Origin of the sequence: Achromobacter sp. NPDC058515, from assembly GCF_042721735.1 — a bacterium.
GTDB lineage: Bacteria > Pseudomonadota > Gammaproteobacteria > Burkholderiales > Burkholderiaceae_B > Achromobacter.
This window is the reverse complement of the sequence record NZ_JBHXNI010000001.1, coordinates 1-47,847: the sequence shown is the minus strand read 5'-3', so window position 1 is coordinate 47,847 and position 47,847 is coordinate 1. Positions and strand designations below refer to the sequence as shown.

The window sequence follows — 47,847 nt, the reverse complement described above, 5'->3', positions numbered from 1 at the left end:
CCGAAAATTCCGGGCCTGTCATTGCTCTGCCGGTGTCTGACACCCGTGTGAGGCAACCTTCAGCTTGAGCCGCTGTTTCATGGGTGTCAGACACCTGGTTCGCGGTGGGGCAGTGGAGTTGATATGGCGACTAGTGGCGAGCCGAAAATTCCGGGCCTGTCGTTGCTCTGCCGGTGTCTGACACCCGTGTGAGGCAACCTTCAGCTTGAGCCGCTGTTTCATGGGTGTCAGACACCCAGTTCAAGCCGAGGATGACAAAGGGGCAGCCCGGAGCGAAGGCTCCGGGCCTCAATCGCGGCCCCGCGCACCCCGGGCCCCGCCACGCCGGGCGTCTAAAGAACCCTACCCGGCGCAAAACCAAACCAACAACAACTACAAAAAAACTCACTGCCGATGATAAACCTCGGCTCCTTTCTTAACGAACTCCACGGACTTCTCCTGCATCCCCTTCTGCAGCGCATCCTTCTCGCTAACCCCCTTAGCCGCCGCGTAGTCCCGGACGTCCTGGGTGATCTTCATGCTGCAGAAATGCGGACCGCACATCGAGCAGAAGTGCGCCACCTTCATCGAATCCTTCGGCAGCGTCTCGTCGTGGAACTCCTTTGCGGTGTCAGGATCCAGGCCCAGGTTGAACTGGTCGTCCCAGCGGAACTCGAAGCGCGCCTTCGACAGCGCATTGTCCCGGATCGCCGCGCCCGGGTGGCCCTTGGCCAGGTCGGCCGCATGCGCCGCGATCTTGTATGTGATGATGCCGTCCTTCACATCCTTCTTGTTCGGCAGCCCCAGGTGCTCCTTCGGCGTCACATAACAGAGCATCGCGGTGCCGTACCAGCCGATCAGCGCGGCGCCGATGCCGGAGGTGATGTGGTCATAGCCCGGCGCAATGTCGGTCGTCAGCGGCCCCAGCGTATAGAACGGCGCCTCGTGGCAGTGCTCCAGCTGCAGCTCCATGTTTTCCTTGATCATCTGCATCGGCACATGGCCGGGGCCTTCGATCATCACCTGCACGTCGTGCTTCCAGGCCACCTGCGTCAGCTCGCCCAGCGTCTTCAGTTCAGCGAACTGCGCCTCGTCGTTGGCGTCGTAGCCCGAGCCCGGGCGCAGGCCGTCGCCCAGCGAGAAGCTGACGTCGTAGGCCTTCATGATTTCGCAGATCTCTTCGAAGCGCTCGTACAGGAAACTCTCCTTGTGGTGCGCCAGACACCACTTGGCCATGATCGAGCCGCCGCGCGAGACGATGCCGGTCATGCGGTCGGCCGTCATCGGGATGAACGGCAGGCGCACGCCCGCATGAATCGTGAAGTAGTCCACGCCTTGCTCGGCCTGCTCGATCAGCGTGTCGCGGAAGATCTCCCAGGTCAGGTCCTCGGCCTTGCCGTCCACCTTCTCCAGCGCCTGATAGATCGGCACCGTGCCGATCGGCACCGGCGAGTTGCGGATGATCCATTCGCGGGTCTCGTGGATGTGCTTGCCGGTGGACAGGTCCATCACCGTGTCGCCGCCCCAGCGGATGGCCCAGGTCATCTTTTCCACTTCCTCGCCGATGCCGGAGCTGACCGCGGAATTGCCGATGTTGGCGTTGATCTTCACCAGGAAATTGCGGCCGATGGCCATCGGCTCCACTTCAGGGTGGTTGATGTTGGCCGGGATGATGGCGCGGCCGCGCGCGATCTCGTCGCGCACGAACTCCGGCGTGATGGCGGCGGGAATGGCTGCGCCGAACGATTGGCCCGGGTGCTGGCGCAGCAGGCGCTTGACCATCTTCTCGCCGTCGGGGCCGCTGTCGCGCAGCGTCTGCAGATAGTGCTCGCGGCGCAGGCTTTCGCGGATCGCCACGTATTCCATTTCAGGCGTGATGATGCCGCGGCGCGCGTAATGCATCTGCGAGACGTTGGCGCCCGACCTGGCGCGGCGCGGCGGACGCTGCAGGTCAAAGCGCATGGCCGTCAGCTTGGGGTCGGTCAGCCGTTCCTTGCCGTAGTCGCTGGTCGGGCCCGACAGCACTTCCGTGTCGCCGCGTTCTTCGATCCAGCCGCGGCGCAGTTCGGGCAGGCCGCGGCGGATGTCGATCATGGCTTCGGGGTCGGTGTAGGGGCCGCTGCAGTCATACACGGTCAGCGGAGGATTCTTTTCCCCGCCGAACATCGTCGGCGTGTCGTCCTGCTCGATTTCCCGAAACGGCACGCGGATGTCGGGGCGCGAGCCCGTCTCATACACGCGGCGGGATTTGGGCAGCGGTGCGACGGCCGCCGCATCGACTTCGGCGGTAGCGGCCAGGAATTTGGGATTGGCGTTCATGGAAAGCTCCAAGCGAGTGGTTGGAGCCGATCGGGAATGGACTCCCGCCAGGCGTGCGTGGACGCGTGGCGGGAATACGGCTCCCAGCATCGGCATTATCCGTACTGGTACGAAGGGACTCTCTCAACACGTCGCCGCCTTGAAGGCGGGACGAGTACCCCTGCGCGAAAGCGAAGTATAGAGCCTAGGCGCGCGCGCGGATCAACGATCAGCGATGGTGCGTCGCGGCAGCCGGCGATGCCCGCCAGTCCGCGCCACGGCCGCGTTTGAAGGCAGGGCTGGTATTACTGCTTTACATTTGGATTCAGACTGCGGCCACGGTGTCATTCAGGTTCGGTACACTTTTCGCTAACGCCGCATGTACAGTCTTATGGCCTTACCGTCCGGCATCAGCCCACTTAAGAAGGAATCGAGCATGCAACTGACCATACGCAAATTGGCGCCCGCCCTGGTAGTCGTGATGTTGGCGCTAGCGGGTTGCAAGACCGCCCCGACTAAGACGTCCGACGCGGCGGCCACGCCCGAAGCCGGCCAGCAATCCGCGGCTCCCGCCACCGCATCGCGGGTGGATTTCTACCTGGCCAAGCGCGAACCCGCGCCGGGCCTGCGTGAAGTCAGCCTGCCCGACGGCAAGCTCTATCTTCAGGAAACGCCCGTCCTGACGCGCGCCGACCTGACCGACGCCGCCGCGCTGGTGGACCGCCAGGGCCAGAACTTCGTGGGCCTGCGCTTCTCCGAAGCCGGCACGCGCAAGCTCACCAGCGTCAGCACCAGCAATGTCGGCAGCGTGCTGGCCCTGGTCATCGACCAGGAACTCGTCGCCGCTCCGCTGATCGGCGAACCGCTGAACCGCGGCGTCCTGGCGTTTGGCGTGCCGTCGGCCCAAGCCGCCTCCGAAATCGCCGCCAAGATCCGCGGCGACGCCGCCCCGGCGCCTGCGGGCGGCACGGCTCCGGCTCCGGCGCCCGCTGCCAAGCCCTGATCGGCGCAGCAACGAAAAACCCGGCAAATTTGCCGGGTTTTTTTTGCCCTGATGGCAGCAAGCCCGCGACAGCGCGCGCGGCGTTGGGGCATTCTTCAGCCGATCTTGCGTCCGCGCGGCTTGATGCCGCGGCGTAGCAGCGCCGTTTCGATGAAGGTTTGCGTCAGCGCCTCCAGCATCATGCGATCGTCGGGCGTGAGCGATTCAAACTGCGAAGGCGAAATGTTGGGGTAGGGCCACGGCGCCATGGGGCGCGGCCGGCCGCCGGGACGCGGAGCGGATTCCGCGACGCCCGAGGCGGGCAGCGTATTGCTCAGGTCGTAGCCGTCCATGGGAAGCTCCATGGGGCCCTTGCCGGTTTCAAGCCATTCGATCTCGACCTTCAAGACCTGCGCCAGTTTGCGGGCAGAGCGGCTGGAGTGCCGCAAACCACTTTCGTAGCTGCCGATTGCACTTTGCGAGATGCGTACCAAACGGGCGAGCGCCTTCTGCGTGTGGCCACGTAAGAGACGCGCGTGCTTCAGTCGGTCTGAGAATGTTTTCACAAGGCGATTGAAGCTTGCTGACCGGGCACTTTGGTAGTTATAAACATTACTTAAGTGATAAATTGGGGGGCACTCGCATGCAGGAACGTGGCAGCGTCTTCGTCGTGCAACTCGATGAAATGACGAGTAATAACTTCGCCGCGGCGTTGCGTCAGTTCCGGTGGCAGGTCCGCGTTTTCGATTCCTTGGGCGGGTTGCAGGAACAGTTGCGGGCCCACGTGGCGGACGCCCTGGTGCTGCGCGGCGCCTGCGCCGGGGTTCCCAGGCTTATCGCCACGCTGCGCCGCGCGGCGCCTGGCGCGGCCGTGGTCTGGCAGGCCTGCGGGCTCACGGCGATCGAGCGCGTCGCGGCCCTGGATGCCGGCGCCGATGCCTGCGTGTCGGTCGGCATGGAGCCGCTGGAATGGGATGCCCTGTTGCGCAACCTGTACCGGCGGGCGCGCCGCGGCGCGGGCTCCTGGCGCGTCGATGCGCCCGCGCGCGTGCTGGCCGGGCCCGGCGGAGAACGCCTGCCGCTGACCGCCAGGGAACGCGCCTTTTTTGTCCGGCTGCTCAATGCGCCGGGCCACTGCCTGCACCGGGAGCGCTTCTTTCCCGGCGACGCGCGCGATCCCCTGGACGGGGCGCGGCGGGTGGATGTGGTGGTGTCGCGGCTGCGCAGCAAGGCGCGCCGCTACAACATTGAACTTCCGGTGCTCGCGGTGCGGGGATGGGGCTACATCCTGCTGCCCCACGGCGTTGCGAAAGAACAGGCCGAGGCGGCCCAGCCCTAAAGCACGACCAGGTTGTCCCGGTGCATGAGCTCGGGTTCCGTCATGCTGCCCAGGATGCGGGCGATCTGCGAAGAGGGCTGGCGCAAGATCCGGCGCGTGTCGACCGACGAATAATTGATCAAGCCGCGGGCGCATTCGCGCCCTTCGCTGTCGACGCAGGCCACGACGTCGCCGCGGCCGAACTCGCCTTCGACTTCCGTCACGCCGATGGGCAGCAGGCTCTTGCCTTCACGCAGCAGCGCTTGCACCGCGCCGTCATCGAGCACCACGCGGCCGCGCAGCCGGAGGTGGTCGGCCAGCCACTGCTTGCGCGCGGACCACACGGGCAGGACGGCGCGCAGTTCGCTGCCGATGCATTCGCCCTGGGCCAGGCGCGTCAGCACGTTGCGTTCACGGCCGGACGCAATGACCGTGTGCGCGCCGCTGTGCGCCGCGCGCTTGGCGGCCAGCACCTTGGTGAGCATGCCGCCGGTGCCGATGCCGCTGCCCGCGCCGCCCGCCATGGCCTCCAGGGCGGGGTCGCCGGCCTGGGCATGCGACATGAACCTGGCTTCGGGATTCTTGCGGGGATCGGAGTCGTACAGGCCGCGCTGATCCGTCAGGATGATCAGCGTATCGGCCTCGATCAGGTTGGTGACCAGCGCGCCCAGCGTGTCGTTGTCGCCCAGCCGGATCTCGTCGGTGACCACCGTGTCGTTTTCATTCACGATCGGCACCACGCCCAGGCGCAGCAGGGCAAACAGCGTGCTGCGCGCGTTCAGGTAGCGGTGGCGGTCGGCCAGGTCTTCGTGCGTCAGCAGGATCTGCGCGGTGCGCAGGCCGTATTCGGCGAACGCCGCCTCGTAGGCCTGGCACAGGCCCATCTGGCCCACTGCCGCCGCGGCCTGCAGCTCATGCATGACGGACGGGCGCTTGCGCCAGCCCAGCCGGGCCATGCCCTCCGCGATGGCGCCGCTGGAGACCAGCACGATCTGCTTGCCCTGCTTGTGCAGGGCGGCGATCTGCGCGGCCCAGTGCGCCACGGCGGCGCGGTCCAGGCCGCGGCCTTCGTTGGTGACCAGCGACGAGCCGACTTTGGCGACGAGGCGCTGGGCGTTGGTGACGACGGATACGGCGGATGATTCAGCAGACATGATGGGGGCCGGCTGCGGCGAGAAAAGACGTAATCGTAAGGACTGCGATTATGGCTTATTCGTCGGCGGCGCGCGGCGCGGCGGGCTTGTCGGCATCCGTACGCGTGTCGTCAAAGCGCGGGTCCGGCGCCACGTAGCTGCCGTCGGCCTGGTCGTTCGACAGGTGTTCCTTTTCGCGCTCGGCGTCCAGGTAGTCTTGCAGCGCGTAGATCAGGTCCTGCGTGCCGTCGCCCGACAGGCCGGAAATGCCGAACACCGGACCCTTCCAGTCGTAGAGTTCGACAAAGCGGCGCTTGGTGTCCTCGGGGTCCGGCACCATGTCCAGCTTGTTCAGGATCAGCCAGCGCGGCTTGGCGGCCAGTTCCGGGTCATAGCGGCGCAGTTCCTCGACGATGGCGCGCGCGTCGGCGACGGCCTGCTCGACGGGGTCCGCGTCCGGGTCCGGCGTGGACACGTCCACCAGGTGCAGCAGCACGCGGGTGCGCGCCAGGTGGCGCAGGAACAGGTGGCCCAGGCCGGCGCCTTCGGAGGCGCCTTCGATCAGGCCAGGAATGTCGGCCACGACAAAGCTGCGCGACGGCGATGTGCGCACGACGCCCAGGTTGGGGTGCAGGGTGGTGAAGGGGTAGTCGGCGATCTTCGGCTTCGCGTTGGAGATGCGCGTGATCAGCGTGGACTTGCCGGCGTTGGGCAGGCCCAGCAGGCCCACGTCGGCCAGCACCTTCAGTTCCATGCGCAGGTAGCGGTGTTCGCCTTCCTTGCCGGGCGTCCACTGGCGGGGCGCGCGGTTCAGGCTGGATTTGAAGTGGATGTTGCCCATGCCGCCCTGGCCGCCTGCCGCCAGCACGACTTTCTGCTCGTGCGTGTTCAGGTCAAACAGGACCTCGCCGGTTTCGGCGTCATGGATGATCGTGCCCACCGGCACGCGCAGGGTGATGTCCGGGGCGGCTGCGCCGTACTGGTCCGAGCCGCGGCCGTTCTCGCCGCCCTTGGCGCGATGCAGGCGCGCGTAGCGGAAGTCGATCAGCGTGTTGATGTTGCGGTCGGCCACCGCATAGATGGTGCCGCCGCGTCCGCCGTCGCCGCCGTCCGGGCCGCCCTTGGGGATGAACTTTTCGCGGCGAAAGCTCGCCACGCCATTGCCGCCTTTGCCGGCGACGACCTCGATGGTGGCTTCGTCAACGAATTTCATGGTGTTTGCGTGTGATGTAAGTTTGGGGCCGCGCCGCGTGGGTGGGCGCCGCCGGGAAGGCAGAACGCGGGTTCCCGCTAATTTTGCCCTAAAACAAAAAAGCCCTGCCGCATGCGACAGGGCTTTTGCCGTTCGAGAACGCGGCGAACCGCGTTGCTGACCGTGCTGGTCCGATTACTCGGCAGCGATGATCGAAACGGTTTGCTTGTTCAATGCGCCCTTGAAGCCGAATTGAACCTTGCCGTCGACCAGCGCGAACAGGGTGTGGTCCTTGCCCATGCCGACGTTCACGCCAGCGTGGAAGCGAGTACCGCGCTGACGCACGATGATCGAACCAGCGGGAATCAATTCACCGCCAAAAGTCTTGACGCCCAGACGCTTCGATTCTGAGTCGCGTCCGTTCCGCGTAGAGCCGCCGCCCTTTTTCTGTGCCATGTTTAGCTCCTGCTAAGTGGTACCGAGTCGCTTCTTAAGCCGTGATGGCTTCGATGCGGATTTCGGTGTAGTTCTGACGGTGGCCCTGACGCTTCTGATAGTGCTTGCGACGGCGCATCTTGAAGATCTTGACCTTGTCGTGGCGGCCTTGCGCAAGAACCGTTGCCTTGACCACGGCGCCGGAGACGAGGGGCGTGCCAACTTTCAGTTGGTCGCCTTCGCCCACGGACAGCACTTGGTCCAGGGTGATTTCTTGCCCAATGTCTGCCGGTATCTGTTCTATCTTGAGTTTTTCGCCAGCGGCAACGCGATACTGCTTGCCACCGGTTTTTACGACCGCGTACATGGGGTGTTCCTTAAATAGGTAAATGGGTTCATTTACGCTGCCTGCCCTGCTGGGCGGGATTGCCGCTTTGGAAGGCGGCCCCGGCCTTTGAAAATTGCTGGGGTTCCTGTTGCCCCAAAAGGGCTCCAAAGGGATTGCGTAAACAACCGACGTAATTCGGGCATTGCTGACCGAATCCGGGATATTAGCCCGGGACTTTAAGAAAGTCAAAAAGCCGTTGCAGGCTAAGGGCTTAGGTGTGGCGCGCAGGCTTCAGGCGCCCGGCACCACCCGTAGCGCGACGTCGCGCGCCACCCGGCGGATCCCTTCCATTACCTCCCGCCGATGCGCGTCGTCCAGCCGGTCGGTGGGGATGGACGTGCTGACCGCGACCCGCTTGCCCAGCGGGGTCACGCCCACATAGGCCGCGTAGCAGACCAGGCCGGTGGCGACTTCTTCCAGGTCCTGGGCCAGGCCGGATTCGCGCGCGCCGTCCAGCTCGCGGTGGAGCGCGGCCAGGTCGGTGATCGTGCGGTCGGTGACGCGGGGCAGGGCGGCGGGCAGGCAGGCCGCCAGTTCCTCGGGCGGCAGGCTGGCCAGCAGGGCCTTGCCCAGCGCGCAAGCATGCGCGGGCAGGCGCAAGCCCAGGTCCGACACCAGCCTGACCGGACGGCGAGCGTCCTCGCGGGCCAGGTAGACCACGTCGTATCCGTCCAGCACCGCCAGTTGCACGACCTCGTTGCTGCGGGCCACGAAGGCGCTGGCCGCCTGGTGGAAGGCGGCTTGCAGTCCGTCGTGGCGCAGATAGGCGAAGCCCAGCGCCATCAGTTCCAGTCCGATGATGTAGCCGCCGTCCTTGCGTTCGATCCAGCGGCGCTGCTCCAGGCAGTCGAGCAGCAGGTACAGCGTGCTCTTGGCAAGCTGGCACGCCTGGGCCAGCTCCGCGGCCTTGACCGGCGCGCGGCGGTTGGAAAGCACCCGCAGGATGTCGTGGGTGCGCCGGATGGCGGGAACGTCGTATTCAGTGGCCATGGCGGCAGATTGTCCAATATATTGGACTGAAAATCATGATGTTGGACATGATAAATGAAGTCCCCTAGACTGCCTTGCACCCTATTGGAATGCCGCACACAAGGCATGGAACGTGGAGACTTATGAACCAAGACAACACATTGCCTTCCGACCTGCCGAAGGCGCTGCTGGTGGGGCGGGTATGGCGTCCGGCGCCGGTGAACGGGCCCAGCGTGGTGGTGGTGCGCGGGGGCCAAGCGATCGACATCACCGCCGTGGCGCCCACCGTGTCGGACCTGCTGGACCGCCCTGACCGCGTGGCGCTGGCCGCCAACGCCCAGGGGGAATCGCTGGGCGATGCGCGGGCCTTGATGGCCGCCACCCTGCAGGGCGGGGACGGGCCGCGCCTCTTGGCCCCCTGCGATCTGCAACCCGTCAAGGCGGCCGGCGTCACCTTCGCCATCAGCCTGCTCGAGCGCATGATCGAAGAAGAGGCCGGCGGCGACGCCAGCCGCGCCGACCAGATCCGCGTGCGGATGCAGGCGCTGATCGGCTCCGACCTGTCGCGCCTGCGGCCCGGTTCGCCCGAGGCCGCCAAGCTCAAGAAGGAACTGGTTGAACGCGGCCAGTGGTCGCAGTACCTGGAGGTGGGCATCGGTCCCGACGCCGAGGTCTTCTCCAAGACGCCGCCCATGGCGTCGGTGGGCTTTGGCGCGCGGATCGGCGTGCTGCCCGAATCCCAGTGGAACAACCCCGAGCCCGAGATCGTGCTGGCGGTGGACAGCCGGGGCGAAGTCGTGGGCGCCGCCCTGGGCAACGACGTCAACCTGCGCGACATCGAGGGCCGCAGCGCCTTGCTGTTGACCAAGGCCAAGGACAACAACGGGTCCTGCGCCATCGGTCCCTTCATACGCCTGTTCGACGGCGACTTCACCATCGACAGCGTGCGCCAGGCCGACGTGTCGTTGCGCATCGAGGGGGCGGACGGCTTCGAGCTGGACGGCGTGAGCCACATGCGCGAGATCAGCCGCGATCCCCTGGATCTGGTGCGCCAGGCCTGCGGCGCGCACCATCAGTATCCCGACGGTTTCATGCTGTTCCTGGGCACCATGTTCTCGCCCAGCCAGGACCGCAAGGGGCCGGGCACGGGCTTTACCCACCGCTTGGGCGATCGCGTCGTGATCGCCTCCGAGCGTCTCGGGGCCCTGGTCAACGAGGTCCAGTTGTCCACGGAGATCGCGCCCTGGACGTTCGGCGTGCGCGCGCTGTACGCCAACCTGGCCGCGCGCGGCCTGCTGCCGCGCGGACGCTGATCCGGCCTGGGGCGCGGCGCGGCCAGGGCGCGCAAGGCCGGGCCCCGCCGCTTCCTGCTGCCGCGCCCGGATTTCCCCCGGCACTCCCCGTATAATCCGTGGTCGAATCCCCCGCCTCCGCTGGCGGGCCCAGCGGTAAGAGCCGTCACGCGGCTCGCTTCACACATGTCGGATACGTCTTGAATCTCCCCGCGCTTATTGCCCCCATTGCTGACGATATGAAAGCCGTCGATGCGGTTATCCGCGAGCGGCTGAATTCCGATGTCGTCCTGATCCGCACGATCGGCGACTACATCATTGGGGCGGGCGGCAAGCGCATGCGCCCGGCTATGGTGCTGATGGTGGCGCGTGCCCTGGGCTATGAAGGGACGCACCACCAGTTGCTGGCCGCCGTCGTGGAATTCATCCACACGGCCACGCTGCTGCACGACGACGTGGTGGACGAGTCCGACCTGCGCCGCGGCCGTGAAACCGCCAACGCCGTCTTCGGCAACGCGGCCAGCGTGCTGGTGGGCGACTACCTGTATTCCCGCTCGTTCGAGATGATGGTCGAGGCCGACTCGATGCGCATCATGAGCATCCTGTCCGAAGCCACCACGGTGATCGCCGAGGGCGAGGTGCTGCAGCTCTTGAACGTGCACGACCCCGACGTCTCGCAAGAGCGCTACCTGCAGGTGGTGCGCTACAAGACCGCCAAGCTGTTTGAAGCCGCCGCCCAGGTGGGCGCCGTGCTGGCGGGCGCCACCCCCGAGCAGGAAGCCGCCGCGGCCGCCTATGGGCGCCATGTGGGCACCGCGTTCCAGCTGGTCGACGATGTGCTGGACTACAGCGGCGACGCCGCCGCCCTGGGCAAGAACGTGGGCGACGACCTGCGCGAAGGCAAGCCGACGCTGCCGCTGATCCGCGTCATGCAAGTGGGCACCCCGGAACAGCAGCAACTGATCCGCGACGCCATCAAGACCGGCGACGCCGACTTCGCCGCGGTGGCCGCCGCCATCCAGGCAACCGACGCGCTGGAGCACGCCCGCCAGGCCGCCGTGGCCGAGGCGGATCGCGCCCGTGAAGCCCTGTCGATCTACCCCATTTCCCCTTTTCTAAATTCTCTGTTAGAATTCTGCGCTTTCGCGGTGAATAGAGATCGTTAGCCAAAAGGCAGTTCGGAAGGCAGCAAAATCGGCAGCCAAAACCGGACGGCAATGCCGGACAGCAACGGTCAGCGAAATTTACCGGAACCCGGAAGGGTTCATGAAGACAGGCCTAGAGACATCAGGCCGGTTGGAAGCGGAAGGATTGCAGCAAAGAAACTTGGTAGCACTGAGCGCCGCTAAGTTGGTAGTAAGACTCGGGGCGTAGCTCAGCCTGGTAGAGTACTGCGTTCGGGACGCAGGAGTCGGAGGTTCGAATCCTCTCGCCCCGACCACTTGATGTGGTCGAATTCATGAAGGTGTTTCCCGACGCCTTTGGCTGAAAGCCGGTATCGCGCAAGCGTTGCCGGCTTTTTTGCGTTTGCTTCCAGGATCAAGGAAGGCGGCATAGGCCGGCCTTGCCGAGTTTGCCGCAACGCACGTAATCAAGTCCTCGGCCATCTCAAGTCCTCGGCCATCGCCATGCCGCAGGCTGGAAGCATTCGTCGATCCGTTTCTTGTGTCGGCCATCGGCTTCAATGGCTGTATGTATATACGTATCCCTGAAGCTTGAATATCTGAGGAAACCTTGATTTGCGGCAAGTCCACAAAACAAGATTATTGATTATTCCTGCGATTCGAGGCCGCATACTCAAGAGCCTTGCTTGGGTAAGCATTGCCGGAACATTTGTCTTATTCCGGCCGCCAAGGAAACTTCCTGTGTTGGGTATGCGCTTAATCTATAGCGCCATGCCACACTTGACTTACAAAAACAAATCACACCACCACACAATCAAAAACTTTCCTTCAGATTTAATTTGTTTTATCGTCGCGTCTCTCTAAAACTTCTCTGGGTGCCGGGTGTATGTCGGACGTTGTTGTTTTTGTCAGGAGCCAGCGCCGGTTTGGCGACCAGATCGTCGCCTTTTCTGCGCTCTATCTCCTGAAGCAACTTTGGGCTGATAAAGCCGTCCGCGTGGTGTCGCGTTATGACGTGGGGCATTTTTATCGCGAGCTGCCTTGGGTTGACGAGTTTGTCCGCGCCGGCGCCTTTGTCGAGCAGTTTCGCGCGCTCCCGCGTCGTGCCGAGGTGTCCGTGAATTTCCACCATTCAAGCGAACGCTACGCGTTGATCAGCCTGCTTCGTCGTCCTGCGCTTCGGATGGGCTTTGACAACAACCGGCTCGGCGACCGCGTGTGGACCCATCGGCATCGCAAGGACATCAACGAATACATCGGCCTGGCAAACCTCCGATTGCTCGGGGCTTACCAGGAGCATGATCCCGAGGATGTGGCGCGGCAGTGCTTCGCGCGTATCGCGATGCCGTACAGGCATGAGGTGGAGCCGGCCGACATTGTCTTGATACCCGGAGGCGGCTCAGGCGAGTTCAAGCGCTGGGCGCTGGAACATTACATCGCCTTGGCGGACCTGCTTCAGCAGAAGCTCGGCGGCCACGCTGTATTCACTTTCGTTCTGGGTCCGGACGAGACCGCTGAGCTTGAACGCCTGAAGCAGCTCGGACGACGAGACTTCCGCATCGAGTTCTGCCGGCCCGTCGGGGCGCTGGCCGCCCTGATGCAGGACGCCCGCCTGGTCGTGTCCAACGATTGCGGGCCGTCGCACATTGCACAAGGCCTGTGCCTGCCCTATGTGGGCGTGTTCAATGAGCCCAACCCGGAGTGGTTCTGGGCGCGGGAATGCACGAGGGATGTCGTGCCGGACAACGCATCCAAGGAGATCAATTCGATCCAGCCGGCTCGGGTGCTCCGGGCCTGCATGGAGGTGCTTGCCGCCTCCTCATCGCAACCGGCCCATCTATCGCGCGCCGCGACCTAGGCAGGGCCGCGTTCGGGGCAGCCAGGCGCGGATTGGCTGCTCCCGCAAGGCAGCCGGAGCAACCGCCTGCCTACTGCGGCTCGATCTTTGCGTCGACCGCGCGCTGCGTCCAGACCTGGCGCTGGGTCTGCGCGAAGGCTTGGTGCTCAGGCACCGTGTTGGGGGCAACCTGCATGCCCAGCGACTCGAAGCGCTGGAGGACGTCGGGCTCGCGCAGGATGGCTGCGACTTCCTGGTTCAGTTTTTGCACAATGGCGTCGGGAGTCTTGGCTGGCGCCGCGACGCCGACCCAGACGACCAGGTCGAAATTCTTGTAGCCCAGTTCGGCCAGTGTCGGGACATTCGGAAATTCCTTGGCCCGGTCATGGCCCGTGTACGCCAACCCGCGCAGCTTTCCGCCTTGCATGAAGGAAGTGACGACGGACAGGTCGGCGAAAAGATAATCGACGTGGCCGCCGAGTAGATCCGTGACCGCGGGAGGCTGGCTCTTGTAGGGCACGCCATTGGCCGCGGCGCCCGCCACCGTATTGAACGTGGCGCCGGCGATCTGGCTGGTGGGCGAGCCATAGGCGTAGTTCAACGGCTTTGCCTGCGTGGCCTTGACGAGCTCTTGCAGGGTCTTGTAGGGCGCATCCTCGCGCACCACCAGCATCATCGGGATGGTGGCGATCCGGACAACGTGAATGAAATCGGCCGTGGGATCGAACGGCAGCTTGCGGAACAGCGCCGGAGTCGCCGAGTGCGTCGAGCTGCTGGTGAGAATCAGCGTGTAGCCGTCGGGCTGCGTGCGAGCCGCGAATGACGATCCAATAGTGCCGGAGGCGCCCGGCTTGTTCTCGATCACGATCGGAACATTCATGCGGGGACCGAGCTTTTCGGCAATGATGCGGGCGCTGGTGTCGGTGGCGCTGCCGGGCGAAAAAGGCACGACGATCGTGATGGGCTTGTCCGGATAGGCGGGCTGCGCCATCGCGGCGCCGGCGGGCAGCGCGCCCGCAAGCGCGGTCAGGACGGTGAGGCGGCCGGCGGCGAGCAGCAGGCGGCGGCGCTGGGCGCCGAACAATCGGGTCATGGTTGTCTCCTGTGGGGGCCGCGAGCGGGCCCTCTTTGACTTGACCCGTATGATGCTGGCCCCGCGCTTATCTCAACAAGGGACTTATTTTCATAGACCTATTCCAGATTGGGATTAGTCATCTCCCGACTGCCGTTGGCGCAAATAGTCCTCGGTGGCTTGCAGAAAGGCCGATGCCGCCAGCGACAGGCGCGCGACGCGGCGCTGGATGAGCCAGAGCTCGTGCCCGTGCTTGCGGGCGCCCTCGATGGCGAGTATGCGCAGGCCAAGCTGGCGCGCCAGGTCGCAGGCATATCCCGGGATGACGGTGATGCCGAGTCCGGCGCCGACAAGATTCAATGCCGAGGTCAGCATGCCCGCCTCGATGCGGTACCGGAACACCAGGTTCAGGTCGGCCGCCACCCGGTCCAGGCTGCGCCGCACGCTGTAGACGTTGCGCAGCATGATGTGGTCGTGCGCCGCCACGTCGGCCCATGATACGGACCGCTTGCGGGTCAGGGCGTGCCGCGGGGCGCATACCGCGTACATGGTGTCGCGGTAGATGACGCGGGTGCTCAGCTCCTCCGCGGGCGTTTCGACGGAAACGATGCCGAAGTCGGCGCGCCCGTTGCGCACATGTTCGATGGTGTCGTCGGTCGACAGCTCGAAGAGGTCCAGCTTCACGGTGGGGTGGGCGCGGTGATAGGCCGTCACCACCTCGCCCAGCAGGCCCACCATCATGAGGGGCGAGGTGGCCACGCCCACGGTGCCGCGTTCCAGGGTGCGCAGGCCCGACATGCTGCGCTCGGCGGCGCGCACCGTGCCCAGGATCTCCTGCGCGTAGGCGTAGAAATCCGCCGCCCCGTCGCAGGGTGTGACGCTGCGCGTGGAGCGCTCGAACAGAGGCTGTCCGACTTCGGCCTCCAGCTCGGCGCAGAGCTTGCTGACGGCCGACTGGGTGACGAAGGCCGCGCGGGCGGCGGCAGTGAAGCTGCGCAGTTCGTAAAGCGCGCAAAAGACCCGCAGTTGCTTGAGTGTGATGTTCATGATCGAAGTCGCCGCCCGGCGCCCTCGGCCATGCCCGCCTCAGCGCCCAAGCCCGAGCATATCGCGATCGGCGTCCTGGCGCGGCGCCTGGCGGTCGATTTCACCGGGCGTGCGCGAAAAGCGCACCGGAATGCCGGCAGCCGTCAATGGGCCTTCGCTTGGATGCTCCACGCGCTTGAAAAAGCCGGTCGCCTTCAGATGGGGATCGTCGAACAAGGCTTCCGGCGTGTTCACGCGGGAATGGGGAATGTCCGCGTCCGCCAGAAGCTCCAGCCATTGCCCGGTGCCTTGCTGCGCGACGATGTCGGCCAGGTCTTGATAGAGCGCATCGAAGTGGCGGGCTCGCGAGGCGGCGTCGGCATAGCGGGCATCCGCCGCCAGGTCGGGACGTTCGGCCAGGGCGAAAAAGCGCTGCCACTGCGCGTCGGTGTAGGGCAGCAGGGCCAGGTAGCCGTCGCGCGTGCGGTAGGGACGCCGCTGCGGCGAAAGCACCCGGCTGTAGCCCATGGGGCCCAGCGGCGGGACGAAGCTGTGGCCGCTCAAGTGCTCGACCAGGGTGAAGGAGACCAGCGTCTCGAACATGGGGACTTCGATGGATTGCCCCTGTCCCGAGCGCTCGCGTTCGTATAGCGCCATGGGGATGGCGTACGCCAGCGTCAGGCCCGCCACCTTGTCGGCGAGAATGGTGTTCACATAGGCGGGCGCTCCGCTGTTGCGGCCCTGCAGGTCCGCCAGTCCGCTCATGGCCTGGATGATGTCGTCGAAAGCCGGCCGCGCCGCATAGGGGCCGTCCTGGCCGAAGCCCACGGCCGAGCAATGAATCAGGCGGGCGTTGCGCGCGCACAGCGTGGCGGCGTCCAGGCCCAACCGCGCCAGGGCCGCCGGGCGCACATTGGAGACGAAGACATCGGCGCCGTCGATCAGGCGCAGCAGGCTTTCGCGGTCGGCCGGCGTCTTGGCGTCCAGCGTCACGCTGTACTTGTTCCGATTGAGATTGAGGTAGGCGGGCCCCATGCCCGCATGCGCGGCCGGGGCCGACGCGCGGAACACATCGCCTTCGGGCGACTCCACCTTGACGACCTCCGCGCCCATGTCGGCCAGGATCTGGGTGGCGTAGGGGCCCATTGCCACCGAGGTCATGTCGATGATGCGCACCCCCTGCAGCGGACCAGCCATTACTTGGCCCCCCGGTGCTGCTTGCGCGCGAGGAAGGGTTCCATGTACCGGCGGGGTTCGTCGGTCGTGAAGGCGTCGCCGAAGGCATCCACGCTGCGGTCCAGCCCGGCCTCGATGGTCGATTCGCTCCAGTAGCGCAGCAAGGCCTTCTGCGAGCGCACGGCGCGGGGGCCGCTGGCGGCGATGGGGGCCACCGTGCTTTCCACCAGCGCGTCCAGTTCGTCCGTCTTGCCGACGAATTCAAGAAAGCCCCATTGCAGCGCCTGCGCGGCGTTGATCGTCTCTCCGGTCAGGAGCAGCCAGTTGGTCGCGCCCGGGCCGATCAACGCGGGCAACAGCACGGCATGGATCACGGACGGGATTCCCACGCGCACCTCGGGCATGCCGAAGACCGCGTCCGACGATCCCAGCCGGATGTCGCAGGCCGCCGCCAGCTCCATGCCCGCGCCCAGGCAGAAGCCGGGAATGCGGGCGATGGTGGGAACCGGAATCGCGGCCACGGCGTCGCACAGGTCGCGCAGCCGCGTGATGAAGGCGCGCGCGCCTTGCGGATCGAGCTCGGCCATCTCATAGATGTTGGCGCCGCCCACGAAGGCCTTGTCGCCCGAGCCGCGGATAACGACCGCGCGCGCATCGCTCTGGTCCGCGATCCAGCGCGCCGCCTCGGTCAGGCTGAGCGTGACCGCCGAGGCCAGGATGTTCAGGCTCTTGGCGTCGTGGATCTGCAGGGTGTAGACGCCGCGCTCGTCGCGCGTCACGCGGGCATGGGAAAAGGAAGGAATGGGCGTAGTCATGGAAGCTCCAGCTAGGGTTATGCCCATCGATGCTATACGCCCCGTTTGATCACAACAAACGAGTAATTTTCATAGAATAAGTCTGGAATGGAATTAATGGCGGCATCGCGCAGTGGTCAGGCGCGCCGCTATTTCGCCGTATTCTCGTCGTCCACTGTCAGCCCGCCTTCCTTCATGATGCCCTGGGCGATTTCGTCGGCGGTCTTTCCGGCGAACCCGTGCTCGCCCGCGGTGATGCGCAAGCTGTCGCCTTCCAACGGGCTCATGAGCGTGGCCGACGACAGCAGCACGCCGCCCGAGCGCAGCTGAATGCGCTTGCCGACGCGGTCGCGGGTGAAATCCGCCAGCGCCTTGCGGCTTTCGGGCTTGAGCTGGATATCCACGACTCGGGCATTGGTGTGCGGATCGGCGCCGGCGGTGGCCTGCGCCGCCTGCAGGACGACCGACTCCGCATGCGCCGCGAAGGGCAGGGCGGCGGCCAGGGCGACCGCGCAGGCGTAGTGTCTTAGTGATGGCATGGAGGGCTCCTTCCGGTGGACAACGCCTCCATCCTAGCCGATCGCTGACACCAGGCGGCAGCCGCCTTGTAGTTCTGTTCGACGTGATCGCCGTTTTTCGCAATGAGGCCCAGCGCGGTCATGGCCGCCACGTCGCCCGCCTTGGCGCGCGCAGTCAAAAGGCCAAAGTCCCGTTCGTGGCGCTGCCGTGTTCGCTGCTGGGGGCGGTGTGCCGCTACGCCCGGCCGCCTGGAGACGCTAGGCGCCCGGGCGGTCGCCTTCGCCGGCGGAGGTTTCTTCCTGCTGGCGCCTCAGCACTTCGAGCGCGGTGCGTTCCGCATTCACGATATGGCTCTGCGCGGCCGCCTGGGCGCCTTCGGGATCCCGGGCCTGGATGCGCGCGTAGATGAGGTCGATCTCGGCCATGCTCTCCGGCAGACGCTCGGGGCGCGCGAACGACGTGGCGCGCAGCAGGTTGATGCGCGACAGCAGGCCGGGCAGCATGTCCTTGACCAGGTCGTTGTCGCAGCCCGACAGCAGCACGTCGTAGAAGTCGCGCTTGGCCGCCAGCAGGGCCGATTTGTTGCCGCCCTTGGATTGGCGGTGCAGGGCGTCCACGGCCTTGCGCAGGCGTTCGATGTCCGCGTCGCCGGCCAGCCGGGCGAATTCATGCGCGGCAAATCCTTCCAGCAGGGCGCGCAGCGCATACAGGTCTCGCGCCGCCTTCTCGGTGATGCGCACCACCGTCGGGCCGCGATGCGGCTCGATGGAGATCAGGCGTTCGGCCTCCAGCGTGCGCAACGCCTCGCGCAAGGTGCTGCGGCTGATGCCGAGCTGCTCGCACAGCTCGATCTCGCGCAGGCGTTCGCCGCCCTTGATGCGGCCCTCCATGATGGACGCGCGCAGGTATTCCTCGACGCGGGCGCGCAAGGTGGCGGGCTTCTCGAAGATCGCGCCGGTGGGGCTGGACATGGCTGTTTCTCGCTTGGCGGGGCGACGGGCTCGCGCAGCAGCGCAGGCTTCTGGCATGGGAGCGCCGCGAACCGCCGGTTCAACGTAAAGACGCAATATATCCCGGCGGCGGGTTGTGGCCGCAAACCAGGGCGCCTGCCGGCATGCGCTGGAGGTCTTGGACTATTCTGACAGATTGTCTGACAATCAGACTATTGACGATCGGACAGAACCTGGCTGACAATCAGACAAACGACAACCGGCGGCCGGCAGTTGGCAGGCCCGCCATCACCCGCGAGGAACTCATGGCAGACATCAAATCCGAAACCCAGGCCCTGTTCGACCAAGGCCTGGACCTGCGCCGCGAAGTGCTGGGCGCCGAGTACGTGGACGGCTCGCTGGCCCGCGCCAACGACTTCATGATGGCATTCCAGCACATCACCACGGAATGGTGCTGGGGCTATACCTGGGGGCGCCCGGGCCTGGAAAAGAAGACGCGCAGCATGCTGAACCTGGCGATGCTGACGGCGCTGAACCGCCCCGCCGAGATCAAGCTGCACGTCAAGGGCGCGCTGAACAACGGCGTGACGGTGGAAGAGATCAAGGAGATCCTGCTGCAAGCCACGGTCTATTGCGGCATTCCCGCCGGCCTGGACGCATTCAAGGTGGCCAACCAGGTGCTGGAAGAAGAGGGCGCCTTCAAGGAGCAGCAAGCATGAGCGCAACGCAAGAACGCGTCGGCCTGATCGGCGTGGGCAGCATGGGCTGGCCCATGGCGGCGCGGCTGGTGCAGGCGGGCCATGCCGTGACGGTGTTCGACGCCGTGCCGGGCCAGGCCGCCCGGTTTGCCCAGGAAGTGGGCGGTGTGGCCGCGGCAACCTGCGCAGACCTGGCGGCGCAGGCCGACATCGTCTTCACGATGCTGCCCACCAGCGCCATCGTGGAGCAGGTGCTGAGCGGCGAACAAGGCGTGCTGGCGGGCCTGCGTCCGGGCAGCGTCGTCGTGGACATGAGCTCCGGCGTGCCGGCGCACACCCAGCGGCTGGCGCAGGCGGTGGCGGCCGCGGGGGGCGAGATGGTGGACGCGCCGGTGTCCGGCGGCGTGCCGCGCGCGCGCACGGGCGACCTGTCCATCATGTTCGGCGGCCCCGCCGCCACGCTTGAACGCGTGCGCCCGGCGCTGTCGGCGATGGGCACGTCGATCACCCCCGTCGGCGGCGTGGGCAGCGCCCATGCCATGAAGGCGCTGAACAACCTGGTGTCCGCGGGCGGCTTTCTGATCGGCGTCGAGGCGATGCTGATCGGCCAGCAGTTCGGCCTGGATCCGAACGTGATCGTGGACGTGCTCAATGCGTCCACCGGCATGAACAACTCCACGCAGAAGAAGTTCAAGCAGTTCGTGCTGTCGCGGCAGTTCAACTCGGGCTTCGGCCTGGACCTGATGGTCAAGGACCTGGGCATTGCGCTGGGCATCGCTACCGACACCGGCACGCCGACGCCGTTCTCTTCGCTGTGCCGCGAATTGTGGGCGTCGGCGGGCAAGACGCTCGGCAAGGGCCAGGACCACACCGCCGTCGCGCGCCTGTCCGAGCAGTTGGCCGGCGTGGAACTCGGGCCGAAGAAAGACTAGGCCGCTTCAAACGGCGCGCATGGCGCGCGCCGCCCTTTAAACCTGCATCACCAGAAACCGCCCGCACGAGGCGGAGGGCCGGCTGTTGCCGGCGTAAACAGCGAGGAGCAAGACATGAACAAGACATTCCTGGCGTCCGTGGGCGCCGGCCTGCTTGCGCTTGGCGCAAGCGCATACGCGCAGGACTACCCCACGCGCGCCATCTCCATGGTGGTGCCGTATGCCGCGGGCGGCTCCACCGACGGGCTGGCCCGCATCGTGGCGCAGGCCATGGGCGAGAACCTGGGCCAGACCGTGGTCGTGGAAAACCTGGGCGGCGGGGGAACCATGATCGGCAATCAGCGCGTGACCCGCGCCGCGCCCGATGGCTACACCATCACCTTCGGCAACATGGGATCGCTGGCGATCGCGCCGTCGCTGTATCCCAAGAGCAAGTTCGACCCGCGCCGCGACATGAGCGCCGTCGGCCTGGTGGCTACCGTGCCGATGGTGCTGTCGGTCAGCAAGAAAAGCGGCATCGCCACCTTGCCGGACTTTGTCGCGCGCATGAAGAAGCATGGCGCCGACGTGAACTTCGGCAATGCGGGCTCCGGATCCACCAGCCATATCGCGGCCGCCTATTTCATGCATGTGACGCATACGCAAGGCATGCAGATTCCGTATCGCGGCGCGGGCCCCGCCATCGCCGACCTGATGGCGGGCACGGTGGACGCGGTGATCGACCAGACGGTCACGATGATTCCCATCCACGAAGGCAAGCGCGTCACCGCCCTGGCGGTGGCCAGCGCCCAGCGCCTGCCCCAGATTCCCGACGTGCCAACCTTTGCCGAGGCGGGCGTGCCGGAATTCAACATGAGCGTCTGGAACGGCATCGGGGCGCCCGCCGGCACGCCGCCCGCCGTAATAGCGCGCCTGGAACAGGCGCTGGCGGCCGCGCTCAACAGCCCCGGCGTGCGCGAGTCGCTGGACAAGCTGGCGGCCCAGGCGCCCGCCGGGAAAGAGCAGGGGGCGGCCGCGTTCCAGGCGCTCATCGAGCGCGACGTGCCCCGCTTTGCGGCCCTGATCAAGGACGCCGGCATCACGGTCAATTGAGACTGGAGGGGCGCTTCAGCCCCTTTCTTTTTTACGCGAATTCCGGGTTTACCCCATACCTTCGCAATTCCACAATTTGTATGATGACCCGATAACTTAAACTCAAGAGACACGTCATCATGCAGGTCCGGCCGCCATTGCTTTTCGCCGCCCGCCCCCGGTCGCCGGGGGCGTTCCATGACTGAAGAAGCCCGCATCCGCGAAGAGATCTGCACCATAGGCGCCAGCCTCTACCAGCGCGGCTATACCGTGGGCGCCGCCGGAAACATCAGCGCCCGGCTCGAGGACGGCTGGCTGATCACGCCCACCGACGCCTGCCTGGGCCGGCTCGATCCCGCCGGATTGTCGAAGGTCGACCTGGCCGGCAACTGGGTCGCGGGCGGCAAGCCGTCCAAGACCCTCGCGCTGCACCAGGGCATCTATCGCGCCAGCCCGGAATCGCGCGGCGTCGTGCATACGCACTCCACGCATCTGGTCGCGCTGACGCTGGATGGCGTCTGGAGGCCGGACGAGGTCTTGCCGCCGATCACGCCCTACCAGGTGATGAAGGTCGGGCGGATTCCGCTGATCCGCTATCGCCGCCCCGGCGACCCCCAGGCCGCGGCCGAGGTGGCCGCCCTGGCGGGCCAGGTGCGCGGGGCGCTGTTCGAACGGCTGGGGCCGGTGGTGTGGGAACGCTCGGTGTCGCATGCGTCCTATGCGCTGGAAGAGCTGGAAGAGACCGCCCGCCTGTGGCTGATGAGCCATCCCCGGCCGGCGCCGCTTGGCGCCGATGCCATCGAAGAACTGCGCGCGACCTTCGGGGCGCGCTACTAAACCGCTTTTCGCACAAAGCCTGCCGGCCGCGCGAGCGCGGACCAAGGCGGCGCATCCCTTATGGAGACTAGTCATGCCCCCGATGGAATTGGCGTCAAGCGCCGCGGCCGCCGCCGCGTCGCCGCCTGAATCCCGCGAGACCGCTCGCGCCTATGCCAAGGTGTTCTGGCGGCTCGTGCCGTTCCTGATGCTTTGCTATGTCATCGCCTACCTGGACCGCGTCAACGTCGGCTTCGCCAAGCTGCAGATGTCGCAGGACCTGGGGTTCAGCGAGACCGTGTTCGGCTTGGGCGCGGGCGTGTTCTTCATCGGCTACTTCCTGTTCGAAGTGCCCAGTAACCTGCTGATGCACCGCTTGGGCGCGCGCATCTGGATCGCGCGCATCATGATCACGTGGGGCATCCTGTCGGGCATGTTCATGTTCGTCGAGACCCCCACGGGCTTCTACATCCTGCGCTTCCTGCTGGGCCTGGCCGAAGCGGGCTTCTATCCCGGCGTGATCCTGTACCTGACCTACTGGTATCCGGCCCACCGCCGCGCGAAGATCATTGCGCTGTTCATGTCCGCCATCCCGGTGGCCGGCATCTTCGGCAATCCGCTGTCCGGCTGGATCATGGAAGCCTTCCATGGCGCGCACGGCCTGCAGGGCTGGCAGTGGATGTTCCTGATCGAGGCGATACCCGCGCTGGTGATTGGCGTGGTCACCGTCATGTACCTGGACAACGGCATCGCCAGCGCCAAGTGGCTGAGCGACGACGAAAAGAAGCTGCTGGCGCGGGAGATCGAGCTGGACCAGAAGCAGACGGGCACGCAGAAGCACTCGCTGCGCGCCGTGTTTGCCGACAAGCGCGTGTGGTGGATGTGCCTGATCTACTTCGCCTTCGTCGCCGGCCAGTACGGCCTGACGTTCTGGATGCCCACCCTGATCAAGTCCACCGGCGTCACGGGGGCCTTCAATATCGGCCTGCTCAGCGCGATTCCCTTCCTGTGCGCCATTGTCGTGATGAACCTGCTGGGCCATTCGGCCGACAAGCGCCGCGAACGCCGCTGGCACCTGATCGTGCCGGCGCTGGCGGGCGCGGTGGGCTTCACGGCGGCGGCCTCGTTCGCCGACAACACCGTGGTGTCGCTGGTCTTCCTGTCGATGGCGGCAGCGGGCGTGCTGACGTGCGCGCCGCTGTTCTGGTCGCTGCCGACGGCGTTCCTATCCGGCACGGCCGCGGCGGCCGGCATCGCCATCGTCAACTCCGTGGGCAACCTGGCGGGCTTTGCCAGCCCGTACATGATCGGCTACCTGAAGGACCTGACCAGTTCCACGGCGTCGGGCATGTATGTGCTGGCCGGCGTGCTGGTCATCGGCGCCATCGCCGTCTGGTTCACGCCCGCCAAGCTGGTGAACCGCTAGCGCGCCGCTCGCCGCAATCAAGACAAAAAGGAATCGACATGCCGCGCCTGGCAGCAAACCTCAGCATGATGTACACGGAATATCCCTTCCTGGAGCGATTCGCCGCCGCGGCGGGCGACGGCTTCGCGGGGGTGGAGTTTCTTTTTCCGTACGAGTTCTCGGCCGCGGAAATCAAGTCGCGGCTGGACGCGCACGGCTTGACGCAGGCCCTGTTCAACGCGCCGCCCGGCGATTGGGCGGCGGGCGAACGCGGGATCGCGTCGCTGCCGGGCCGCGAAGACGAATTCCAGCGCGGCCTGGACCAGGCGCTGGAGTACGCCGCCGTCCTGGGCAACCGCCACCTGCATGTGATGGCCGGCCTGATCCGCCCGGAACAGGACCGCGCAGCGCACCGCGAGGCCTACCTGAAGAACCTGGCGCTGGCGGCGCGCGCGGCGGCAACGGCCGGCGTGACGGTGGTGATCGAGCCCATCAACACGCGCGACATCCCCGGGTTCTTCCTGAACCGGCAGGACGATGCCCAGGCCATCCGCGCCGAAGTGGGCGCGGACAACCTGAAGGTGCAATTCGATATCTATCACTGCCAGATCGTGGAAGGCGACATCGCCGTGAAGCTCGATCGCGACATGGCGGGCATCGGCCACATCCAGGTGGCCGGCGTGCCGGACCGGCATGAGCCCGATCAGGGCGAACTGAACTATCCCTACCTGTTCGAGCGCGTCGACGCGCTGGGCTATTCGGGCTGGATCGGCTGCGAGTACCGTCCCCGCGCCGGCACGTCCCAGGGCCTAGGCTGGGCCAAACCCTATCTCTCCCATCGTTGAGCATCCCATCATGAAAATACTGATCACCGGCGGCGCCGGATTCCTGGGCCAGAGGCTGGCGCGCAAACTGCTCGAGCAGGGCACGTTGGCGCTCGATGGCGGCCAGCCCCAGGCCATCACGCAAATCGACCTGCTGGACGTCGTCAAGCCGGACGCCCTGACAGACCCGCGCGTGCGGCCGCTGGTGGGCGACATCGCCGACGCGGCGGTGCTGCGCCAGGCCATCGATACCGACACCCGGGCCATCTTCCATCTGGCGGCCATCGTCAGCGGACAGGCGGAGGCCGACTTCGACCTGGGCATGCGCATCAACCTGGACGCGTCGCGCGCCCTGCTGGAGACGTGCCGTGCGCTCGGCCACAAGCCGCGCGTGATCTTCACCAGTTCCGTGGCGGTGTATGGCGGCGCCTTGCCCGGCACCGTGCGCGACGACACCGCGCTCAATCCGCAGTCGTCCTACGGCACGCAGAAGGCGATCGCCGAGCTGCTGCTGGCCGATTACACGCGACGCGGCTTTGTCGACGGGCGCGTGCTGCGCCTGCCCACCATCAGCGTGCGGCCCGGCCGCCCGAATGCCGCGGCGTCCTCGTTTGCCAGCGGCATCATCCGGGAACCCTTGAATGGCGAGCCGGCGGTGTGCCCGGTCAGCGCCGATACGCGCCTGTGGCTGCTGTCGCCGCGCGGCGCGATCCAGGCCCTGATCGCGGGCTGCGAACTGGACGCCGGCGCGGTCGCGGACCGCGCGCCCATCAACCTGCCCGGCGTGTCGGTCACCGTGGCCGAGATGGAGCAGGCCCTGCGCGAGGTAGCGGGCGACGAGGTCGCCGACCGCATCGGCTGGCAGGCGGACGAGCGCGTGGAGCGCATCGTCGGCAGCTGGCCGGGCCGTTGGGACACCGCGCGCGCCGCCCGGCTGGGCCTGAAGGGCGACGGCAGCTTTGCCGACATCATCCGCGCCTACATCGCCGACGACCTGCCGCGCTGAGGCGCGGCTCCCTCCCCATCCCATCCCGCCGCCGGACGACGAACGACATGAGCAATCCTACAGAAACACAACGCCGCGTTGGCGTCATTGGCCTGGGCGCCATGGGCGCGGGCATCGCGCAAAGCCTGCGCCGCGCCGGGCACGCGGTGCATGTGTACGACATCCGCCCCGACGCCGCCGCGGCGTTCGCGGCCCAGGGCGGCGTGGCCTGCGCCGCCTTGTCCGACATGGCGGCCGCCTGCGACATCGTGATCAGTGTGGTCGTCAACGCGCAGCAGACCGAGTCGGTGCTGTATGGCGAAGGCGGCATCGCCGCCGACCTGCGGCAGGGCTCCGTATTCGTGATGTGCTCCACCGTGGATCCCAACTGGTCCATCGCGCAGGAAGCGCGGCTGGCCGGGCAGGGCGTGCTGTACCTGGACGCGCCCATCTCCGGCGGCGCGGCCAAGGCGGCCGCGGGCGAGATGACCATGATGACGGCCGGCCGGGCGGCGGCCTACGAGGCCTGCCTGCCGGTGCTGGAGTCGATGGCGGGCAAGGTCTATCGGCTGGGCGACCGCGCAGGCGCTGGCAGCAAGGTCAAGATCATCAACCAGCTCCTGGCCGGCGTGCATATCGCGGCCGCGGCCGAGGCCATGGCGCTGGGCCTGCGCGAGGGTGTGGACGCCGATGCCTTGTACGAGGTCATCACACACAGCGCGGGCAACAGCTGGATGTTCGAGAACCGCATGGCCCACGTGCTGGCCGGCGACTACACGCCGCTGTCCGCGGTGGACATCTTCGTGAAGGACCTGGGGCTGGTGCTCGATACGGCAAGGCACACGAAGTTTCCGCTGCCGCTGGCATCCACCGCGCACCAGATGTTCATGCAGGCCTCCACGGCCGGCCATGGCCGCGAGGACGACAGCGCGGTGATCAAGATCTTTCCTGGAATCTCCCTGCCGGAGGCCAAATGAGCATCAAACTGGGCTGCATCGCCGACGATTTCACGGGCGCCACCGATCTGGCCAACAACCTGGTCCGCGCAGGCATGCGCACCGTGCAGGCCATCGGCATTCCCGGCGCGCCGCTGCGCGACGAGGCGGATGCCGTGGTGGTCGCGCTCAAGACCCGCACCTTGCCCGCGGACGAGGCCGTGGCGCAGTCGCTGGCGGCGCTGCAATGGCTGCAGGCGCAGGGCGCCGAGCAGATCTACTTCAAGTACTGCTCCACGTTCGACAGCACGCCGCAGGGCAATATCGGTCCGGTCACGGACGCGCTGATGGCGCGCCTGGACTCGTCCTTCACCATTGCCACGCCGGCCTTTCCCGACAACAAGCGCACGGTGTTCAAGGGCTATCTGTTCGCGGGCGACGTGCTGCTGAATGAGTCCGGCATGCAGCATCATCCGCTGACCCCGATGACCGATCCCAACCTGGTGCGCGTGCTGTCCGCCCAGACCTCGCGCCGGGTCGGCCTCATCGACTACAGCGTGGTCGCGCGCGGCGCCGACGCGATCCGCGGCCGCATCCAGGAACTGATGGAGGAAGGCATCGAGATCGCCATCGTGGATGCGGTTTCCAATGACGATTTGCTGGCCCTGGGCCCGGTCTTGCGCGGCATGCCGCTGGTGACGGCCGGTTCCGGCGTGGCCATCGGCCTGCCCGCGAATTGGGGCCTGGCGCCCGCCGGCGCCGCCAGCCAGGCGCGCGCGCAGGGGCTGCAGGCAGTGGTGGCGGGCAGCTGCTCCACGGCCACGAACGGACAGGTGGCCGCCTTCATCGAAAGCGGTCGGCCGGCGCTGGCGCTGGACCCCATGAAGCTGGCGGCGGGCGAGGACGTGGTCGGTCAGGCGCTGGCCTGGGCAGAGCCGCTCATGCAGGACGGCCCCGTGCTGATCTACTCCACCGCGCAGCCCGACACGGTCAGGCAGGCGCAGCACGCGCTGGGGGCAGAGCGCGCGGGCGCCATGATCGAAGCCGCCATTGCGCGCATCTCGGTCGGGCTGGTGGAGCGCGGCGTCCGGCAATTGATCGTGGCGGGGGGAGAGACCTCGGGCGCCGTGGTGCAGGCGCTGGGGCTGGAGCAGATCGCCATCGGCGAGCAGATCGACCCCGGCGTGCCGTGGTGCGCCGGCTATACCCCGGTGGCGCGCGACGACATCAGCATCGCGCTGAAGTCGGGCAACTTCGGCGCGCGGGATTTCTTCACCAAGGCGTTTCTGTAGGCCTGACGGCTCAGCGGTGCGCCTGGCTCAGCCGCTTAGCCGCATTCACCATGTGGATGCGGGCGGCTTCGCGGGCGCCGTCCACGTCCCGGCGGCGAATGGCTTCGACGATGGCAATGTGCTCTTGCAGCACGTCGCGCATGAGGTTTGCGTGGCGGGCTTCGTTGCCGCGCGTGACGCGCGTGGCGGCTTCCAGGAACTGGCTGACGAACGCCAGTGTGGTCAGGAAATACGGGTTGCCGGTGGCGCGCGCGATGCTGCGGTGGAAGGCGACGTCTTCCTTCACGCCGTCGCCGCCGTTGTCCACGGCCTGCGAAATCGCGCCCAGCGCCGCATCGATGTCGGCCATATCCTGCTTCGTGCGTCCCGCGGCCGCCTGCGCCGCGATCTCGGTTTCCAGCGCGCGGCGCAAATCGACGATATGCAGCACGGCTTCCAGCGTGGAGAGCTCGGTCGCGTCGATCCGCAGCGCCCGGTTGCCGGTGTGGCCGGTGACGTAGACGCCGCTGCCTTGCCGCGCTTCCACGATGCCGTCCTGGCGCAGCCGCGACACGGCTTCGCGGATGACGGTGCGGCTGACGCCAAACTGCTCGGCCAGCGCGCTTTCCGTGGGCAGCTTTTCGCCGGGCAGCACGCGTCCCCCGTCGATCTCGGCGAGCAGGCGCTTGGCGACCGTGTCGGTCAGGGTGGGCGGAGAAGGAAGTCGGGGAAACGCCATGGATGAGGACAGGGGAGAAGGCGAAAAGGCCGGTCTCGATGTCATCGGCGGGGCCTTCGCCCAATGATAACCCGGTCTATCGGCCGGCCCGCGCCCGCCGCGCTCAGGATGCCGCCTGCGCCTCCAGCAGGCAATCGATGAAGCACTGGGCGGCCGGCGTGGGCGGCGAGTCGGCGCGGGTCAGGATGGAGACGCGGGCGGCCGGCAGCTCGTGCGCCAGCGGCACCATGCGCAGGCCCCGCGGCAGCAGCTGGTGGTCGAACAGGTTGCGCACGAAGATGCCCAGCGCGTCGCTGTCCACGATGATGGCCAGCGCCACCGCGATGGACTGGCAGGGAATGACGTCGGGCGGCGGCGGCAGCTTGTGCGCCGCAAACGCCAGGCGCAGCAGGTTGGCCGGCGCCTGGATGTTGCCGGGCAGCAGCCAGAGCGCATCGTGCAGCTCGGCCAGCGTGCGAGCGCCGCGCAAGGGATGGCCGGCGCGGGCGCCCACCGCCAGCGGCAGGGTGAGCAGCGTGGCGCGCGCATAGCCGTCGTCGATGTCGCCGTCGTACTCCGTCTGCACCAGGAAGTCGTAGCGGCCGGATTCCAGCTGCTCGTGGCTGTAGGGCGGCGCGACTTCATTGAAGGCCACCGAGACGCGGGGCATGCGCAGCCGGAACGCCGCCAGCGCCGCGGGCAGCACCGTCAGCGCGGCGGAACTGATGGCCAGGTTCAGGGTGCCGCCCTCGCCGTCGCGCATCTGGCCGATCTCTTCCTGCGCCTTGCGGGCCTCCTGCAGGATCAGGATGGCGCGCTTGTACAGCGCTTCGCCATAGGACGTGAGCTCCACGCCCTTGGCGCTGCGGCGCACCAGCTCGGCGCCCACGCTCTGCTCCAGTTCGCGCAGGCTGCGCGTGGCGGCGGGTTGCGTGACAAACAGCGCGCGGGCGGCGGCGCGGATGCTGCGGTGTTCGGCGATCAGCACAAAGGCGCGTAGTTGGCGCAGGTTCATGAGGCGTGGCGGTCCAGGTGTCGGCGGCTGCGTGGCGGGGCCAGGATATAAGAAAAAGTATTCACTGGAACAAAAATACTGTCTTTTCCTTATCGTGCGCCATCCGTATATTCGTGGCGACGGGGCAGGCGCAGCGTCCGGGTTCACGGGCCGGCTGCCCTTCGGATCGGACATCAAGGGGAAAACATGTCTATCGCCATCGCAGCCGCGCGCGGCGGCCCAGGGTTGTACACGCCATCGATGCGCCGGCGCGTCATTGCCGGCACCACCATCGGCAACGCGCTGGAATTCTTTGACTTCACCGTCTTCACGTTCCTGATGCTGGTCATCGGGCCGCTGTTCTTCCGTCCGCCTCCGGCTATGGCCAGCTGTTGCTGACGACCGCCACGTTCGGCGTCGGCTTCCTGATGCGGCCGGTGGGCGGCATGCTGATCGGTTCCTACGCGGACCGCCACGGGCGCCGCGCTGCCATGACCCTGACCTTGTGGCTGATGGGGCTGGGCTGTGCGCTGATCGCCGTGGCGCCGACCTATGCCCAGATGGGCGTGGCGGGACCCGTGCTGATGGTGCTGGCGCGCTTGATACAGGGCTTTGCGGCGGGCGGCGAAGTGGGCGCCTCGACCACCTTGCTGGTCGAGCACGCGCCGCCCGGCCAGCGCGGCTTTTATTCCAGCTGGCAGTTCGGCAGCCAGTCGCTGGGCGTGATGCTGGGCGCGCTGACGGTGGCGCTCCTGACCGCCGCGCTCAGCAAGGAACAGATGCAGGCCTGGGGATGGCGCGTGCCGTTCGTGATCGGCATCCTGACGGTGCCGGTGGGCGCCTACATCCGCCGCAATCTGGAAGAAACGCTGGAACCCGCGCCGCGGGCCGGCGCCAGGCACGCGGCGGCGGCCGGCCACCAGCCGCTGCGCCGCGTATTCGCCGAGCACAAGGCGCAGGTGGTCAAGGGCATCCTGCTCGTGATCGGCGGCATGGTGTGCGCGCAGATCATCGGCTTCTACATGCCGGCCTACGCCAGCAAGGAGCTGGGGCTGCCCGCGACGTCCACGCTGTTTGCCAGCGTGGTGCTGGGCGCCATCGGCTTTGTGCTGGCGCCGTTTGTCGGCATGCTGGCCGACCGCGTGGGGCGCAAGAAGGTGATTTTCTGGGCGCGCGCGGCCACCGTATGCGCCTTGCTGCCGTGCTTCCAGTGGCTCGTGTCCGCGCCCGGCACCGGACGGCTGATGACGGTGATTGCCCTGCTGGCGGTGCTGCTCGCGCTACAGACCGCGCCCGTGATCACGATGCTGCCCGAACTGTTTCCGAAATCCGTGCGCACGACGGGCATGTCGGTGGTGTACGGTCTTGGTATCTCCGTCTTTGGCGGGTTCGCGCAGTTCTTCGTGACCTGGTTGCTGCACGTGACCGGCAACCCGATGGCGCCCGCCTGGTACCTGATGGCGACCGTCACGCTTTCCACCGTGGTGCTGTTCTGGATACGGGACCGCACCGGCCATGACATCGATAGCCAGGAGCCCTGACATGCAAGCCATGAACCGCTATTTCTCCGACAGCTATGCCCGGGCGCGCGAGCGCTTCCTGGCGGCGGCCCGGCCGCTGGCCGCGCACGTGCAGTCCTACGCCATCGATCCCCCGGGCAGCCAGGGCGAGCCGCTGGCTACCGACGTGGCGCTGATCGGCGACGCCGATGCCAGGCGCCTGCTGATCATGACGTCGGCCACGCACGGCGTCGAAGGCTTCTGCGGCTCGGGGTGCCAGCTGGCGCTGCTGGACGACGCGCCCATGCTGGAGCGCGCGCGCCGGGCGGGCGTGGCGCTGCTGCTGGTGCATGCGGTGAATCCCTACGGGTTTTCGTGGATCGCGCGCACGGACGAAGGCAACGTGGACCTGAACCGCAACGCGCAGCCCTTCGACGGCCAGCCGCTGCCGGCAAACCCCGGCTATGGCGAGATCCACGGCCTGCTGCTGCCGCGGGAATGGCCGCCGACCGAGCAGAACCGCCAGGACATCGTCCGGCATCTGGAAAAGCACGGCCTGCCCGCCACGACGCAAGCGGTTTCGCGCGGACAGTACACGCACGCCGATGGCCTGTTCTACGGCGGCGACCGCCACGCGCCGTCGCTGCTGAACATGCGCGCCATCCTTCAAGCGCACGCCAGCCGCTACCCGCAGATCGGATGGATCGACGTGCACACGGGACTGGGGCCGCGCGGCCATGGCGAGAAGATCTACGCCGGCCGGCGCGACGACGCCGAAGTGGCGCGAGCCCGCCAGTGGTGGGGCAGCGACATCGCCGTGCCGTATCAAGGCAGCTCGGCCTCGGTCGATATCACCGGCCATCTGGCCGGGCTGATCTACCAGGCCTGTCCGGATTCCGTGCCGACCCTGATGGCGCTGGAATTCGGCACCTTGCCGTGGGAGGGCGTGGTGCAGGCCCTGCGCGGCCGCAACTGGCTGCGCGCGCATCCCGAGGCCGGCGACGCGCTGCGCCGCGACATCCTGCAAGCCACATTGGACGCGTTCTATTGCGGCCAGGAAGATTGGCAGGGCATGGTGCTGGGGCAGAGCCGCGTGGCGGTGCTGCAGGCGATGTGCGGTCTGGAGGCGGGCAGGTAGCCGCGCGAAAGTCCCAGGTTGCACCTGCCTGCGCTGTTGCGTCGCGGCCGGTTGCACCGATTGAGGTCGCGCCGCAGGGATAACCCGCGAGTATTGCGTTGTCGTGGGTTATCCCTAGTTGAGCCGCGCAGCAACCCGTCGATATGCTTGGTTAACCGTAGAGACCGAAGAGTTCTCAACCGGAGGAGTCTCAAACCGAGCCGGCACATGCTGCAAGGAAACAGGATTTGCATAACGCGCCTCCTTTGAACTCGGCCGTCACGGCCACCCGGGAAAAGCCCTTGCGCGTGATCCCGTGGGCCACGTGGCTGCACCGCGTCTTCGTTGTCCTCATGTATGCGTTCATGCTCTGCCCCATCGTGCTGGTGGTCTGGCTGAGCTTCTTCAAGGACGCCATCCTCTATTTTCCGCCGTCGGGCTACACGCTGTCCTGGTACGTGAAAGCCTGGGAGAACCCCGCATTCGCCAATGGCTTCCTGTTCAGCCTGCAGGTGTCGCTCGTTGCTGCGTTCATCGGCGTGATCATGGGCGTGCTCGCCGCCGTCGCCATCGCGCGCTACCGCTTCCAGGGCAGCAAAGGCATCAATACTTTGCTGCTGTCGCCGCTGCTGATCCCCGGCATCGTCGCGGGCGTGGGCATCTACCTGTTCTACCTGCGCGCCGAAGAGGTGCTGGACCGCGACCTGGTCGGCACCTTCGGCGGGCTGGTCATCGCCCATGTATGCCTGACCATTCCGTGGACCGTGCGGCTGGTCACCGCGGGCATGGCGGGCCTGGACGGTTCCATCGAAGAGGCCGCGCGCAACCTGGGCGCCAGCGCGCCGGTCGCGTTCATGCGAGTGACCTTGCCCATGCTGCGCCCGTCCATCGTGGCCGCGGCGCTGTTCAGTTTCGTGGTGTCTTTCGAGAACCTGGAACTGTCGCTGTCGCTGGTGGGGCCGGGGCGCACCACGTTGCCGATCGCGATCATGCAATACCTGGAATTCAATCTGGACCCGACCATCGCTTCGGTGGCCTCGGTGCAAATCCTGCTGTTGGGCATCATCATGCTTGTGACCGACCGCTATGTGAAACTCAGTCAGGTGGTGTAAGAAATGGCGAAGGTCTCGATCGAGAATATCCGCAAGCAGTTCGGCGCGGCGGTGGCGGTGTCGGACTTTTCACTGGAGATCGCCGAAGGCGAACTGGTGACATTCCTGGGGCCCAGCGGCTGCGGCAAGACCACGACGCTGCGCATGATCGCCGGCTTCATCGCGCCCACGGCGGGGCGCATCCGCATCGGCGAAACCGACGTCACCCGGCTGCCCGTGCACAAGCGCGACACCGGCATGGTGTTTCAGCGCTACGCGCTGTTTCCCCACATGACCGTGGCCGAGAACGTGGCGTTCGGCCTGGAAATGCACAAGATCCCCAAGGCCGACCGCGACGCCAAGATCCGGCGCGTGCTGGACATGGTGCGCATGACCGAACTGCGCGAGCGCTATCCGCGCCAGCTCTCCGGCGGGCAGCAGCAGCGCGTGGCGATCGCCCGCGCGCTGGCGATCGAACCCAAGGTCTTCCTGCTGGATGAACCGCTGTCCAACCTGGACGCCAAGCTGCGCCTGGAAGTGCGCGAGGAGATCCGCTCCCTGCAGCGGCGCCTGGGCCTGACCACCGTGTTCGTCACGCACGATCAGGAAGAGGCGCTGGCGATCGCGGACCGGATGGCCATCATGCACGACGGCATCGTGCAGCAGGTGGGCGCGCCCGACACGCTCTATGAGCGTCCGGCGAATCTTTTTGTGGCGGATTTTCTGGGCAAGATGAACGTCTTCACGGGGCGCGGCCAGGCCGACAACGTGTTCCAGACCGAGGCGGGCCAGCGCATCGCCGCGCCGGGCGGGTCGGGCGCCACGCATGTGGGCGTGCGGCCCGAGCGGGTGCGCCTGCAGGAGCAGCCTTCGGGCGGCAACGCGCTGGCGGGCGTGGTGGAGTCCTCGCTCTACCTGGGGTCGGTGCTGGAGGTGCGGGTGCGGCTTGAAGGCGGCGATCGCATGATCAGCCAGATCGTCAACGGCGGCGCCCGCGGCGCGCAGCCCGCGCCGGGCGCGCGCGTCTATGCATGCTTCGAGCCGGACGACTGCGTGGCCTTCACGCAATAGGAGCCGCGATGACGACTGCCACCCAAGAAGACGGGCGCCCCAACCGCTGGCTGGGGCCGGGCCTGGCGTTTCCGGCGTCGCTGGTGGTGCTGGTGATCATCATGATCCCCATCCTCCAGCTGGCGCGCTACAGCTTCAACCATTTCGATCCGGCGGAGCTGATGCAGACCGCCTTCACCTTCGAGAACTACGCCAAGTTCTTCGGCGATCCCTACTACCGCGACATTTTTTTCACCACCCTGGGCATCGCCGCGCTGTGCACGGTGCTGGCGCTGGTGCTGGGCTTTCCGGTGGCGTACTTCCTGGCGCGCACACAGAGCAAGTACAAGAGCCTGTTCGTGATCCTGCTGGTGTTTCCGCTGATGGTGGGCAACGTGGTGCGCGCCGCCGGCTGGATGGTGGCGCTGGGCAACGCCGGCGTGGTGAATGCCGTGCTGCAGGGGCTGGGCGTCATTGGCAAGCCGCTGACCCTGATGTACACGCCCACGGCCGTCGTGATCGGCACCACCGCGGTCGTTATGCCTTATCTGATCCTGACCCTGCAAAGCGTGCTGGAAGGCATGGACCTGTCAGTCGAAGAGGCCGCCCGCAACGTGGGCGCCAGCTTCTTCACCACGTTCCGCCGCATCGTGCTGCCCATCGCCGCGCCCGGCGTGGCGGCGGGGACGATGCTGGTGTTCATTCTTTGCATGAACGCCTACGCCACGCCGGTGCTGCTGGGCGGCTCCGGCCTGACCATGATGGCGCCCGCGCTGTACGACCAGATCACGCGGGCCTCCAACTGGCCGTTCGGCGCCGCGCTGGCCGTCATCCTGGTCTGCGGAACGCTCGTCATCGCGCTGCTCTCCAACTGGCTGATCCACCGCCGCTACATCAAGACCATGGCGTCCTGATCCCGATCCCCCAACAAGGAACTCCCCTCATGGCTTCTGTACTGTTCAAGAACGCAAACCTGCTTGATCCCTTGCAGGCCGACCTGCTGGAGAGCCACCATGTGCTGGTCGAGGACGGCGTCATCAAGGAGGTCTCGGACAAGCCCATCAGCGCCGCCTCCGCGCGGGTGATCGACGCCGCGGGCCGCACGCTGATGCCCGGCCTGATCGACCTGCATGTGCACGTGCTGGCGACCCAGCTGAACCTGAGCACGCAGGGCGTGCTGCCCGATGCGCTCGTCATGATGCGGGCGGTGCCCATCATGGCGGCGATGCTGCGCCGGGGCTTCACTACCGTGCGCGACGCGGGCGGCGCGGGCTGGGGCCTGAAGTGCGCGGTCAACGAAGGCACGGTCAAGGGGCCGCGGCTGTTCATCTCGGGCCGCGCCATCAGCCAGACCGGCGGCCACGGCGATCCGCGTCCGCGTTCCGATCACCTGCGCCCCATGAGCTTCTGCGGCTGCTGCTTCCGCGCAGGCGATATCGGCCGCGTGGCCGACGGCATCGACGATGTGCGCAAGGCTGTGCGCCAGGAGCTGCAGATGGGCGCCGACCAGATCAAGATGATGGCCTCGGGCGGGGTGGCCTCGCCCACCGATCCCATCGCTTCCTTTGGCTACTCGGAAGAAGAGATCCGCGTCATCGTGGACGAGGCGGCCAGCCGCCAGACCTATGTGATGGCGCATTCCTACACGGCCGACGCGATCGAGCGCGCCATCCGCAACGGCGTGCGCACGATCGAGCACGGCAATCTGGTCGACGAGCGCGTGGCGCGCTTCATGGCGGAGAAGGGCGCCTTCGTCGTGCCCACGCTGGTGACCTACGAGGCGCTGGCCAATGAAGGCGCCGACTATGGCCTGCCCGCGGATTCGGTGGCGAAGATAGCCACGGTGCGAACCGCCGGCCTGCATTCGCTGGAGATCTACAAGAAGGCCGGCGTGAAGATCGGCTACGGCTCCGATCTGCTGGGCCCGTCCCAGCGCCTGCAAAGCGATGAGTTCCGCATCCGCAGCGAGGTGCTGTCGGCGCAGGAAGTCATCCAGTGCGCCACCACCACCGCCGCCGAGGTGCTGAACCAGGTCGGCCAGCTTGGCCGCGTTCAGGCGGGCGCGCTGGCGGATGTGCTGCTGGTGGACGGCAACCCGTACCGCGACCTGTCCTGCCTGTTGGGGCAGGGAGAACACATCGCCCTGATCATGAAGGGCGGGGTCATCGAACACAACGCACTGGGGGTGTAAGCGCCATGAGCGATCCCACGTTTTCGCAATCCGAAGTCGGCGAAGAGTCCCGCGACGTCAACGCGGCCAAGGGCTGGCATCCGCCTTCGGCGCCCGTCTCGCGGGACCGCGGGCTGGGCCCGTTTCCGCGGCTGATCCTGCGCGGCGCGACGATCATCGACGGCACCGGCGCGCCGCCCTGGGGGCCGGTGGACATCGTGATCGAGAACGACCGGATCACCGCGCTGGTCAACGTGGGAACGCCGCACAAGGCCATCGACCCGAAGCGCCGCCCCGGCCCGGGCGACCACGAGATCGATTGCCACGGCAAGTTCGTGACGCCCGGCTTCGTGGACGCCCATGCGCACATCGGCACGCCCTATCACGCCATGAGCGGCATCGTGCCGCCCGCCGACTACATCTACAAGCTGTGGCTGGCGCATGGCGTGACGACCGTGCGCGAGATGGGCGCGATGGGCGGGCTGGGCTGGACGCTGGAGCAGCGCGAACTCTCCGCCGCCAACAAGATCGCCGCGCCGCGCATGGTCGTGCATTCGGTGTTCCCCGCCGTGAACGACCGCGTCAAGACCATCCACACGCCGGAGCAGGGACGCGAATGGGTGCGCAAGCTGGCCGCGCGCGGCGCGGACGGCATCAAATTCTTCGGCGCGCCGCCCGCCATCATGGAAGCCGCGCTGGACGAAGCGTCGCAGCTGGGCCTGCGTTCGGGCTGCCACCACGCCCAGATGGCGGTGACGCGCGTGAACGCGCTGAAATCCGCGCGCTGGGGGCTGACCAGCTCCGAGCACTATTACGGCTTGCCCGAGGCGCTGTTCGAGGACCGCGTGGTCCAGTCCTTTCCCACCGACTACAACTACAGCGACGAGTACTACCGCTTTGCGATGGCGGGCCAGACATTCATGCAGGCGGCCCAGCCGGGATCGGCCAAGTGGCGCCAGGTCATGGACCAGTTCCTGGAACTCGGACACACCTTCGTGCCCACCTTCAACATCTACGACGCCAACCGCGACCTGATGCGGGCGCGCCGCGCCGACTGGCACGACGAATACACCTGGAAGGCGGTATGGAAGTACTTCCAGCCCCAGCGCGGCGGCCATGGCGCGTACTGGTATCGCTGGAGCACCACCAACGAGATCGAGTGGAAACAGAACTACCGGCTGTGGATGCAGTTCATCAACGAATACAAGAACCTGGGCGGCCGCGTCTGCGCGGGCAGCGATTCGGGCTTCATCTTCCAGATCTACGGGTTCGGCTTCATCCGCGAACTGGAACTGCTGCAGGAAGCGGGCTTTCATCCCATCGAGGTGCTGCGCGCCGCTACGTCCCACAGCGCGGCGCTCCTGGGAATCGATGACGACACCGGCTCCATCGATGTGCAAAAGCGCGCCGACCTGCTGATCCACGACCAGAGCCCGCTGACGGATTTCAAGCTGCTGTTCGGCACCGGCGCCATGCGCCTGAACGACGACACGGCCAAGGTGGAGTGGCAGCGCTGCCTGCGGACCACGATCAAGTCGGGGGTGGTGTACGACACCGCCGAGCTGCTGGCCGATGTGCGCGCCATGGTCAAGGACAGTTGGGCGGATGACCCGGACGGCGAGCGCCCGCCCTTGGGCGGCGCGCCCGCGGGGTCCCCGTGCGACAGCGGCCGGGATGCGTCCTGACATGGCTGTCGACCTGTTCCTGCTTTGCGGCTTCCTGGGCAGCGGCAAGACCACGCTGCTGGTGGACTACCTGCGCGATCCGGCATCCCGGGACACGGGCGTGATCGTCAACGAGGCGGGCGAGGTCGGCGTGGATGGCGCCATCGTCGCCAACGACAGCGACAACGTCCCAATGACCTTGATGGCCAACGGCTGCGTGTGCTGCTCGCTGCGCAGCGATCTCGTCTACACGCTGAGCGCCTTGCTGGACGCGCCCCGGCCCGAGGGCGCCGGTCCGCTCAAGCGCGTCATCCTGGAATGCAGCGGCCTGTCGCGGCCGGGGCCCATCATCGCATCGCTCGCGGATCCCGAGCTGGCGGTCCGGGGATTGCGGCTGACGGTGGTTTGCACCGACGACTGCGCGCGGGACCCCGACGCGCTGGCGGAGATGGACGAGGCCATGGCGCAGTTCGGCGCCGCTCATCGCATCGTGCTGACCAAGACCGACCTGCTGCCGCCGGCCGCCTTGGACGCGCGCGCCGCGCGGGCGGCGGCATTGAACCCCCTGGCAGCCGTCGTCGCCGACCCGGACCGCAGGCGGGCCGTGCAGGCCGCGTTCGCCCCGTCGCAAGGCGTCGCCGACCTGGCCGGCCTGGCTGCGCGGATGCTGGCGGCGGGCGGGCAGGGCGCGGCGCATCCGCGCATCCGCGTGATGGCGGCCCGCGCGCGCGCCGGCATCAGCTGGACGGAGTTCTCGGAATGGCTGGACAACTTGGCCGGGCTCTGCGGCGAACGCCTGCTGCGAGTCAAGGCGGTGGTGCGCGTCAGCGAATGCGCGGAACCCATATTGATCCAGTCGGTAGGCACCACCTTCAGCGCGCCGCAGCGCCTGACCCGCCAGCCCGATGCGCGCGACGCCATCATCGTGATCGCGCGCGACATTGACGCCGACGAAATCCGGGCCTCCGCGCCCGGCGCGCCGGTGCAGATGCTGGCCTGAACGCTTTTGAACCCCTCCCCCTTCGATACGAGGTTGCTATGCAAGAGAAAAACCTGACTCGCCGTGGCTTCATCAAGACGGCCTCCGGCCTGGCCTTGGCTCCCGCCCTGGGCTGGGCGCCCGGCATGGCAAATGCCGCGGAAAAAGAACTCGTGGTGGGCACCTGGGGCGGCGATTACCAGAACCTGCTGCAGCAGATCATCAACCCCATCGTCGGCAAGCAGGACGTGAAGGTGGTGTACGACACGGGCAACGCAGTGGGCCGCGTCACCAAGCTGCGCGCCGAGAAAAATTCGCGCCGCGGCAGCATGGACGTGGCGCTGCTGGGCGAAGTGGACATGTACGACGCCGAGCGTTCGGGCACGCTGGAACCGGTGGACGCCAAGAAGCTGCCCAACCTGGCGCATGCGATCGGAACGCTGAAGACGCCGTACTCGATTCCGCACATCTTCAGCGCCATGACCTTGGTCTACAACACCGAGAAATTCCCCACGCCCCCCGATTCGCTGGAGGTGCTGCTGGACCCGAAATGGAAGGGGCAGGTGGGCTTTTCGGACATCCTCTACCTGTACAACGCCGTCTTCGTCGGCCTGGGCGCGGGCGGCGACACCAAGAGTTTCGACGGCGGCAAGCGCTTCCTCGCCAAGCTCAAGCCCAACGCGCCGCGCATCTACCCGTCCAACGAAGCGGTGGCCTCCGCATTCAAGTCGGGCGAAATCGCGATCGCATGCATGTGGAAGGCGCGCGCGCTGCAATGGAAGGACAGCGGCCTGCCGCTGGGTTTCGTGATTCCCAAGGAAGGCTCCGTGCCGGTGTCATTCGAAGCCGCCGTGGCCAAGAACAGCCGCAACAAGGACGCCGCCTGGGCATACCTGAACGCCATGCTGGATCCGCAAGGCCAGATCGGCTTCGCCGAGAAGATGGGCTATGCGCCGACCGTCACCAACGCATCGCTGCCGGAACCGCTAAAGCGCGTGGGGTTCTCGGAAGCGGAGGTCAAGCTGTTGCATGCCTATGACTTGAAGGGATTGACGGAGAAGAAGGCGGACATTCTTGAGTTCTGGAATAAGGAATTCAAGGCGGGGTGAGGGGAGGCGGACCGGATTGGAGGTCCGCGCCGGGCGTGTTCCATAAAGAGGAATACTTGCAGGGGCTCGCAACGGCGCCGGGCGCAACCGGCTGCCCGGTACAGGCGAGCCCGTTCTTCCTGGCGCTGCGCATGCGACATGCCGGGACGTTCGCGCCATGCGCTTCCGATTGCTTGATCAGGCGACGCCCCAAGGCATCGTACTGGTAGCTCACATGCAGCGTATCGTTGTTGTAGCCCGTCAGGCGATTGAACAGGTCCCACTCGAAGCGCGAACGCTGGCCGTTGTGCAGTTTCTCGATCAGGTTGCCGCGCGCGTCGTATTGGTAATGCGTGCCTGCGTAGTCGTGCAGCAGGCTGTCGACGCGGTTCGAACTGTAGTGTAGGCCGGCATATTCTCGCGGGACGACTGGCTGCTAAGCTATAACGTCGTGTCGCCTGCTGCAGTGGCACGTAGCGTCGGGATAATTAATGAATCAGGGTGGGTAATCAAGAGTTATTCTCGCAAATATGCCGATACTTTGTCCACAGTGACGGTGGTCGTTTTAAATGATGCCGTCGACTCTCCTGTCAATTGGACGATTAAAGTATCCCCGCCTGGACAGCCCTCTATAGTCAGGTTGCATTTATTCCCGCGACCAAAGCTCGATAAATTTACCTCATGCAATGGAAAAATTGATAGCTCGACCTGTACGACATTAAGCCCCCTCCACTTTGCTGGTGGGCTTAAAGGGAAGTCCTTTAGGCTAATTAGTAACCTTACAATTGGGCCATCCCATCCAAATTTTATTTCCTGAACATCTATTTCTTCGAAGCTCAATGCGTCGCCATACAGGCTGAAAAGAAATTCGCTTCTGCCCAAACATTCCTTATTTAAAAACATAATTTTTCTCATTGAAATGGATAGTGTGAAGCTGTATTTGGAACGGAACCGTTTCGCGTATTGGCAGCCGGCCTTATGTTGAAGTGAGGGCCCTGGTCACCGATCCCATTTTCCCCGAATTGATGCCCAGCACTGTGATCTTGAATTACCACTCGGCTCCCATCGTCGTGGGTAAAGAGATATTCCCTCGTTTTCACTCGTTTTCCATCGCATATCACAGGGCAACCTCCGCGAGTAGTCATCGGCGTTCGTGAAATTGAACCTGGCTGCTGGGATATTGGAATACCGGCGTCGCGTTTTGCCTGTCTAAATGCGCCGCTTCTTCCCGAAAGCCCCAAAGGATCGGTCCAGTTGACTGAGTTCGGCGCATACTGATAAACATTCAGCCCGCCCGCAAACCCGATCGGATCCTTCGCGATAAACCGCCCGATCTCCGAATCATAGTACCGGTGCCGGTTGTAATGCAGTCCCGTCTCATGGTCCCAATACTGCCCCTGAAATCGGATCGGATTACGTATTCCCGCAGGCTGCGCGGCGCTTGAGATGACCTCTTTGGCCCCGCCCCACGCCTTGTACTGCGCGCCCAGACGATCTCGCCTTGCGCATCGGTCAGCTCCTGCGGCGTGCCCGGGTGGAGGGCGTTTATTATTGATGCATGAAACGGCTGCGAGATGACGGCGTTATGTTGTCATCTGGGGTGCGCAAACTTCCTACGCAGGGACCGGCATGATCGTCCACAGGGCCTGATCGATGTTATGCCCACGGCATAGAGCGGCTGCTTGCGCACCAGCGTGGCGTCTTGCTAGCGCCTTGCTGCTTCAAAATTAGGCGTCGCATCGGTTATTGCCCCGACGAGGGCTGAGTTCACAAGCGCGAATACTGCGTTCACCCTAGGTACGATAGCCCTCAACAGGAAAAGCATAAATATTAACTAATTCCTCACCACACGCGTCATCGAAAAATCTACTTTCGTAAAAATGGAAATTCGATATAGCGCCCACCTTGTCAAAATTTCTCTTGATTAAGGACATCTCCGCAGACTCCTCCATGCATCTATTTTCAATCAAATTGCGCAAGAATTCTGCCCCACCACCCCCCGGGTATACAAATATCTTTGGAACAACGAACGAGTTTTCGTCAAAATCATCAAATCCGGTAAAAGAGATTCCGAACAGGATTGGACCAGACGCCTTCCGTCTCTTCTCTCGAGCAAAAATAATAGCCGCCCTCAACACAAAGCACGACAGTGAAATTAAAAATTCGAACACGCCTTCTGAAGTTAGGACGCCCTTAATATAATCTACCTTCTTATACCTTGAAACTATGGGAAATTCCTCATAGCTCTCATATTCAAAAGTAAACACACTTAAATCATCATAGGGTTCAGATTTTATTATTTTTGCATAAACGTCAGATAATTTCATTATCTCAATAACTCCAGCCATGATTGCGCAACCATTCAATCGTTTTCTTCGAAAAAGTCACATCACCTCGACCTTTATCATGAATTGATCCGTCGAGATTCAGCCCGGAGCCGCATTTGCAGTGGGCATGCCATTGACTATTCGGAACACTTGCCTCCGGCCCATCAATACGTGTTATATCCAAAGGCGCTTGCCCTCTATTTACTTTGGCTTGCGCCTGCTTGGGTGTGCCACTTGAATTCCCCTTTCTTCCTGCGAGTCCAAGCGGATCAACCCACTCCACCGGATTATCCGCATACTGATAAACGTTCAACCCGCCCGCAAACCCGATCGGATCCTTCGCGATAAACCGCCCGATCTCCGGATCATAGTACCGGTGCCGGTTGTAATGCAGTCCCGTCTCATGGTCCCAATACTGCCCCTGAAATCGGATCGGATTACGTATCCCCGCCGCCTGCGCGGCGCTTGAGATGACCTCTTTGGCCGCACACCACGCCTGGTACTGCGCGCTCCAGACGATCTCGCCTTGCGCATCGGTCAGTTCCTGCGGCGTGCCCAGGTGGTCGCACTGGTACCACGCCAATGCATCCAACGGATCGGGCTCGGGCGACGTGGTCCACAGCGGATCCCGATCGATGTCGTACGCACCCGCATGCTCCGGCTGGTTGTGCAGCAGCACCGGCTTCTTGCTGATGGCTTGCGCCAGCGGCACGAAGCTCCCCGGCTCATACAAGTAGTGCGTGGTCTGGTCGTCGCGGCCTTCCCAGGCCAGCGTGTCGCCATCCCAGCCGTATAGCGTCGTGGCGCAACCGGCTGCCCGGTTCAGGCGAGCCCGTTCGTCCTGGCGCTGCGCATGCGACATGCCGGGACGTTCGCGCCAATGCGCTTCCGATTGCTTGATCAGGCGACGCCCCAAGGCATCGTACTGATAGCTCACATGCAGCGTATCGTTGCTGTAGCCGGTCAGGCGATTGAACAAGTCCCACTCGAAGCGCGAACGCTGGCCGTTGTGCAGTTTCTCGATCAGGTTGCCGCGCGCGTCGTATTGGTAATGCGTGCCGGCGTAGTCGCGCAGCAGGTTATCCAGGTGCGCCGAGCGGTGGCGGTAGGTGTAGACGGGGCCCGCCATGCCCAGGGTGCTCTCGTCGGCGCGGGCGCTTGCCGGGTCCAGCAGGTTGCTGGCCGGGTCGAAGGCGAACGTCTCCTTGCCCAGGCTGCTGGCGGCTTCGAGCAGCCGGCCTACCGGGTCATAGCGATAGGCCAAGGGGCCGCGCCGGCTGTCCTGGATCGCTTCGAGCTGGCCGGCCGCGTCGTAGCGGTAGTCGCGGTGCAGCAGGCGCTGACCGCTTCCGCTGTTGCCGACGCCGGCGACGATGCCAGGCGTACCGGGCATTCCGGCCATTCCGGAAACCCCCGGCATGCGCGCCACGCTCTGTTCGGCCAGCCGGCCCATCGCGTCCCAGGATTGGGTCTGCACCAGGCGATTGCCTTGCTGTCGCTCGATCTCCCGATGCAGGTCGTCGCGCTCGAAGCTTGCCAGTTCGTGCTCGTCGAACATCATGCCGTGCACGTGGCCGGAGCCGTAGGTCAGCCAGCTGACGCGATGGCCGTCCGGGCGCAGCGTGGCGATGCGCTGGTTCAGTTCGTTGTACTCGTGCTTCCACACGGCGGTGACGGGCGCCGGCAGGCTTTGGTAGTGCTGATGCTCGCGCGTCAGGTTGCCCGCCGCATCGTAGAACCACTGCAGGCGGCAGGCGGGGTTTTCCGCCAGGATCAGGCGGCCGTTGCCGTCGTAGGCGTAGCGCTCCGTCTGGGCTCCAGCCGCTTGCGCCGACGCGCCGGCGCTTGCGGCGTAGGGGCGTGCGTGGCGTTGCGCCACGCGCCCCATGGCGTCGAACGCCAGTTCGATGACGCGGTCGCCGTCTTGCGTGGACAGCAGCGTGCCGCTGGCCGGGTCATAGTGATAGCGCGTGGCCTGGTCATCGAAGCCGCGCTGCTCCAGCAATCGGCCTGCCGGGTCGTACACAAAGCGGGCCTGCCTGTCGTTCTCGTTGGCCAGCGCCGTCAGTTGTCCAAGCTTGTCCCATTGATAGTTCAGCATTCGACCGGCCGCATCGCTGCGTTGGGCGATCAGGCCCGCGGCGGTGTAGCTCCAGCGGGTGCACCGGCCCAGGGCGTCGGTATGCGCAAGCAGGCGGCCCTCGGCGTCGCGCTCGAAGTGTTCCGTCGTTTGATCGGGGTGCGTGACGCTGGCGAGTTGCCCTGCCGCGTAGGCGTAGCGCGTGGCGTTGCCCGCGGCATCGGTGAACTCGCGCAACTGCCCCAGTTCGTCGTACGTCCAGGCGCTGGTCTTGCCCGAGCAATCCGTGTACTGCGTGATCTGGCCGGCGGCGTTGTAGGCCAGCTGCTTCTGGCCGCCACGGGCATCCTTGATGGCGACCGGGTTGCCGGCGGTGTCGTAGGCGTATTCGGTCTTGTTGCCCAGCGGGTCGATCGCCTCGGTCAGGTAGCCGCGCGGGTTGTAGTCGCGCTGCCACAAGCCGCCCTCGGCGTCGCGGATCTTGTAGAGCTGGTCGCGGTCATCGTAGGCGTAGTGCACCGTTGTGCCGTCCGGGCGCATGTGCTCCAGCAGATTGCTGCGCTCGTCATACGCGTAGCTATCGGTTCCGCCGTCGATGTGGATATGGGTGACGACGTTCTTGGCATCGTCCCGGTAGAACCATTCCGACAACCCATCCGGGTGCACGATGCGATAGGTGTAGCCCAGGATGTCGTAATAATGCTCGGTGACCTGCCCCAGCGCATCCGTGACGTAGGTCAGGCGTATGTCGGGATGCCAGCGCAGCCGGGTGTCGAAACTGCCGTCGTCCGCCCATTCGCGCACGGCCCGCGCCATGGGCCCGGCGCCATCCCACTCCAGGTTCATGCCGCGCCCGGTGCGGTCGGTGTAGCGGGTGATCAGGTGGTGCCGGTATTGATAGTTCCACTGCGCCGCGTGTTCATCATGGGCCTCGATCAGATCGCCCTGCTCGTCGTACTGGTACTGCGCCAACTGGCGTTGCAGCGTTCCGCCAGAGATCTTCCAGAGCGCGGCGATTCGTCCCTGCGCATCGAGCTGCGTGCCGACATGCGTGTGGATTTCATCGTCTTGATACGTGATGAGGTCCGACAGGACGCTGCGCCGGCCCACGGCATGCTGGTAGTGCAGGGCCACGCGTGCGCCGCCGCGCAAGCGAATCCCGGTCAGGCGAAAGCGCCTGCCTTCTCGTTGATAGGTTGCGCGCCGCTCATGGCCTTCGGCCAAGGTCAGTTCGGTCTCCGAGACCCGCACCAGCGTGAGGTTCTCGATCGGGTCATAGTGGAACTTGCCGATCTGCGGCAGCGCAAACGCGTGCGTTCGGCCGTCGGCGGCGTGATAGCGCAATTCCTCGCGGTCAGCGCCCGCCTTCTTGATGTCAAAGCGCGTGGTGAACTCGTTGATCCAGCGTGCCCCCAGCGCGCCCTTGTCGTAGGCCGCCAGGTTCGAATAGTAGGTGCGCGACCAGCGCAGCGGGAAAGGTCCGGGCAGCGAGAAGTCCGTGTGCGTGAAGCTCTCGGTGCCCATGGCAAAGCTGATGCTGTTGCAGGTGGAAGGGCACGCGCCATTCTTCCCTTGGTTGGCGTTCTGGCGGGCTTTGCGTTGACGCCGGATGCGGGCCAGTCGCATGGAGCGCGCAATCTTCCTGGCCTGGTTCGCCACGGCGGGACGTACGTTCGCGCCGATGGCATGACCTTTGCGCTGGCGCCACAGCAGCACTGCCACTGACAACTGCGTCAGCAAGGCGGCGATGCTTGCCGTATTACTTTCGTCCCCTACCGACTGTATGCCTTGATTGACTTCTGCCGCCAACTGGTTCAAACGTCTGGCGCTCCCGAGCATCAGGCGCCGGGCCTCGGCCGGGATGAAACCCTTGGCGGTGTTTTGCGCGGCCGTTTTGCTGCCGCCCCAGAAACTGCACAAGGCGCCCCAAGCATCCTCGAGCGCAGCAGTAGGGTCGTCCAGCATCTTGCCCTGCGCCGACGCCCAAAGCTGGTCGGCTTTTGCAAAAGCTGCTTCGGCGTTTTCGGGCTTGGTCAGGCCTTCCAGGCCCTGGGCAATGGACTTGATGATTTCTTCGGCCTTGGCCCCGGCATCCTTGAGCAACTGTTGCAGGCGAGCCTGCGCCGCTTCGGCGAACTGTTCGATATCGCCCGCGATGTTCTCGTTCAGATGCGCCGCCAGCACGCTGATGATCGCATTGCCCAAACCGACTCGCGCCTGGCGCGCGATTTCCCTTTGCACCAAGAACAGCGCCGGGCGCAAGCTCATGCGCGCCGCCGCCGTACCTGGAACCGGGACCACGCCAAACAGATTGATGCCCAGGCTGACCCAATCCGTAAACTGGCGTCTCTGGCTGTCGCTTAATTTGATGATGTCGCCCACGGCATCCACCAGCGCCATGATGTTGCCCAATACAGGCACTGCCCCGGCGGCAGCCGTCAGGCGCGGCAGGGTGATGATGTCATTGCTGTTTCTGCGCAGCCACGCGTCGAAAGCATTGGCGCCCGCCTCCACATCCTCGGGGGCAATCGTATTGAGCGGCGCCACGACGCCCTGCGGACCATCCAGGTCTTGGTCGCTCCATTCGATGCCGTCGTTCTCTGCTTCGGCCTCCTGGTACTCGGCTTCGGTGTATTCCTCTTCCTGCGGGTGCGGGTTCGATTGCGTACCGGTAGTCATCGTTGAGGCCCTTATCGTTTTTGGATGAAGGTATTTGCTGCGGCGATTGCGGCGCCGGCTTCCGGCTTGGCCGCCCTCGCCCCGAGTTGGCTCGCGATCTGCTGCCCGCGCTGGACAAGCTGCACGGCCTGTTGCGCCTGCCTGGCCATGACGGACGCGCCGGGCAGTACGGTATCGGCGCGCTCGGCTAACAAGGACGAGGCGCTCTTCACGCCGTCGATCACGCCGCCCGAGAGGGCCGCCAAACCGGAGGCGCCCGCCAATTGCTGGGCCTGGCGAGCGAGTCCAAGCACCTGTTGCGCCTGTTGCGCGGCGCCGGCAATCTCACATGCCAAGGATTGGATTTGCGCGGGGGGAGCCGCGGCAAGCGCGGGCCCGCCCGACCACACCTCGCCTTGCGTGTAGTTCGCCATGTCCCAGGTGTCTGACGGATCCTTCCCGAACGCGACGGTGGCAGGGCCTGGCGCGGCCCCCGACACGGCCGCAAACCCCTGGTCATCCAGCTTGCCCTTGAACACCTTCCCCAACGCATCTTCCACTTCAAAGTCGCCCGCCTTGAATCCCTTGCGGTTGGCATATTTGTTGAACAGCTCCAGGTTTCCCTTGGCCGGCCTGGGCTCGTCGGGGAAGGAGCCCGCCTGGCTCTTGGGACCGCTGTAGTTCACGTTGGCCGAGTGCACCTTGTACGGCCCGCTGGTCGCGTGCGTGATGCCGCCCGCGTTGTAGGTCGTGCCGCTGCCGCCCGCATTGATGACGAGTTCTTCCTTGGCGCTGAGCGTGATGCGGGTGGCGCTGACCGTCACATTCAGCTTGGCCAGCACATTGATGCTGTCCTTGAGCGCCTTGATGTCGATGTCGCCCGCCGCCGCTACCAGGCGATATCCCATGCTCTGCACAAACAAGCGCATGCCCCGGCTGGCGCTGGCCAAGAGGCGCTTGCCTGCCGACACGCTGGTGTGGCCGGTGCTGG

The 47,847-nt window shown here is 65.7% G+C and carries 42 protein-coding genes, 1 tRNA gene and 3 pseudogenes; 24 read left to right on the top strand and 22 right to left on the bottom strand.

Features of this window, described 5'->3' with window-relative positions:
* Window positions 1-384: 384 nt before the first annotated feature.
* Window positions 385-2,298 (bottom strand): phosphomethylpyrimidine synthase ThiC, encoded by a 1,914-nt coding sequence (gene thiC, locus ACFWP0_RS00230; RefSeq protein ID WP_377838923.1) that lies wholly within the window; start codon window positions 2,296-2,298, stop codon window positions 385-387.
* Between the two features lie 415 nt (window positions 2,299-2,713).
* On the opposite strand from thiC, the gene ACFWP0_RS00225 reads away from it, so the two are divergent.
* Window positions 2,714-3,280 (top strand): preprotein translocase subunit SecD, encoded by a 567-nt coding sequence (locus ACFWP0_RS00225; RefSeq protein WP_377838922.1) that lies wholly within the window; start codon window positions 2,714-2,716, stop codon window positions 3,278-3,280.
* A 95-nt stretch (window positions 3,281-3,375) separates the two neighbouring features.
* Here ACFWP0_RS00225 and ACFWP0_RS00220 read toward each other — a convergent pair whose 3' ends face one another.
* Window positions 3,376-3,825: a helix-turn-helix transcriptional regulator gene (locus ACFWP0_RS00220; protein WP_377838921.1), complete on the bottom strand. Its 450-nt coding sequence runs from the start codon at window positions 3,823-3,825 to the stop codon at window positions 3,376-3,378.
* 77 nt (window positions 3,826-3,902) lie between these two features.
* Here ACFWP0_RS00220 and ACFWP0_RS00215 point away from each other — a divergent pair, with 77 nt between their 5' ends.
* Window positions 3,903-4,598 (top strand): transcriptional regulator, encoded by a 696-nt coding sequence (locus tag ACFWP0_RS00215; RefSeq protein WP_377838919.1) that lies wholly within the window; start codon window positions 3,903-3,905, stop codon window positions 4,596-4,598.
* Here ACFWP0_RS00215 and proB read toward each other — a convergent pair.
* From proB to ACFWP0_RS00190, 5 genes are all read right to left on the bottom strand, one after another.
* Window positions 4,595-5,731 carry a glutamate 5-kinase gene (proB, locus tag ACFWP0_RS00210; protein WP_377838918.1) on the bottom strand — a complete coding sequence of 379 codons (1,137 nt, stop codon included), beginning with the start codon at window positions 5,729-5,731 and terminating at the stop codon, window positions 4,595-4,597. The genes ACFWP0_RS00215 and proB overlap by 4 nt on opposite strands.
* Before the next feature lie 55 nt (window positions 5,732-5,786).
* Window positions 5,787-6,923, bottom strand: a complete 1,137-nt coding sequence (obgE, locus tag ACFWP0_RS00205; RefSeq protein WP_377838916.1) for a GTPase ObgE — start codon at window positions 6,921-6,923, stop codon at window positions 5,787-5,789.
* 174 nt (window positions 6,924-7,097) lie between these two features.
* Window positions 7,098-7,358 (bottom strand): 50S ribosomal protein L27, encoded by a 261-nt coding sequence (gene rpmA, locus ACFWP0_RS00200; protein ID WP_006224659.1) that lies wholly within the window; start codon window positions 7,356-7,358, stop codon window positions 7,098-7,100.
* 34 nt (window positions 7,359-7,392) lie between these two features.
* Window positions 7,393-7,704 (bottom strand): 50S ribosomal protein L21, encoded by a 312-nt coding sequence (gene rplU / locus ACFWP0_RS00195; protein ID WP_006216228.1) that lies wholly within the window; start codon window positions 7,702-7,704, stop codon window positions 7,393-7,395.
* 252 nt (window positions 7,705-7,956) lie between these two features.
* The gene (locus ACFWP0_RS00190) at window positions 7,957-8,715 is read right to left on the bottom strand and encodes an IclR family transcriptional regulator (RefSeq protein ID WP_377838915.1); all 759 of its coding nucleotides are present in this window, start codon (window positions 8,713-8,715) and stop codon (window positions 7,957-7,959) included.
* 122 nt (window positions 8,716-8,837) lie between these two features.
* Between ACFWP0_RS00190 and ACFWP0_RS00185 the strand changes: the two genes are divergently transcribed.
* The 4 genes from ACFWP0_RS00185 (at window position 8,838) to ACFWP0_RS00170 (ending at window position 12,968) form a co-directional block, all read left to right on the top strand.
* Window positions 8,838-10,007, top strand: a complete 1,170-nt coding sequence (locus ACFWP0_RS00185) for a fumarylacetoacetate hydrolase family protein (RefSeq protein WP_377838914.1) — start codon at window positions 8,838-8,840, stop codon at window positions 10,005-10,007.
* A 179-nt stretch (window positions 10,008-10,186) separates the two neighbouring features.
* On the top strand, window positions 10,187-11,152 hold the full coding sequence (gene ispB / locus ACFWP0_RS00180; RefSeq protein ID WP_377838912.1) for an octaprenyl diphosphate synthase: 966 nt from the start codon (window positions 10,187-10,189) through the stop codon (window positions 11,150-11,152).
* A 198-nt stretch (window positions 11,153-11,350) separates the two neighbouring features.
* A tRNA-Pro gene (locus ACFWP0_RS00175) sits at window positions 11,351-11,427 on the top strand.
* Between the two features lie 569 nt (window positions 11,428-11,996).
* Complete coding sequence (locus tag ACFWP0_RS00170) at window positions 11,997-12,968, top strand: glycosyltransferase family 9 protein (RefSeq protein WP_377838911.1); 972 nt, start codon at window positions 11,997-11,999, stop codon at window positions 12,966-12,968.
* A gap of 70 nt (window positions 12,969-13,038) precedes the next feature.
* Here ACFWP0_RS00170 and ACFWP0_RS00165 read toward each other — a convergent pair whose 3' ends face one another.
* From ACFWP0_RS00165 to ACFWP0_RS00140, 6 genes are all read right to left on the bottom strand, one after another.
* Entirely contained in the window at window positions 13,039-14,040 is a 1,002-nt protein-coding gene (locus tag ACFWP0_RS00165) for a Bug family tripartite tricarboxylate transporter substrate binding protein (RefSeq protein WP_377838910.1), read from the bottom strand.
* A gap of 114 nt (window positions 14,041-14,154) precedes the next feature.
* On the bottom strand, window positions 14,155-15,066 hold the full coding sequence (locus ACFWP0_RS00160) for a LysR family transcriptional regulator (RefSeq protein WP_377838909.1): 912 nt from the start codon (window positions 15,064-15,066) through the stop codon (window positions 14,155-14,157).
* 39 nt (window positions 15,067-15,105) lie between these two features.
* Window positions 15,106-16,242 (bottom strand): CaiB/BaiF CoA transferase family protein, encoded by a 1,137-nt coding sequence (locus ACFWP0_RS00155; protein ID WP_377838908.1) that lies wholly within the window; start codon window positions 16,240-16,242, stop codon window positions 15,106-15,108.
* On the bottom strand, window positions 16,242-17,036 hold the full coding sequence (locus ACFWP0_RS00150; protein WP_377838906.1) for an enoyl-CoA hydratase: 795 nt from the start codon (window positions 17,034-17,036) through the stop codon (window positions 16,242-16,244). The genes ACFWP0_RS00155 and ACFWP0_RS00150 overlap by 1 nt, the downstream gene beginning before the upstream one ends.
* 128 nt (window positions 17,037-17,164) lie before the next feature.
* A complete protein-coding gene (locus ACFWP0_RS00145; RefSeq protein ID WP_377838905.1) occupies window positions 17,165-17,554 on the bottom strand; it encodes a hypothetical protein in 390 nt (129 codons plus the stop codon).
* Between the two features lie 237 nt (window positions 17,555-17,791).
* Window positions 17,792-18,505: a GntR family transcriptional regulator gene (locus tag ACFWP0_RS00140; RefSeq protein ID WP_377838904.1), complete on the bottom strand. Its 714-nt coding sequence runs from the start codon at window positions 18,503-18,505 to the stop codon at window positions 17,792-17,794.
* Window positions 18,506-18,789: 284 nt separating this feature from the next.
* On the opposite strand from ACFWP0_RS00140, the gene ACFWP0_RS00135 reads away from it, so the two are divergent.
* From ACFWP0_RS00135 to otnK, 9 genes are all read left to right on the top strand, one after another.
* Window positions 18,790-19,203: a carboxymuconolactone decarboxylase family protein gene (locus ACFWP0_RS00135; RefSeq protein ID WP_377838903.1), complete on the top strand. Its 414-nt coding sequence runs from the start codon at window positions 18,790-18,792 to the stop codon at window positions 19,201-19,203.
* A complete protein-coding gene (locus ACFWP0_RS00130) occupies window positions 19,200-20,114 on the top strand; it encodes an NAD(P)-dependent oxidoreductase (RefSeq protein WP_377838902.1) in 915 nt (304 codons plus the stop codon). The genes ACFWP0_RS00135 and ACFWP0_RS00130 overlap by 4 nt, the downstream gene beginning before the upstream one ends.
* Before the next feature lie 114 nt (window positions 20,115-20,228).
* The gene (locus ACFWP0_RS00125) at window positions 20,229-21,206 is read left to right on the top strand and encodes a Bug family tripartite tricarboxylate transporter substrate binding protein (RefSeq protein WP_377838900.1); all 978 of its coding nucleotides are present in this window, start codon (window positions 20,229-20,231) and stop codon (window positions 21,204-21,206) included.
* Window positions 21,207-21,383: 177 nt separating this feature from the next.
* The gene (locus ACFWP0_RS00120; RefSeq protein WP_377838899.1) at window positions 21,384-22,022 is read left to right on the top strand and encodes an aldolase; all 639 of its coding nucleotides are present in this window, start codon (window positions 21,384-21,386) and stop codon (window positions 22,020-22,022) included.
* Window positions 22,023-22,104: 82 nt separating this feature from the next.
* Window positions 22,105-23,427, top strand: a complete 1,323-nt coding sequence (locus tag ACFWP0_RS00115; RefSeq protein ID WP_377839624.1) for an MFS transporter — start codon at window positions 22,105-22,107, stop codon at window positions 23,425-23,427.
* 38 nt (window positions 23,428-23,465) lie between these two features.
* Window positions 23,466-24,251: a 2-oxo-tetronate isomerase gene (gene otnI, locus ACFWP0_RS00110; RefSeq protein WP_377838898.1), complete on the top strand. Its 786-nt coding sequence runs from the start codon at window positions 23,466-23,468 to the stop codon at window positions 24,249-24,251.
* A gap of 10 nt (window positions 24,252-24,261) precedes the next feature.
* Window positions 24,262-25,236 carry a D-erythronate dehydrogenase gene (denD, locus tag ACFWP0_RS00105; protein WP_377838896.1) on the top strand — a complete coding sequence of 325 codons (975 nt, stop codon included), beginning with the start codon at window positions 24,262-24,264 and terminating at the stop codon, window positions 25,234-25,236.
* A gap of 47 nt (window positions 25,237-25,283) precedes the next feature.
* A complete protein-coding gene (ltnD, locus tag ACFWP0_RS00100; protein WP_377838895.1) occupies window positions 25,284-26,192 on the top strand; it encodes an L-threonate dehydrogenase in 909 nt (302 codons plus the stop codon).
* Entirely contained in the window at window positions 26,189-27,442 is a 1,254-nt protein-coding gene (otnK, locus tag ACFWP0_RS00095) for a 3-oxo-tetronate kinase (protein WP_377838893.1), read from the top strand. Before ltnD ends, otnK begins: the two co-directional genes overlap by 4 nt.
* A 10-nt stretch (window positions 27,443-27,452) precedes the next feature.
* Here the strand turns inward: otnK and ACFWP0_RS00090 are convergent, their stop codons facing one another.
* Together ACFWP0_RS00090 and ACFWP0_RS00085 are read right to left on the bottom strand one after the other, a co-directional pair.
* A complete protein-coding gene (locus tag ACFWP0_RS00090) occupies window positions 27,453-28,160 on the bottom strand; it encodes a FadR/GntR family transcriptional regulator (protein ID WP_377839622.1) in 708 nt (235 codons plus the stop codon).
* A 103-nt stretch (window positions 28,161-28,263) separates the two neighbouring features.
* The gene (locus ACFWP0_RS00085) at window positions 28,264-29,154 is read right to left on the bottom strand and encodes a LysR substrate-binding domain-containing protein (RefSeq protein WP_377838892.1); all 891 of its coding nucleotides are present in this window, start codon (window positions 29,152-29,154) and stop codon (window positions 28,264-28,266) included.
* A gap of 186 nt (window positions 29,155-29,340) precedes the next feature.
* On the opposite strand from ACFWP0_RS00085, the pseudogene ACFWP0_RS00080 reads away from it, so the two are divergent.
* The 9 genes and pseudogenes from ACFWP0_RS00080 (at window position 29,341) to ACFWP0_RS00040 (ending at window position 39,812) form a co-directional block, all read left to right on the top strand.
* Window positions 29,341-30,674, top strand: a pseudogene (locus ACFWP0_RS00080) (MFS transporter).
* 1 nt (window position 30,675) lies between these two features.
* Window positions 30,676-31,770 (top strand): M14 family metallopeptidase, encoded by a 1,095-nt coding sequence (locus tag ACFWP0_RS00075; RefSeq protein ID WP_377838891.1) that lies wholly within the window; start codon window positions 30,676-30,678, stop codon window positions 31,768-31,770.
* A 227-nt stretch (window positions 31,771-31,997) separates the two neighbouring features.
* On the top strand, window positions 31,998-32,861 hold the full coding sequence (locus ACFWP0_RS00070) for an ABC transporter permease (RefSeq protein WP_377838889.1): 864 nt from the start codon (window positions 31,998-32,000) through the stop codon (window positions 32,859-32,861).
* Between the two features lie 3 nt (window positions 32,862-32,864).
* The gene (locus ACFWP0_RS00065; protein WP_377838888.1) at window positions 32,865-33,911 is read left to right on the top strand and encodes an ABC transporter ATP-binding protein; all 1,047 of its coding nucleotides are present in this window, start codon (window positions 32,865-32,867) and stop codon (window positions 33,909-33,911) included.
* A gap of 8 nt (window positions 33,912-33,919) precedes the next feature.
* Complete coding sequence (locus tag ACFWP0_RS00060) at window positions 33,920-34,804, top strand: ABC transporter permease (protein WP_377838887.1); 885 nt, start codon at window positions 33,920-33,922, stop codon at window positions 34,802-34,804.
* Between the two features lie 29 nt (window positions 34,805-34,833).
* Window positions 34,834-36,081: an amidohydrolase family protein gene (locus ACFWP0_RS00055; RefSeq protein ID WP_377838885.1), complete on the top strand. Its 1,248-nt coding sequence runs from the start codon at window positions 34,834-34,836 to the stop codon at window positions 36,079-36,081.
* 5 nt (window positions 36,082-36,086) lie between these two features.
* Window positions 36,087-37,745, top strand: a complete 1,659-nt coding sequence (locus tag ACFWP0_RS00050) for an amidohydrolase family protein (protein WP_377838883.1) — start codon at window positions 36,087-36,089, stop codon at window positions 37,743-37,745.
* A gap of 1 nt (window position 37,746) precedes the next feature.
* Window positions 37,747-38,724 carry a CobW family GTP-binding protein gene (locus tag ACFWP0_RS00045; protein WP_377838882.1) on the top strand — a complete coding sequence of 326 codons (978 nt, stop codon included), beginning with the start codon at window positions 37,747-37,749 and terminating at the stop codon, window positions 38,722-38,724.
* A 38-nt stretch (window positions 38,725-38,762) separates the two neighbouring features.
* Window positions 38,763-39,812 (top strand): ABC transporter substrate-binding protein, encoded by a 1,050-nt coding sequence (locus ACFWP0_RS00040; protein ID WP_377838880.1) that lies wholly within the window; start codon window positions 38,763-38,765, stop codon window positions 39,810-39,812.
* Here ACFWP0_RS00040 and ACFWP0_RS00035 read toward each other — a convergent pair.
* From ACFWP0_RS00035 to ACFWP0_RS00005, 7 genes and pseudogenes are all read right to left on the bottom strand, one after another.
* Window positions 39,799-40,164 (bottom strand): hypothetical protein, encoded by a 366-nt coding sequence (locus ACFWP0_RS00035; RefSeq protein ID WP_377839620.1) that lies wholly within the window; start codon window positions 40,162-40,164, stop codon window positions 39,799-39,801. The genes ACFWP0_RS00040 and ACFWP0_RS00035 overlap by 14 nt on opposite strands.
* Window positions 40,165-40,307: 143 nt before the next feature.
* On the bottom strand, window positions 40,308-40,694 hold the full coding sequence (locus ACFWP0_RS00030; RefSeq protein WP_377838879.1) for an Imm50 family immunity protein: 387 nt from the start codon (window positions 40,692-40,694) through the stop codon (window positions 40,308-40,310).
* Window positions 40,695-40,702: 8 nt separating this feature from the next.
* Window positions 40,703-40,888: pseudogene (locus ACFWP0_RS00025) on the bottom strand (HNH/endonuclease VII fold putative polymorphic toxin); the annotation flags it as partial.
* Between the two features lie 120 nt (window positions 40,889-41,008).
* Window positions 41,009-41,322 (bottom strand): annotated as a pseudogene (locus ACFWP0_RS00020) (RHS repeat-associated core domain-containing protein); the annotation flags it as partial.
* Window positions 41,323-41,584: 262 nt separating this feature from the next.
* Window positions 41,585-42,139, bottom strand: a complete 555-nt coding sequence (locus tag ACFWP0_RS00015; RefSeq protein WP_377838878.1) for an Imm15 family immunity protein — start codon at window positions 42,137-42,139, stop codon at window positions 41,585-41,587.
* The gene (locus tag ACFWP0_RS00010) at window positions 42,123-46,877 is read right to left on the bottom strand and encodes an RHS repeat-associated core domain-containing protein (protein ID WP_377838876.1); all 4,755 of its coding nucleotides are present in this window, start codon (window positions 46,875-46,877) and stop codon (window positions 42,123-42,125) included. The genes ACFWP0_RS00015 and ACFWP0_RS00010 overlap by 17 nt, the downstream gene beginning before the upstream one ends.
* Window positions 46,878-46,888: 11 nt before the next feature.
* On the bottom strand, window positions 46,889-47,847 hold a 959-nt coding region (locus tag ACFWP0_RS00005; RefSeq protein ID WP_377838875.1), incomplete at its 5' end, for a DUF2345 domain-containing protein.

Excerpts from the sequence above, each read along its gene's own strand:
- ACFWP0_RS00090 (WP_377839622.1), bottom strand. The coding sequence starts at position 28,160 with ATGGCGTTTCCCCGACTTCCTTCTCCGCCCACCCTGACCGACACGGTC.
- ACFWP0_RS00015 (WP_377838878.1), bottom strand. The coding sequence starts at position 42,139 with ATGGCTGGAGTTATTGAGATAATGAAATTATCTGACGTTTATGCAAAA.
- ACFWP0_RS00185 (WP_377838914.1), top strand. The coding sequence starts at position 8,838 with ATGAACCAAGACAACACATTGCCTTCCGACCTGCCGAAGGCGCTGCTG.
- rplU (WP_006216228.1), bottom strand. The coding sequence starts at position 7,704 with ATGTACGCGGTCGTAAAAACCGGTGGCAAGCAGTATCGCGTTGCCGCT.
- ACFWP0_RS00125 (WP_377838900.1), top strand. The coding sequence starts at position 20,229 with ATGAACAAGACATTCCTGGCGTCCGTGGGCGCCGGCCTGCTTGCGCTT.
- obgE (WP_377838916.1), bottom strand. The coding sequence starts at position 6,923 with ATGAAATTCGTTGACGAAGCCACCATCGAGGTCGTCGCCGGCAAAGGC.
- ACFWP0_RS00155 (WP_377838908.1), bottom strand. The coding sequence starts at position 16,242 with ATGGCTGGTCCGCTGCAGGGGGTGCGCATCATCGACATGACCTCGGTG.
- ACFWP0_RS00075 (WP_377838891.1), top strand. The coding sequence starts at position 30,676 with ATGCAAGCCATGAACCGCTATTTCTCCGACAGCTATGCCCGGGCGCGC.
- ACFWP0_RS00165 (WP_377838910.1), bottom strand. The coding sequence starts at position 14,040 with ATGACCCGATTGTTCGGCGCCCAGCGCCGCCGCCTGCTGCTCGCCGCC.
- ACFWP0_RS00130 (WP_377838902.1), top strand. The coding sequence starts at position 19,200 with ATGAGCGCAACGCAAGAACGCGTCGGCCTGATCGGCGTGGGCAGCATG.
- proB (WP_377838918.1), bottom strand. The coding sequence starts at position 5,731 with ATGTCTGCTGAATCATCCGCCGTATCCGTCGTCACCAACGCCCAGCGC.
- ACFWP0_RS00145 (WP_377838905.1), bottom strand. The coding sequence starts at position 17,554 with ATGCCATCACTAAGACACTACGCCTGCGCGGTCGCCCTGGCCGCCGCC.
- ACFWP0_RS00065 (WP_377838888.1), top strand. The coding sequence starts at position 32,865 with ATGGCGAAGGTCTCGATCGAGAATATCCGCAAGCAGTTCGGCGCGGCG.
- ACFWP0_RS00150 (WP_377838906.1), bottom strand. The coding sequence starts at position 17,036 with ATGACTACGCCCATTCCTTCCTTTTCCCATGCCCGCGTGACGCGCGAC.
- ACFWP0_RS00170 (WP_377838911.1), top strand. The coding sequence starts at position 11,997 with ATGTCGGACGTTGTTGTTTTTGTCAGGAGCCAGCGCCGGTTTGGCGAC.
- otnK (WP_377838893.1), top strand. The coding sequence starts at position 26,189 with ATGAGCATCAAACTGGGCTGCATCGCCGACGATTTCACGGGCGCCACC.
- ACFWP0_RS00225 (WP_377838922.1), top strand. The coding sequence starts at position 2,714 with ATGCAACTGACCATACGCAAATTGGCGCCCGCCCTGGTAGTCGTGATG.
- ACFWP0_RS00140 (WP_377838904.1), bottom strand. The coding sequence starts at position 18,505 with ATGTCCAGCCCCACCGGCGCGATCTTCGAGAAGCCCGCCACCTTGCGC.
- ACFWP0_RS00045 (WP_377838882.1), top strand. The coding sequence starts at position 37,747 with ATGGCTGTCGACCTGTTCCTGCTTTGCGGCTTCCTGGGCAGCGGCAAG.
- ACFWP0_RS00085 (WP_377838892.1), bottom strand. The coding sequence starts at position 29,154 with ATGAACCTGCGCCAACTACGCGCCTTTGTGCTGATCGCCGAACACCGC.
- ACFWP0_RS00055 (WP_377838885.1), top strand. The coding sequence starts at position 34,834 with ATGGCTTCTGTACTGTTCAAGAACGCAAACCTGCTTGATCCCTTGCAG.
- ACFWP0_RS00010 (WP_377838876.1), bottom strand. The coding sequence starts at position 46,877 with ATGACTACCGGTACGCAATCGAACCCGCACCCGCAGGAAGAGGAATAC.
- ACFWP0_RS00160 (WP_377838909.1), bottom strand. The coding sequence starts at position 15,066 with ATGAACATCACACTCAAGCAACTGCGGGTCTTTTGCGCGCTTTACGAA.
- rpmA (WP_006224659.1), bottom strand. The coding sequence starts at position 7,358 with ATGGCACAGAAAAAGGGCGGCGGCTCTACGCGGAACGGACGCGACTCA.
- ACFWP0_RS00115 (WP_377839624.1), top strand. The coding sequence starts at position 22,105 with ATGGAATTGGCGTCAAGCGCCGCGGCCGCCGCCGCGTCGCCGCCTGAA.
- ltnD (WP_377838895.1), top strand. The coding sequence starts at position 25,284 with ATGAGCAATCCTACAGAAACACAACGCCGCGTTGGCGTCATTGGCCTG.
- ACFWP0_RS00120 (WP_377838899.1), top strand. The coding sequence starts at position 21,384 with ATGACTGAAGAAGCCCGCATCCGCGAAGAGATCTGCACCATAGGCGCC.
- otnI (WP_377838898.1), top strand. The coding sequence starts at position 23,466 with ATGCCGCGCCTGGCAGCAAACCTCAGCATGATGTACACGGAATATCCC.
- ACFWP0_RS00040 (WP_377838880.1), top strand. The coding sequence starts at position 38,763 with ATGCAAGAGAAAAACCTGACTCGCCGTGGCTTCATCAAGACGGCCTCC.
- denD (WP_377838896.1), top strand. The coding sequence starts at position 24,262 with ATGAAAATACTGATCACCGGCGGCGCCGGATTCCTGGGCCAGAGGCTG.
- ACFWP0_RS00060 (WP_377838887.1), top strand. The coding sequence starts at position 33,920 with ATGACGACTGCCACCCAAGAAGACGGGCGCCCCAACCGCTGGCTGGGG.
- thiC (WP_377838923.1), bottom strand. The coding sequence starts at position 2,298 with ATGAACGCCAATCCCAAATTCCTGGCCGCTACCGCCGAAGTCGATGCG.
- ACFWP0_RS00135 (WP_377838903.1), top strand. The coding sequence starts at position 18,790 with ATGGCAGACATCAAATCCGAAACCCAGGCCCTGTTCGACCAAGGCCTG.
- ACFWP0_RS00050 (WP_377838883.1), top strand. The coding sequence starts at position 36,087 with ATGAGCGATCCCACGTTTTCGCAATCCGAAGTCGGCGAAGAGTCCCGC.
- ACFWP0_RS00030 (WP_377838879.1), bottom strand. The coding sequence starts at position 40,694 with ATGTTTTTAAATAAGGAATGTTTGGGCAGAAGCGAATTTCTTTTCAGC.
- ACFWP0_RS00215 (WP_377838919.1), top strand. The coding sequence starts at position 3,903 with ATGCAGGAACGTGGCAGCGTCTTCGTCGTGCAACTCGATGAAATGACG.
- ACFWP0_RS00190 (WP_377838915.1), bottom strand. The coding sequence starts at position 8,715 with ATGGCCACTGAATACGACGTTCCCGCCATCCGGCGCACCCACGACATC.